The 45,592-nt window shown below is 64.1% G+C and carries 40 protein-coding genes and 4 pseudogenes; 25 read left to right on the top strand and 19 right to left on the bottom strand.

What is annotated here, in order from left to right:
- Positions 1 to 344, top strand: a pseudogene (locus tag LH62_RS31715) (chemotaxis protein); the annotation flags it as partial.
- Between the two features lie 114 nt (positions 345 to 458).
- Here LH62_RS31715 and LH62_RS27680 read toward each other — a convergent pair.
- The gene (locus LH62_RS27680) at positions 459 to 854 is read right to left on the bottom strand and encodes a hypothetical protein (RefSeq protein ID WP_043367456.1); all 396 of its coding nucleotides are present in this window, start codon (positions 852 to 854) and stop codon (positions 459 to 461) included.
- Between the two features lie 56 nt (positions 855 to 910).
- Positions 911 to 1,129 (bottom strand): hypothetical protein, encoded by a 219-nt coding sequence (locus tag LH62_RS27675; RefSeq protein WP_144404775.1) that lies wholly within the window; start codon positions 1,127 to 1,129, stop codon positions 911 to 913.
- A gap of 366 nt (positions 1,130 to 1,495) precedes the next feature.
- Between LH62_RS27675 and LH62_RS27670 the strand changes: the two genes are divergently transcribed.
- Positions 1,496 to 1,885, top strand: coding sequence for a helix-turn-helix domain-containing protein (locus LH62_RS27670; RefSeq protein ID WP_043367452.1), 390 nt, complete (start codon positions 1,496 to 1,498; stop codon positions 1,883 to 1,885).
- Between the two features lie 235 nt (positions 1,886 to 2,120).
- Here LH62_RS27670 and LH62_RS27665 read toward each other — a convergent pair whose 3' ends face one another.
- From LH62_RS27665 to LH62_RS27620, 10 genes and pseudogenes are all read right to left on the bottom strand, one after another.
- The gene (locus LH62_RS27665; RefSeq protein WP_043367448.1) at positions 2,121 to 2,804 is read right to left on the bottom strand and encodes an IS6 family transposase; all 684 of its coding nucleotides are present in this window, start codon (positions 2,802 to 2,804) and stop codon (positions 2,121 to 2,123) included.
- A 196-nt stretch (positions 2,805 to 3,000) separates the two neighbouring features.
- Entirely contained in the window at positions 3,001 to 5,352 is a 2,352-nt protein-coding gene (locus tag LH62_RS28835; RefSeq protein ID WP_052215195.1) for a PAS domain S-box protein, read from the bottom strand.
- Positions 5,353 to 5,723: 371 nt separating this feature from the next.
- Positions 5,724 to 7,265 carry an IS66 family transposase gene (tnpC, locus tag LH62_RS27655; protein ID WP_043367445.1) on the bottom strand — a complete coding sequence of 514 codons (1,542 nt, stop codon included), beginning with the start codon at positions 7,263 to 7,265 and terminating at the stop codon, positions 5,724 to 5,726.
- A 58-nt stretch (positions 7,266 to 7,323) separates the two neighbouring features.
- A complete protein-coding gene (gene tnpB / locus LH62_RS27650; protein WP_043367443.1) occupies positions 7,324 to 7,674 on the bottom strand; it encodes an IS66 family insertion sequence element accessory protein TnpB in 351 nt (116 codons plus the stop codon).
- Positions 7,671 to 8,069: an IS66-like element accessory protein TnpA gene (gene tnpA, locus LH62_RS27645; protein WP_043367441.1), complete on the bottom strand. Its 399-nt coding sequence runs from the start codon at positions 8,067 to 8,069 to the stop codon at positions 7,671 to 7,673. The genes tnpB and tnpA overlap by 4 nt, the downstream gene beginning before the upstream one ends.
- Before the next feature lie 220 nt (positions 8,070 to 8,289).
- A pseudogene (locus LH62_RS30885) lies at positions 8,290 to 9,386 on the bottom strand (IS3 family transposase).
- 105 nt (positions 9,387 to 9,491) lie between these two features.
- Positions 9,492 to 9,940 (bottom strand): annotated as a pseudogene (locus LH62_RS30880) (helix-turn-helix domain-containing protein); the annotation flags it as partial.
- A 224-nt stretch (positions 9,941 to 10,164) separates the two neighbouring features.
- Positions 10,165 to 12,006 (bottom strand): bifunctional diguanylate cyclase/phosphodiesterase, encoded by a 1,842-nt coding sequence (locus LH62_RS27630; protein WP_052215191.1) that lies wholly within the window; start codon positions 12,004 to 12,006, stop codon positions 10,165 to 10,167.
- Positions 12,003 to 12,815: a PstS family phosphate ABC transporter substrate-binding protein gene (locus LH62_RS27625; RefSeq protein WP_043367439.1), complete on the bottom strand. Its 813-nt coding sequence runs from the start codon at positions 12,813 to 12,815 to the stop codon at positions 12,003 to 12,005. The genes LH62_RS27630 and LH62_RS27625 overlap by 4 nt, the downstream gene beginning before the upstream one ends.
- A gap of 412 nt (positions 12,816 to 13,227) precedes the next feature.
- On the bottom strand, positions 13,228 to 13,962 hold the full coding sequence (locus LH62_RS27620) for an IS6 family transposase (protein WP_043367438.1): 735 nt from the start codon (positions 13,960 to 13,962) through the stop codon (positions 13,228 to 13,230).
- A gap of 161 nt (positions 13,963 to 14,123) precedes the next feature.
- Here LH62_RS27620 and LH62_RS30875 point away from each other — a divergent pair, with 161 nt between their 5' ends.
- From LH62_RS30875 to LH62_RS32255, 10 genes are all read left to right on the top strand, one after another.
- Positions 14,124 to 14,447 carry a hypothetical protein gene (locus LH62_RS30875; RefSeq protein ID WP_144404773.1) on the top strand — a complete coding sequence of 108 codons (324 nt, stop codon included), beginning with the start codon at positions 14,124 to 14,126 and terminating at the stop codon, positions 14,445 to 14,447.
- A 281-nt stretch (positions 14,448 to 14,728) separates the two neighbouring features.
- Positions 14,729 to 14,938, top strand: coding sequence for a helix-turn-helix domain-containing protein (locus LH62_RS31390; protein ID WP_160299924.1), 210 nt, complete (start codon positions 14,729 to 14,731; stop codon positions 14,936 to 14,938).
- Positions 14,939 to 15,015: 77 nt separating this feature from the next.
- Complete coding sequence (locus LH62_RS27610) at positions 15,016 to 16,833, top strand: tyrosine-type recombinase/integrase (RefSeq protein ID WP_082013000.1); 1,818 nt, start codon at positions 15,016 to 15,018, stop codon at positions 16,831 to 16,833.
- A 98-nt stretch (positions 16,834 to 16,931) separates the two neighbouring features.
- Positions 16,932 to 18,008, top strand: coding sequence for a tyrosine-type recombinase/integrase (locus LH62_RS27605; protein WP_052215190.1), 1,077 nt, complete (start codon positions 16,932 to 16,934; stop codon positions 18,006 to 18,008).
- 714 nt (positions 18,009 to 18,722) lie between these two features.
- A complete protein-coding gene (locus tag LH62_RS29940) occupies positions 18,723 to 19,928 on the top strand; it encodes an MFS transporter (protein WP_082012999.1) in 1,206 nt (401 codons plus the stop codon).
- Between the two features lie 223 nt (positions 19,929 to 20,151).
- On the top strand, positions 20,152 to 20,940 hold the full coding sequence (locus tag LH62_RS30870; protein ID WP_144404771.1) for a 2-keto-4-pentenoate hydratase: 789 nt from the start codon (positions 20,152 to 20,154) through the stop codon (positions 20,938 to 20,940).
- 183 nt (positions 20,941 to 21,123) lie between these two features.
- The gene (locus tag LH62_RS27600; protein ID WP_043367434.1) at positions 21,124 to 21,402 is read left to right on the top strand and encodes a hypothetical protein; all 279 of its coding nucleotides are present in this window, start codon (positions 21,124 to 21,126) and stop codon (positions 21,400 to 21,402) included.
- 30 nt (positions 21,403 to 21,432) lie between these two features.
- Positions 21,433 to 21,951, top strand: coding sequence for a DUF3368 domain-containing protein (locus tag LH62_RS27595; RefSeq protein ID WP_043367433.1), 519 nt, complete (start codon positions 21,433 to 21,435; stop codon positions 21,949 to 21,951).
- 60 nt (positions 21,952 to 22,011) lie between these two features.
- Positions 22,012 to 22,512, top strand: coding sequence for a site-specific integrase (locus LH62_RS32260; RefSeq protein WP_236552723.1), 501 nt, complete (start codon positions 22,012 to 22,014; stop codon positions 22,510 to 22,512).
- Complete coding sequence (locus LH62_RS32255; RefSeq protein WP_236552722.1) at positions 22,509 to 22,910, top strand: tyrosine-type recombinase/integrase; 402 nt, start codon at positions 22,509 to 22,511, stop codon at positions 22,908 to 22,910. Before LH62_RS32260 ends, LH62_RS32255 begins: the two co-directional genes overlap by 4 nt.
- 72 nt (positions 22,911 to 22,982) lie before the next feature.
- Here LH62_RS32255 and LH62_RS27585 read toward each other — a convergent pair whose 3' ends face one another.
- Positions 22,983 to 24,578: a DUF6880 family protein gene (locus tag LH62_RS27585; RefSeq protein WP_236552721.1), complete on the bottom strand. Its 1,596-nt coding sequence runs from the start codon at positions 24,576 to 24,578 to the stop codon at positions 22,983 to 22,985.
- Positions 24,579 to 24,648: 70 nt separating this feature from the next.
- Here LH62_RS27585 and LH62_RS27580 point away from each other — a divergent pair, with 70 nt between their 5' ends.
- Entirely contained in the window at positions 24,649 to 24,990 is a 342-nt protein-coding gene (locus LH62_RS27580; protein WP_043367432.1) for an SWIB/MDM2 domain-containing protein, read from the top strand.
- A gap of 5 nt (positions 24,991 to 24,995) precedes the next feature.
- Here the strand turns inward: LH62_RS27580 and LH62_RS30865 are convergent, their stop codons facing one another.
- Positions 24,996 to 25,472 (bottom strand): transposase, encoded by a 477-nt coding sequence (locus LH62_RS30865; protein ID WP_255360043.1) that lies wholly within the window; start codon positions 25,470 to 25,472, stop codon positions 24,996 to 24,998.
- A gap of 307 nt (positions 25,473 to 25,779) precedes the next feature.
- Between LH62_RS30865 and LH62_RS27570 the strand changes: the two genes are divergently transcribed.
- Together LH62_RS27570 and LH62_RS31385 are read left to right on the top strand one after the other, a co-directional pair.
- The gene (locus tag LH62_RS27570) at positions 25,780 to 26,685 is read left to right on the top strand and encodes a replication protein RepA (protein ID WP_043367431.1); all 906 of its coding nucleotides are present in this window, start codon (positions 25,780 to 25,782) and stop codon (positions 26,683 to 26,685) included.
- A 123-nt stretch (positions 26,686 to 26,808) separates the two neighbouring features.
- A complete protein-coding gene (locus LH62_RS31385) occupies positions 26,809 to 26,970 on the top strand; it encodes a hypothetical protein (RefSeq protein WP_160299922.1) in 162 nt (53 codons plus the stop codon).
- Positions 26,971 to 27,412: 442 nt separating this feature from the next.
- On the opposite strand, the gene LH62_RS27565 is transcribed toward LH62_RS31385, so the two are convergent.
- On the bottom strand, positions 27,413 to 27,598 hold the full coding sequence (locus tag LH62_RS27565) for a hypothetical protein (RefSeq protein ID WP_043367430.1): 186 nt from the start codon (positions 27,596 to 27,598) through the stop codon (positions 27,413 to 27,415).
- 140 nt (positions 27,599 to 27,738) lie between these two features.
- Between LH62_RS27565 and LH62_RS32830 the strand changes: the two are divergent.
- The 8 genes and pseudogenes from LH62_RS32830 to dinB all read left to right on the top strand — a co-directional run bounded on the left by LH62_RS32830 (position 27,739) and on the right by dinB (position 39,339).
- Positions 27,739 to 28,820 (top strand): annotated as a pseudogene (locus LH62_RS32830) (IS1595 family transposase).
- 554 nt (positions 28,821 to 29,374) lie between these two features.
- Positions 29,375 to 29,989 carry a chromosome partitioning protein ParA gene (locus LH62_RS27550; RefSeq protein ID WP_043367427.1) on the top strand — a complete coding sequence of 205 codons (615 nt, stop codon included), beginning with the start codon at positions 29,375 to 29,377 and terminating at the stop codon, positions 29,987 to 29,989.
- A gap of 1,544 nt (positions 29,990 to 31,533) precedes the next feature.
- Entirely contained in the window at positions 31,534 to 31,860 is a 327-nt protein-coding gene (locus LH62_RS27535; protein WP_043367424.1) for a hypothetical protein, read from the top strand.
- Between the two features lie 95 nt (positions 31,861 to 31,955).
- A complete protein-coding gene (locus tag LH62_RS27530; protein ID WP_144404768.1) occupies positions 31,956 to 32,477 on the top strand; it encodes an ImuA family protein in 522 nt (173 codons plus the stop codon).
- 179 nt (positions 32,478 to 32,656) lie between these two features.
- Positions 32,657 to 34,168, top strand: coding sequence for a DNA polymerase Y family protein (locus LH62_RS32250; protein ID WP_043367423.1), 1,512 nt, complete (start codon positions 32,657 to 32,659; stop codon positions 34,166 to 34,168).
- A complete protein-coding gene (locus LH62_RS27520; RefSeq protein ID WP_043367421.1) occupies positions 34,165 to 37,476 on the top strand; it encodes an error-prone DNA polymerase in 3,312 nt (1,103 codons plus the stop codon). The genes LH62_RS32250 and LH62_RS27520 overlap by 4 nt, the downstream gene beginning before the upstream one ends.
- 38 nt (positions 37,477 to 37,514) lie before the next feature.
- On the top strand, positions 37,515 to 38,180 hold the full coding sequence (locus LH62_RS27515; RefSeq protein ID WP_052215187.1) for an SOS response-associated peptidase: 666 nt from the start codon (positions 37,515 to 37,517) through the stop codon (positions 38,178 to 38,180).
- Between the two features lie 76 nt (positions 38,181 to 38,256).
- A complete protein-coding gene (gene dinB, locus LH62_RS27510) occupies positions 38,257 to 39,339 on the top strand; it encodes a DNA polymerase IV (RefSeq protein ID WP_043367463.1) in 1,083 nt (360 codons plus the stop codon).
- Positions 39,340 to 39,427: 88 nt separating this feature from the next.
- Here dinB and LH62_RS27505 read toward each other — a convergent pair whose 3' ends face one another.
- The 3 genes from LH62_RS27505 to LH62_RS29925 form a co-directional block, all read right to left on the bottom strand.
- Positions 39,428 to 40,357: an alpha/beta fold hydrolase gene (locus LH62_RS27505; RefSeq protein WP_201445685.1), complete on the bottom strand. Its 930-nt coding sequence runs from the start codon at positions 40,355 to 40,357 to the stop codon at positions 39,428 to 39,430.
- A 702-nt stretch (positions 40,358 to 41,059) separates the two neighbouring features.
- On the bottom strand, positions 41,060 to 41,707 hold the full coding sequence (locus LH62_RS29930) for an RloB family protein (RefSeq protein WP_082012997.1): 648 nt from the start codon (positions 41,705 to 41,707) through the stop codon (positions 41,060 to 41,062).
- 2 nt (positions 41,708 to 41,709) lie between these two features.
- Positions 41,710 to 42,987, bottom strand: a complete 1,278-nt coding sequence (locus tag LH62_RS29925) for an ATP/GTP-binding protein (RefSeq protein WP_082013006.1) — start codon at positions 42,985 to 42,987, stop codon at positions 41,710 to 41,712.
- A 624-nt stretch (positions 42,988 to 43,611) separates the two neighbouring features.
- On the opposite strand from LH62_RS29925, the gene LH62_RS29920 reads away from it, so the two are divergent.
- A complete protein-coding gene (locus tag LH62_RS29920; RefSeq protein ID WP_082012996.1) occupies positions 43,612 to 44,190 on the top strand; it encodes a transposase in 579 nt (192 codons plus the stop codon).
- Between the two features lie 334 nt (positions 44,191 to 44,524).
- Here the strand turns inward: LH62_RS29920 and LH62_RS27495 are convergent, their stop codons facing one another.
- Positions 44,525 to 44,830, bottom strand: a complete 306-nt coding sequence (locus LH62_RS27495) for a hypothetical protein (RefSeq protein WP_043367417.1) — start codon at positions 44,828 to 44,830, stop codon at positions 44,525 to 44,527.
- Positions 44,831 to 45,419: 589 nt separating this feature from the next.
- Between LH62_RS27495 and LH62_RS29915 the strand changes: the two genes are divergently transcribed.
- The coding region (locus tag LH62_RS29915; RefSeq protein WP_144404767.1) for a transposase at positions 45,420 to 45,592 on the top strand (173 nt) is incomplete at its 3' end.

The raw sequence follows: 45,592 nt of genomic DNA, 5'->3' as shown, positions 1-45,592 counted from the left end.
AGATCTCGGTCCAGGTCGGCCAGATCCAGACCGCCACCCGCGACGCGGTGGCCGCCATCCAGGGCATCGCCAGCACCATCGGCGAGGTCAACCAGATCGCCGGCGCCATCGCCGCCGCCGTCGAGGAGCAGGGCTCGGCCACCCAGGAGATCGCCCGCAACGTCCAGCAGGCCGCCGCCGGCACCCAGGAGGTCACCCGCAACATCGGCGGCGTCAGCCGCGCCTCGGCCGAGACCGGCGAGGCTGCCGGTCACGTCCTCCAGGCCGCCGGGGAGGTGTCCCGCCAGTCCGAGCGCCTCGGCGCCGAGGTCACCACCTTCCTCCAGGGCGTCAGGGCGGCCTGACCACCACCCAGGGCTGGCCAATGCCGGCTAGCCCTGGGTAGCGAACTGTGCGGTCGCGCCATTGTGGCTTTTGCTGCTTAGCAAACGCCGACATACGCCATGTTAGCGGAGGAACTAGGGGGCTCTCTCCCTAGAGCTGGGAGAAGCCTGGCTGCCCCGCCCACCAGGGCTCGGCACCACCAGCCTTAGTCGTGCGGCAGCAGCCTCAAGCAGCGCCACATCACCTGCCCGCCACTGTTTACCCGTCATCAGCTTGATCGCCTCGGCCACCGGCATCCCGATCGCTGCGGCAATCGCGGCAGGGCTGGTGATGCAGCGGTCATGCAGCGCCTGGCCGACCAGCATCCGCAACCGGATGGTCTGCAGGCGATCGGCATCGCGCTGACGGCGCTCCTCGGGCGTGATCTTCGGCTTTACGGGCGGCATCTGGTCGGGCGGCAGGCTCATGTCGTGGATGTTGGTCACCGCCGCAGTCGATACCAGACGGGACCTGATGAAGCTGCCGGACATGCAAAAGGGCGCCAAAGGCGCCCCATGCAATCTCACCAACCTGACTCGTGGTGTAGTTAACCGCCGTGGCGGGTAAACTGGCCAGCAAGGGTCGGGCTGGCAGCCTGCGCCGGGACATACACCAGCGTCTGCTCGCGGCCACCACCGACCAGCTGGGCCACACTGCCACTCTGCTGCTGCGCTGTGGCCTGGCCCGAATAGGCGATGCTGCGGTTGGTGCTCTCGCCGGTGATGCGGGCATAGCCGCCACCGACCACATTCTGGCTCGGGGTCACGTACTCAACGCGGGGGCCACCATCGGCGCCGCCACCCACCAGGCGGGGGCCGTTGTCTTGCGCCTGGGCAAGCGCCCACGGCACCGAGGGCGATCAGCGAGGCAAATACAGTGGTGCGGAACATGGCTTGGTTCTCCGTCTCGGAGGCCAGCAGTTCAGGGCGTGACGCCCGGCCGGCCTTGCTTGAGGCGGAAGATGATCCCTGCATCGGCCCAGCACCAATACGAAGCCGCCGAACAAGCGCGAGTTCATCCGGGCCGGCTGCTGCCGTCACATCCAAGGAATAAATTTACGTATGCGTAATAATATAGCGAATACTACCACACGGCGCGTTAGATCGGCTTCAATCAACTAGGACGCCAGATCGTGAGCCAGAACAATCAACACGACGAACCACAAAGCCACCGAGCCACGGTGGTGGACGAGCATGTTGGCCGCCGGATCCGCGAAAGACGCGTGATGATGGGGCTGTCACAGCAGCAGCTGGCGCGCACCATCGGCGTGACCTACCAGCAGCAGCATAAGTATGAGCGAGGGATGAACCGCATTTCCGCAGGCCGCCTGTTCGCCGTGGCACAGACGCTGGGCATCGAGCCTGCATGGTTTTTCGAAGGCATGTCCGCGGAAGCTGCGGTTGAAGAGATACCGCCACGCCAGCGCATGCAGCTGGAGCTCATGCGCAACTTCGCCTCAATCTCAGACGAAAAGCAGCAGGAAGCCATCAGCAATATGGCCCGCTCGCTGGCAGGCTCATAGTCGAGCTTGTAGACAACTGGGGCCTGCAGGTTTCGCTATAGCGAGCCGCCCATCTCCGCCAACGCTACCTCGGACAGGAATTGTCAGGTTGTTGGGCTCTGGCCGGAACGAGGCGGCAGGGCCAGGATGGCGGGATGACCCCCGAGGGCATTGTCAACTTGTTGGGCTGCAAGGCGTGCGTCATCGTGTGACGGCATGACCCTGCACCTCATGCCGCCATCTGGACGCATGTCTCCTACCGCCACACGAGGAAGGCCCTGGCGTGAGCGCGCCGATATTGAGTAGCGGTCATCAGGTGCCGCTGTGGACGGAAGTGGCCATAGATCATGGCGTGGGATGACAGGAAGCGTTGGGCCTGCTCCGGTGACTTGAAGCGTTGCATCTGTCGCTCTTGGCGCCGCGTCGGCCGGTGCGAGTTTTCGGCGCGGTTGTTCAGGTAGCGACTGGTTTGGTGGTTCACCTCGGGCAGCAGTTCACGATGCGCAACGCCGTAGCTGCGGAGGCCGTCGGTGACGAGGCGCTTTGGCTTGTACTTCAGCCCGGCGAGCAAGCGCTTGAAGAAGCGCTTGGCGGCCGTGGCGTTCCGTCGATCCTGAACCAGGATGTCGAACACCACCTCATGCCGGTCGACGGCACGCCAGAGATAGTACAGCTCGCCTTTAATCTTCAGAAAGACCTCATCCAAGTGCCAGGTATCGTCGGGCTGAGGTCGGCGCCTGCGGAGCTTGCGGGCAAACTCGCCACCAAAGATGAGGCACCACTGCCGGATACTCTCGTGACTGACGACGATGCCGCGCTCGGCAAGGATCAGCTCAATGTCTCGGAAGCTCAGGCTGAAAAGGTGGTACAGCCAGACAGCGTGGCGAATGATCTCAGCCGGAAAGTGATAGCCGGGGTAGGTGGCGGGCTCGGGGGTCATCCGCCATCCTGGCCCTGCCGCCTCGTTCCGGCCAGAGCCCAACAACCTGACAATTCCCCCGCGAGATCTTTGGCTATCTCTGTCGCCCGTCAAACACTCGACGCTCAGCACGAGCGATGCTTTGACCAATACAGGAGCATCACGGTGCCTTGGAATACCAGCAGCCCGCGGCGTACAGCCTGAATAGGTTTTATCATCATCGCTTTTGCTCGAGCGGCACAGACAGTTCGCAGATTAGCCCGCTGGGCTCCCAAACCATGCGCACTGTGCCGCCAAGCTGCTCCCGGACGGTGGCTCCGATTACCCGGGAGCCGAATCCTCGGCGCTCCGGCTGCCCGGCGACCGGTGGCCCATCAGCCTCGCTCCACCGCAGCCAAAGCACCCCCCTGTCGCTCTCCCCTGCAATACGCCACGATACTGAAATCCGCCCTCCCGGTGCTGAAAGCGCCCCGTGCTTGGTAGCATTCGTGGCGAGTTCGTGCAGGGCCATCGACAGCGCCTGCGCCGAGGCTGGCGGGAGCAGTATATCAGGGCCGTTCAGCTCAGCCCGCTGTCCGCCTTCAGCGCTCGTTCCTGTGGCCGACAGGAAGGCTGCTAGTTCGCTCTCGAGCAGGGCCCGCAGCCGGGCCCCGGTCCAGCGTCCCGCTGCAAGCAGCGTATGGGCTCGGGCAAGCGCCATCACCCGACCCTCGACAGCCCTGGCATAGGCCTCAGTGTCGCCCTTCGGCGTCAGCCGCAGCGCTGCTTGCACGACGGCCAGCACGTTCTTCGCTCGGTGGTCCACCTCGCGTACCAGCAGGGCCTGACGTTCCTCGGCCGTCCGACGCTCCGTCACGTCCTGGACGATCGCCACAGTTCGCACGATCCGCGCTGCCGCGTCGCGCACGGGAGCCGAGGTCAGCTCGGTCCAACGGACCGAACCGTCGGGTCGCAGGTAGCGCTTGGCGACTTGATGCGTGGGCGCTTCGCCTCGACACACGCGTCGGAATCCCTCGAAATCCTCGGACCGGTCGTCGGGATGCACAAGGTCGGAGAAAGGCCGGCCTACGATGTCCTCTACGGGCCGCCCGACGAGCCGTGCATAGGCGGCGTTGGCCCGGAGCAGACAACCCGTGGCGCAGTCTACCTCCGACATCGGCACGGAGGCTTGCTCGAACGCCGCCCGGAATTCGGCCTCGCTTTCGCGCAGTGCTGCCTCGGCGGCCTTCCGGGCGGTGATGTCGATGTGCGCGCCGTAGGTCACGTCCCGCCCGCCGAGCACGACGCCCTGCGCCCGGACGAGGACGTCGCGGATTTCGCCGGACTTAGTCCGATGCTGCGCCTCGACCTCCTGGGTGCCAGGCCGGACGGCATGCGCCCTACCCCGGACGCGAATGGCCTCAGAATCTCCGAGCGCGTCGATGTCGGCCAGCGAGAGGCGAAGGAGTTCCTCGCGCGTGTAGCCGTAGTCGATGCAGACCCGTCCGTTGACGTCGAGGATGCGGTGCGTTGCGGGGTCGATAACGATAACGCCGAAAGGCGCAGTCTCGAAGAGTGTACGTTGGCGGAGCTCGGCTTCGCGCAACGCGAGCTCCATCTCCTTGCGCTCTGTGATGTCGAGAACTACCCCAGAGACGCGCCAATTCGGCATTTGGTCCTGGCCTTTGCTAGCCTCGACCTCGCCGCGCGCCTGCAGCCAACGCCCGGATCTAACCCGGAGCTCGAGGCGGAACTCTCCGCCCGCGGCGGTCAGCCGACGGGCCTCGGCGGCCAGCACAGAGCGATCCTCCGGGTGCATCACGCCAAGCACGTGGCGGAGACTCAGCACAGTACCGGGCGATAGGCCGAGAACTTGGCGCAGTCCGCCGGCTCGGGGGGCCACGTCGGCAATTGTTCCGCCTCGGCCGGTAATCTCGAAGGCGACGACCCCGGCGGCCTCCTGCGCACGGCGCAGTCGCTCCTCGGCGGCCCGCGCCGCCTCGGCACGTACCATCGCCTCTCGGGACAGGCGCGACTGCAGTCGCAACTCCAGCTCGTCAGTTGCCATTGCGGCCAGGTTGCGAAGCCCGCGCCTCTCCGCTTCCGAGAGACCCTCGGGGCGCGGCTTGGTGGACAGCACACTAACGGTCCCGAGCACCTCCCCACCCGGGCCGACAAGCGGCGCACCAGCGTAAAAGCGGAGATGCGGGCTGCCGGCGACCAGTGGGTTGGACGCAAACCGTGGATCGGCCTCTAGGTCGGGCACGACCAGCACCTCGTCCGGCCCGCCCCGGATGGTGTGATCGCAGAACGCCAGTTCGCGCCGCACCTCCCGGAGGTCCGTGCCAATGCGTGCCTTGAACCACTGGCGGGTCTCGTCGATGAGCGAAACCATTGCCATCGGCGTCTCAAGGAGTTCGCAGGCAAGCGCGGCCAACCGGTCGAAGGCCGCCTCCGCCGGTGTATCAAGGATCGCGTAGCGCCGCAGTACCGCCAGCCGCGATGCCTCGACCTTGGCCGCGTCGGTCGGGCAACCGTCATTTTCCGGGGATGGACCGCGGCTGGCGCCGTCTTTTGTGGACGTGTTCATCCTGCCTCCTGGGAGGTGCCTGCACAGGGCGGCAACCACTCATTTATGTGTCCTCCGCTGACTGGGCCAGCCGCTCATGCTAGCGCATCGTAAATGGCACAGCTGTCGCGGCATACGTATCACTGAGGGGCATCAAACGACCTGCGCTAGGCGGCCAGGGCGGCAGGAAATGACACCGCGACCTGGCCTTCGAGAGCGGTACCGTGTCGACGAGCTTGCGCAGCAGGGCATAGGCGCCACCAACGGCCGCGCCGGCGATAAGCACCGATGCATCGTTCACGCAGCCAGTGGCTGTAGTTGCAACCAAATTGGACCGAAGAGCCTGCGACGCTCGGATCGGGGTAAGCGTCCGGTGATGCGGCGCCCGGCCGTCAAATTGCTGCAGGTTCAGTGTTGCTTGGCAGGTTCCACGGCAGGAGTTCAGCGACGCGGCTGACGGGATGGTCGGCGATGCGCTCCAATACGTGGTGGAGATAGGCCTCCGGGTCGAGACCGTTGAGCTTGGCGGTGGCGATCAGCGAGGCGATTGCCGCGGCACGATGGCCACCGGTGTCGGATCCGGCGAACAGCCAGTTCTTCCGGCCAAGGGCCAGTGGCCGGATCGCACGCTCGACTGGGTTGTTATCCACTTCCAGCCTGCCGTCCGCGACGTAGCGCGTCAGCGCCTCCCATCGGCTGCGGGCATAGCGGATGGCCACGGCAAGGTCGCTGCGGCCGGAGATCCGGCCGAGGGTCGCGTCGAGCCAGGTACGCAGGCTCTCGATGATTGGCCGGGCCCTGGCTTGGCGCTGCTTGGCCCGCTCGTCAGGCGGCTGGCCGCGGATGTCTTGTTCGATGGCATAGAGCAGGCCGATGCGCCGCACCGCCTCGGTCGCCAGCGGCGCCCGGCCGGTGGCGTGCAACTCGAAGAAGTAGCGTCGGACATGTGCCCAGCACGCCGCCTCCTGGACTCGGCCACCATCGTACAGGCCGCCGAACCCGCTGTAGCCATCGGCCTGCAGCACCCCGCGGAACCCGGCAAGGTGCGCCTTAGGATGCTCGGCCCGGCGGTCCGGGCTGTAGCGGTAGAGCACGGCGGGCGGGATCGTGCTGCCATGCGGCCGCTCGTCGCGGAGATAGGCCCAGAGCCTGCCGGTGCTGGTCCTGCCGAGACCGGGGGCGAGGACCGGCACCGGCGTGTCGTTGGCATGCAGCACGGCGCCCGCCAGGACGTGCCGGGCCAAGGCGTCCAGCAGCGGCCGCAGCAGCGCCGCCGACTGGCCGACCCAATCGGCGAGCGTCGAGCGCTGCAGGTCGACGCCGGCGCGGGCGTAGATCTCGCTCTGGCGGTAGAGCGGCAGGTGGTCGGCGTATTTGGCCACCAGCACGTGGGCAAGCAGGCTCGCCGTGGCACGGCCGCGGCGGATCGGCAGGCTCGGCGCCGGAGCCTGACTGATGGCCTCGCAGCCGCGGCAGGAGAACTTCGGCCGGACATGGCGGAGCACGCGGAACCGGCCCGGCAGGTAGTCCAAGACCTCGGTCACGTCCTCACCGAGGCGGCGCAGCGTACCGCCGCAGGCCGCACAGGCATGGGCCTCGACACCGTGCTCGACCACCTCACGCGGCAGGTGCTCCGGCAGCGAGCGGCGGGCAGGCTTGCAGCGCTCTGGCTTGGCCACGGTGTCCGCCGGGTCCTCGGCCGGTGGCAGGGTGGGCGCCTCCGCCTCCAGCTCCTCGAGCGCCAGCTCCAGTTGATCGGCCTCGGCCGCCAGCCGCTCCGACGAGCGGCCGAACTGCATGCGGCGCAGCCGGGCGAGCTGGAGCCGGAGCCGCTCGATCAGCCCGCGCTGGTCGGCCAGCGCCGCGGCCTGCGCCAGCACGATGGCGCGCAGCGCGTCGACGTCGTCAGGCAGGGCAGCGGGATCGATGACCACGACGGCATGATCCCCGACGCCGCCGCGTCGCGGCGAATGAATCCCGTACGAGCCGACGCTACCCCGCCATCTCCGGCCGCCAGGTCCGGGTGGGCATGCGCCAGTCGATGCCCTCCAGCAGCATCGAGAGCTGCGCAGGCGTCAGCGACACCACGCCATCCTTAGCCTGCGGCCAGACATAGTGACCGCGCTCCAGCCGCTTGGCGTAGAGCACCAGGCCCTGTCCATCCCACCACAGCGCCTTGACCAGGTCGCCGCGGCGGCCGCGGAACACGAACAGCTGCCCGCTGAACGGATCCTGCCCGAGCGCCTCCTGCACCTGCCGCGCCAGCCCGTCGAAGCCGCGCCGCATGTCGGTCGAGCCCGCGGCCAGCCAGACCCGCACCCCCGGCGGTGGTCCCGGGATCACCCGCGCAGCGCCGCCAGCACCCGCCGCAGGGCGACAAGGCCGACCTCCTCGCCCACCCGCAGCCGGATGCCGTCGGGCAGCTCAATCTCGATCGCTGCAGCCTTGCGGGATGGTGGCGGCGTGGGCTCCGGCTCCGGCAGGGGCTCGTCCCGGCGGTCGACATCGGCGACGCGGACCGGCACGAACTCCGGCGTTGGTTCAGCCACCAGCAGGCCATCCCGGGCCTGTCGTCGCCACTGAAACACCAGACTGCGGTAGACGCCGTGCCGGGCCGCCACCTCTGCCACCTGCACGCCAGGCGCCTCGCATTCGGCCAGGATGCGGAGCTTGTCCGCTACGCTCCAACGCCGACGCCGCTCACGCCCGGTGATGATCTCGACCGTCCCGATGCTCATGACCTTACAGACGACCTTACGCCCGACATTAAGGCCGCCAGCCTCAACGGACGCTACAAGCCAGGGAAGGCGGTGCAGGCCGGACGCTTACGGATCGGGAGGTCTAAGGCCTGTTAGAGCTTGATGACTTTGATCCAATAGGCTGTTGCGGCGAGACAGTGAGGTGGTCCCTACTCGTCGGACAGGATGACGGCCTGGATAAGCTCGGTCCTGGTTCTCGTCAGGCCGCCAATCTCGCCATCTGCTGCGCCCCATACGCCTCATCCGGGGTCCGCCCAGCAAGTGCGCTGTGTGGGCGTCCGGCATTGTAGTAGCCGATCCACTTCAACAGCCCGGCCCGCAGCTCTGAGCCAGTTTCGAAGGCATGCAGGTAGACGCACTCGTACTTCAGGCTGCGCCACAGCCGCTCGATGAAGACATTTTCCATCCAGCGGCCTCGACCATCCATCGAGATGCGCACCTCGGCCTGCTGCAGCAGGCCGGCGAACCGCGGCGAGGTGAACTGGCTGCCTTGGTCGGTATTGAAGATCTCCGGCCGTCCAATCCGCGCCATAGCCTCCTCCAGCACCTCGAGGCAGAACTCGACCTCCATCGTGTTCGACACCCGCCAGGCCAACACCTTGCGCGTCGCCCAGTCCATCACCGCGACCAGGTAGAGAAAGCCGCGCCGCATCGGCAGGTAGGTGATGTCTGCGCACCAGACTTGGTTAGGCCTGTCGATCACCAGATCCCGCAGCAGTTAGGGAAAGATCCGGTGCTCGGGATGCGACACCGTCGTCCGTGGCCGCTGGTAGATCGGCGCCAGCCCCATCTTCGTCATCAGCCGCCGGATGCGCTTGCGGCCGACCACGTAGCCCTCGCGCCGCAGGTGCCGCGCCATCTGCCGAGAGCCATACCAGGGCGTCGCCAGAAACTGCACGTCGATCAGCCGCATCAGCTCCAGGTTCAGCGCCGTCTCGCCCTTGAGCCGGTAATAGAAGCCCGACCGGTTAATCGAGACCAGCTCACACTGCCGCACCACCGGCAGCTGCGGGTGCTCCGGCTCGATCATCTGGCGCCGCCGCTCCAGGCTCATCGACCAGACGCTTTCGCCAAAAAATCCCGTTCCACCACCAACTGCCCAATCTTCGCGTGCAGCTTCTCAACCTCCGCCTCGGCCGCCTTCGCGCTCTCCTGCGCCGCCGCCTTGCCGGAGAACACTGCCGTCAGCCCCTCCATGGCCTGCCGCTTCCAGTCGCCCACCATCGTCTGGTGAATGCCGTGCGTCGCCGCCAGCTGCGCCGTCGTCAGCTCACCCCGCAGCGCCTCCAGCGCCACCTTTGCCTTGAAATCCGCCGAGTACCGCGTCCGCTTGCCCGTCGTCCGGGTCCATCCTTCTCACAGGCGAACCGAGCTTACCCGCCTGTCCGAGATCCGGGACCACCTCACAACCAACCGGCGGAAGCCGAGGCGGCGCAGCACATAACCGACGCTCCGCTCGGCCAGCACGACACCGAACCGCTCGGCAATGGCGCGCGCCAGATCAGCCGGCGCCAGCGCACCACGCCGTCTCTGGTCGGGTCAGGGCCACGGCGCACCCACGCGGCCACCTCCGCCTCTTGCTCGGACGACAGACGCCGTTTCGGCCCGGTCTCGCAGACCACCAAGCCCTCAGCGTTGTAGCGATGCACCCAATCGCGCAGCGTCTGTCGCCTTGATCCGCTCTGCGGCTTAAGCCCCGCCGCACGGGCCGCGGCCGTCCGCGACTGCCCCTCCAACACCAGCGCCAAGGTCAGCATCCGCCGCGATGCCGCCGCGTCCCGTTCGCGCCCTGCCGCCCGATGCAACCCCGCCACGTCCAAATCTGTCCGGCTGATCGCCACCGCCGCCACCTCCGCTAAAGCAGCGAAGCTGCCATCCCAGACGTAGTGTTTATCACCTACGAGTCAGCCATCTTGGCCGGGCGTATTACTGCTCGAGGGCTCATCCCCCGTCATCCTACTCCACCGTACCTGAATGGGCGACCCTTGCAACAAGATGCCGTCGGCTCAATGCTATCTGCCAAACCCAAAATGCCGCTTGACCGCTATAGGTGCATCGGTGCCGGCGGGGCAGCCTACACCATGGCCGGCAGTTCGCCTCGCCTCTCGGGCTGGTCGAGCATCTGGCCGAAGGCTTCCGGCGGCATGGGCTTACCGAAGAGAAAGCCCTGCAACTCGTCGCAGCCTTCGAGGCGTAGCAGTTCCGCCTGCTCAGCACTCTCCACGCCTTCGGCGCTGACGCGGATTCGCATAGCACGGCTCATGCCGACCACGGCGCGCACGATGGCATCCGCATCAATGTCTTGGCCAAGATGTCGCACGAAGGACTGGTCGATCTTGATTTTGTCGAAGCGGAAGCGCCGCAGGTAGCCGAGGCTTGAATAGCCGGTGCCGAAATCGTCCATCGCCAGGCTAACCCCGAGTTCGCGCAGCCGCGCCAGCGTGGCCAGTGTCTCGTCGGTGTCCGTCAGCATGATGCCTTCCGTCACCTCGAGCTGGAGCCGCCCGGGTGCAAGGCCCGAGATCTCCAACGCTGCCTCGACCTTGCGAATGAAATCAGATTGGCGGAACTGCACCGGCGAGACATTGACGGCCACCATGCGCTCGCCCGACCAAGTCGCGGCCTCGCGGCATGCCTCTCTCAAGATCCAGTCGCCAAGGGGCGCGATCAGCCCTGTGGTTTCAGCAATCGGGATGAAGAGGTCAGGCCGGACGGTGCCGCGGACTGGGTGATGCCAGCGGATCAACGCCTCCGCGCCGAGGACAACAGTGGCCCCAGTGACGGAATGAAACTCGACCAAGGGCTGGTAGTGCAGCCGGAATTGGTCAAGCTGCAGCGCCTGCCGCAGGTCATGCTCGAGCTGCTTGCGCTCCATCAGCCGCTCGTTCAGCCCGGTTTCGAAGAAGTTGAAGGTGCCGCGCCCTTCCTCTTTGGCCTTGTAGAGTGCGAGGTCGGCCTCCCGCAGCAGCCGGCCGGGATCGCCACCGGATCTATGCTCGATCGCAATGCCGATGCTCGTGCCGATCACTGCGCTATGGCCGTCGAGATCGAAGGGCTGCGACAGAGTTTCGATCAACCGCCGCGCCAGGGCCTCGGCATCAGAGGGTTGCTCCGCCCCGACCTGAAGGATGGCAAACTCGTCACCGCCGAGCCGCGCGACCGTGTCAGTCTCCCGCACTTCACTGGCGAGGCGCGTGGCCACCTGGGCCAACAGCTTGTCGCCCGCAGCATGCCCCAAAGTGTCGTTTACATCCTTAAAGTGGTCGAGATCGAGGCAGAGGACCGCGACCGAGGAGGGCTGCCGCCGCGCGAGCGCTAACGCCTGCTGCATGCGGGCATGGAAGAGAACCCGGTTTGGTAGGTTCGTCAGCATGTCATGGCTGGCCAAGCGCGCCGCTCGCTCCAGTGCTTTGTTCATGGCCCGTAGCGGCAAGGTGCGCAGTGCGAAGAAGCCAGCCAGGGCAAGCGTCAGCGCGCCACCGCCGGCGAGTGCAGTCTCCACCACCACTTTGCGCAGCGACACAGTTGTGCGGACCGCGCCGGCGATCTCACGCGTGTCATAGACCGGGTCACTCACGGTCAGATGCGGCCAGGCAATCGCAACCGGATCCTCGGCGATAGGCGTCCTGAACGCATCGAGCACGCGATGGAGGGCGGGTGCTTCGGCATCCTGCTGCCGGACGACCAGCGCCAGGACGCGCGCATGCTCGAAGTGCCAATAGTCAGGGTTCCGTGCGACGAGCTCGGACAACTGGGTCGCAATGTAGCGCCCCTTTGCATGCGCCCGTACGGTCTCGCGCTGGTGGCCCGCCCAGAAATAGGCTCCTGGAACGACCACGGCGATGGTGAGCGAGATGAAGGCGGCAAAGATCGTAATGTAGCGCGCGAGCCGCTTGTCCGACGGCGGCGCGGTCATGTGAACGCCCCAGCGGGCAGCGGCTCGTGTCCCGACGCCAGAAGGAGCGTGTGTCCCTCCGCACTCGTTATAAACTCCAGGAAGGCCCTCACGCCGGCGGGCGGATCGCGGCCGATCACGGCGTGAAGCATCGTCGCTATGGGATAGCGCTCTGCCACCATGGCTTCCACCGCCGGAGCGACCCCATCGAGGGAAAGCAGGACCAGCCGCCGCCGCTCCGTACGATGTTGCGCAAGTGTGATCGCGCCGAAGGAGCCGCGGACACTTTCTAGTGCCTCGGCGCTATCCTGGTCGTTGCCCGCGGTCGGGATGCCCGGCCGCTGCTGCAGGAGGTCCATCGCATGGCGCATGGCAGGTGAGACAGCGGCCAGGGTCAGGGTGACGCCATCGTTGTGCGGCCGGCGGATGGGCCGGATGGTGGTGCCATCGGGCCAGGTCGTCACCTCGCCCGAGAAGATCCGAGCCACATCCACCAGAGCGATGTCGCGGAGCCGGACGGAAGGATGCACGGCGAAAGCGAAAGGCGTGCGGGCATAGGCAAGGGAGCGCGCACCGGAAGCCCGCTCGCGCTCGTTCGGTGCGCGCGCGGCTACTGCGATCCCGGCCGCGCCCTGCAGCGCTGCCGCGATGCCGCCGGAGGTGCCGAGGTTGGGCAGGAATTGGACCTCGACCTCCGGGTTGCGCTGCTGGAAAGCGTCAGCGATCAGGTGCATCGTCCCCATCGCGCCGCCATTGCCGGCGATGGTCAGCGTCACGGCGTTGGCGCCCTGCGCCCGGCGGCGGAGCAGCGGCACCGTGCCGAGGGCCAAGGCGGCCCCGAGTAGTTTCCGACGTGGAGAGACGTACAACATGGCGCATTTCCGGGTCGCAGCGTTATGACATCCAGAATACTGCTGCTTCTTTCGCTACGATTACCGCCTGTGCCTCAAAGTACGGGTAGCAGCCCGTTGACGAATTTGGCTTGGGCTGATTCCGTCGTCGGTGGGTAACAGCGGCGGATTTCAGATGGCTCTGGGATGGCAGCGAGATCGTCAATCGGAGATGCTGGTATCATGCATCGTGGCCAGTTTCACCAGCCGGTAAAAGTCTGAACGCGAAATAAGCCGGGCGCTTCGGGGCGGCTTCGATACGTAGGGCAGTGCGTCGGCATCGCCTCACCATGTTGGGCGGTTCTGTTGCAAAGTTTGCAGCAAGTCGCAGCTGGCCGTGATAGGCTTAGGATCAGACGGCGACCTGGAACAGCTCGGCGACAAAGGCGGCTTGGGCCCGCATGTCTCGTCGGCCTACATTGTTTACCTGCTCCTTCCTGATCATCGCCATCGCCTCATAGCCTGCCAGGGTTCGTCGTGCCGTGTGGAAGCTGCCGAAGCCAAGCCCCGGTCTGACCAGGCGTTTCAAGCGCCGGTGGTCTTGTTCCACTATGTTGTTGAGGTACTTACATTGTCGTAGCCGCGAGCGTTGCCACAGCTCGGCGCCCGCCTTCATCTGTTCGACAGCGCAGGGATAGGCCGGGTTCTTGTCTACCGTGATGGTGCGCGGGTTCACCGTATGCGGCTGCCCAAGAGCTTTGCGGAAGAAGCGCTTCGCAGCCTCGGCATCCCGCTTGGCCGAAAGCAGGAAGTCGATTGTCTGGCCGCGGCTGTCGACAGCGCGATACAAGTACATCCATCGGCCTTTCACCCGCACATAGGTCTCATCGACCCTCCACGATCCATTGGACATGCGCAGATGGGGTCGGAGCCGCTGCTCCAGCTCAGGTGCATAGGCCTGGATCCATCGAAAGATGGTGGTGTGTGCGATGTCGACACCGCGCTCCTGCAGCATGAGTTCGAGGTCGCGATAGCTGATTGGGAACATCAGATACCAGCGCACTGCCCAGAGGATCACCTCAGCCGTGAATTGCCGCCCTCTGAAGGTGAGATCCGCCCGGAGTTTCGCAAGTCGCCGCCGTACCATGCCCCAGCTTGGCCTCGATCGCGCCAAGCCGCAAAGGATGCAACGGAACCCTAATCAAGATGGCCAGGCACGAGCTTCGTAGCGGCTCAGCCATAACACCGACCGACCTGGCCCGACATGTTGTGGCGCAATACCCAGGGGAGGACCGGCCAGACGGCAACATGTACCGGCAGCTCAGCCCAGGAGATTGGGCAACCGAAGAGCATTTGGTCAGCCGGCTGAGTATGCTCTATCGCCGCGAGCGGTCGCGCTTTCTGTTCGAGGCGCAAGCGATCGAAGATGCCAGGCGCAGTGGGCAGCAGCGTACGAGCCGCGCGCTTGGCCTGACCCACAACGCTCCTCGGCATCGGGGTAGCCGTCCTAAAAGGGTCGTTTCCTTCAACATCGAGCTCGCAAGTCGTTTGTTGGTGCCTGCGCTTCTGCAAGATTGCGTTGCCGCCTTTGCGCAGGGCCATAAGGACGCTTTGCAAAAGCGGCGTCGCTGACCACAGCCAAGCATCGGATCGCTTTTCCGACATGAACTGATTCGTCAAGGGGCGAAAAGGCCGAGTTTCGCCCTTTGAGTTGAAAGGGTCATTGCTGGCTATTGCCGGACATGACCCGAACCTACCCCCCTCCCCCGCCCAACTCTCCAGCGGCCGGCACTGACGCCAGTGCCCATGCACGCCGCAATGCTGAGTCAGATCGCCCGCCGGTCGGACGCTTGGCTGCTGACGCACTCGACACAAACCCAGCGCTGACCGCATCCACGTCTGACGGCGCGCTGATGGCTCTCAGCGAGGTTGCCGCGCTGCTTCGCCGCTCGGAGCGCACGCTGCGCCGTTGGCGTCAAGATGGGCTTCTGCGTGATGTCCGCCTGGGCGGCAGCGTCTGGATCCGGCGCTCCGATCTCGAGCGTGCGCTGCGTGCGGATAACGCAGAAGATCGAGGCATACCAACGGACGAACTGGCCGTCATGGAACCGCCGCGCCGCTAATCTGAGTAGTGAATGGTGATACGTCCCCATGAGCGCCGCTCCTGGCCGCTCCTGACCGCTCAACCTCCGAGGTACCCATGAACGCGATTTCGCAGACGATGGCAGCCCTGCGCCAACCCGAGATCATCACTCGGCTCGACCTCACCTTCGCTGATCTGATCACCCTGATCGAAGCCTCAGACACGTTGACCAGAGACGAAAGGCGTATCTGGCCATCGGATCTCCGAACAACTGCGACGATGCTGGGATTGTCTCCCGCCGGGGTGCAGTGTGACGTCATCTCGTTGAACCAAAACCTGTTCCGGAAGACCTGCACCGACTTCGGCAAGAGCTACGACCGTTTCCGGAACATCAAGCTGTCGATCCGCAAGGCCCTGGCGCTGGTCGGGCTGCAGCAACCACGGATCTGCGGCGAGGCTGGCCTCTCCCCAGCCTGGATCAAGGTGCTCGATGCCGCCCTCGTTGTGCCGCAGCGTGCCGGCTTGCGACGGATGGCCCGGTTCTGCGCCATCCGGCTCATCGAGCCTGATCAGCTTACCAACCCGGTCTTCGTGGATTTCCTGGAGGAGGAGACGATAACGCGCCTGGATGCCAAGGCAACGCGGCGTGGCTCGACCATCGCCCGCGCCTGGAACCGGATCATCGCCAGCAGTCCTGACCTACAGGGGTGCCAGCGCTTGCAGGCGCCGCGGCAGCGCGAGCCCTATACTTTGCCGATCACCGACTTTCCGGACAGCCTGCAGACGGAGCATGCCGCGTACGTGGAGTGGATGAGCCCAAGCCAGGGCAAGAGTCACTTCAAGGGGCGTAATGGCAAACGCCGAGCCAGACCGGCCACCGTCAAAACACGCAGTTTCTCCATTCTGCAGATGCTGGGTGCCCTTGTTCAGCTCGGACACGACCCGGCCGCCATCACCAGCTTTGACTATGTGGTTGCGCATGGCAGCGACATCCTCGACTTCTTCGAGGCGCGAGCCATCGCCCGACTGCCCCCAAAGCTACGGCCTGATGAAGAGGATCCCGAGATCGTCGGTGGCCAACTCGCGGTGATCGCCCAGACGTTGTTCATCATCGGAGTGCATTTCCTTGGGCTGGCTGGCGAGCAGGCCGACGAACTCCGCAGGATGTGCAAGCTGACGCGTCCCCGCCGCAAGGTTGGTCTGACCGGCAAGGTGCGCGAACGCCTGATGCAGCTGATCCAGCCCTACAACCGGAGCCGCCTATTGCTGCTGCCGGAGGGCATTGAGCAGGAGGCGCGCTCAGCTGACCCGGCCGACGCGAAAATGGCGCATCGGTTCATGATCGCGGTCGCCATTGAGGTGCTGTTGGTTTGCCCGCTGCGCATGAAGAACCTGACCGGGCTGCGCCTGGACCGTCACTTGAAGCGGCTCGCTCCGGGAGGCCGCTCGGTCACCCATATCGTCATCGAGGGCACCGAAACCAAGAATCATGACGCGGTGGAATGGCCGGTGCCACCAGCTACCGCAAAGCTCCTCGAGACCTGGTGCCGCGTATGGCGTCCGGTAATGGAAGGCAGCAGCAAGGCCAATCCTTACCTCTTCCCCGCACTCGACAAGGAAGTTGCCAAGAGTCAGAACGCCCTCGCCGAGGGCATCAAAGGCCTCATCAGGCGCGAGCTGGACCTCGTGGTGCATCCGCACCTGCTGCGGCATTTCGCCGCCTGGCGGCACCTGAACCGCTACCCCGGGCAGTACGAGATCGTCCGGTGCGCCCTGGGCCATCGCTCCATCGAGACCACCATCGGCACCTACTGCGGCCTGGAGGCCGAATCGGCCGCGCGGCATTTCAACGGCGGCCTGGAGTTGGACAGGACCGATGCGCGGCTGCTGGTCCGATCCAGGACAGTTGGCAAGACCCCCAAGAACCGGCGCTGAGGAAGAACCGCATCATGGCACGTATCATTGACCCACGCCGCCGTTGTCTCGGCCTGGTGGATTGGCCCGAGCCTGACCGGCGGCTTTGGGAGGCGGCGATGGCCTCGCGCCGGGGGCGGTTCTCAGCGCGTGGCCTCGCCGCGCGCCTCGCACCCGCCAGCCTTGAGAAGGCACAGGAAGGCTACGGCCGCTGGCTTGGTTTCCTGCACTACCACGGCTGGCTCGACCCTGAGGCCGGGCCACTGGGGCGCCTGAACGAGGATCGCGCGGCCGCCTACTTCGATGAGTTGGTCGTGCTCGGCAACGGCGACTACACCGTCGTCGGCCGGTTCCAGGAGCTGCAGATGGCGCTTCGCATCATGGAGCCGCGGGCCCAGGTCGCCTGGCTGAGCCGGCCAGGCGGCGTCCCGCTACGGCAGCAGCTGGCGATGGAAAAGCGCAGCCTCGAGGTGCATCACAGCGCCACTCTCTACGTCTGGGGCTTCGACCTGCTGGAGCAGGCCCTGACCTTGCCAGGGCCGCGCCGGCGGCAGGTCATGCTGCGGGACGGTCTGCTGATCGCCCTGCTGGCGGCGGCTGGACCGCGGCTGAGCTCGGTGCAAAAGATGCGGCTCGGCCAGCAGGTTCGGTTCGACGGCATAGAGTGGTGGATGACCCTCGACGTCCCCGACATCAAGACCGACAAGCCCCATCGCGTCCCCCTGCCCGCTGGCCTTACGCCGTGGTTCGAACGCTATGTCGAGGTCGAGCGGCGTGAACTGCTGAACGGCCAAGTCCACGATGCGATGTGGGTCAACTGGGGCGGCGAGGCGCTTGGCGAGGCCGGGATCGAGAAGCGCATTCGCTGGTGCTCGGCCAAGCAATTTGGGGCGGAGAATGCCTTCGGGGCGCATCGCTTTCGGCATTGTATCGGCACAACGGCGCCAATCATGAAGCCGGATGCGCCCGGCATTGGTGCCGCAGTGCTCAGCATTAGCGGCCGAGTGCACGAGACGCATTATGATCTCGGGCAGCGCGCCGCGGCTGGCGGAACCTATCTCACCGGCCTCGACGAGGACCGTGCGGAAGCACGGGCGTATCTGCGGCGCTTGGCGGACGAGCATCCTGCACCAGAAGATGCTCCCAAGGATGACCCCGGTGTGAAGCGTAAGCCTAAACCCAAACCCAAACGATGAGAGCAGTGAATGCTGCACAATTCATGTCGGGTTGTGCAGCTTTCGATGTCCGGCGTGAGCGAAGGGGTTACCATTGCTATTTGCAGAAACAGAACTCCTCGCCTCCAACGCCCAAAACCAACATTCAGTACTACACACGATAATTTATATTATAACGAACATTTAACGGTTCAGTAGAAGCTCTTGCTTTGCGGTAATAGGCTATTCTCCGGAGAACATCGTCAAGCGCGACCCGGCCGGCTTCCCATGCATCGTAGGCGGAACGGTAAACGCATGCAGAAGATTGGTGCGGCAGTCTGTCGCCTTCAGTGCAAATTTCCCAACACCACAGACGAGGCGGAACAGGTTGTTGCCGCGTCCTGATAAAGGGCTTGGCGCGAAAACCATCATCGAACGGTATGCCCCGCTGTGACCTGTCCCTCACGGCCATGCCTTACAGTTAGTCGACTGACCATACCCCACCGAGGCTAGCCGTCACGCCTGACTGCAAGCGACTCGCAACTTCCTGATGCCGAGACCTCTACGAATGGCGCATCGACGCATAGACCCTACTGAGAAGCTCACCACAGCACGCCGCGTTTGCAGCATTGTCGCAATGAAATACAACCATTAGACGAAAAACGTTCATGAAGCGGCTTTGGGCGCAGCCGATATCGGCTCGACATTGCCGAAGCTGCAGAGAGCGCTTTGGGTCATCGATAAAGGATCTACGTGATGAGTGATGCTGGCTCGATAGCTGTTCCCAAACAGGCTGCAATGTCTGTCCTCGTTGCACTCAGCGTCACGCATCTGCTGAATGACATGATCCAGTCATTGATTCCAGCAATCTACCCAATCATCAAGGCGACCTATCAACTTGATTATGGTCAGATCGGCTTTATCACCCTCGCTTTCCAAATTTCCGCTTCGCTCCTGCAACCTGCTGTCGGCTTCTATACTGACAAGCATCCAATGCCCTACTCTATGATTGTTGGAATGGGGTGCAGCCTCATTGGCCTTATCGGGCTGGCTTATGCCAGCAGCTATGGGTTGCTTCTGATTGCCGCTGCCTGTGTCGGCCTTGGCTCCTCGATCTTCCATCCCGAGGCGACACGTATGGCGCGCAATGCGTCAGGCGGGCGGCAAGGCTTGGCCCAAGGCATCTTCCAGGTCGGCGGTCAGACCGGGGGTGCACTTGGACCATTGCTTGCTGCCTTTATCATCGTTCCTTTGGGACAAGGAAGCCTTGGTTGGTTTTCGATCGCTGCTCTACTGGCGATGGCGCTGATGATGTGGATCGCGGGGCAGCATGCCAATATTACCCCGCTACGGAAAAAGCTTACCGACACCGCGAGTAAGCCGACTTCGGCGAGCGTGCCACGTCCGACAGTAAACGTGGTTATTCCATTCATTATTCTTATCGTTCTTCTCTTCTCGAAAAATGCTTATTCGCAGAGTTTCACATCATTCTACACTTTCTTCCTTATCGGAAAATTCGATGTTTCTGTTCAAACGTCGCAGTTGATGCTGTTCTTGTTCCTGGTGTCGTCAGCCGTAGGAGCGCTAGGCGGTGGTATTTTGGGCGATCGTATTGGGCGCAACCGTATCCTGTGGTTTTCGATCCTCGGCGCGCTGCCGTTCACACTGCTTCTGCCCTATGCAAACCTGTTTTGGACGGGTGTACTGACAATCATCATCAATCTGATTATGTCCAGTTCCTTCGCGGCCATTCTAATCTATGCCATGGAGCTAATGCCTGGACGAATTGGCTTAGTCGGAGGATTCTTTTACGGCCTCACGTTCGGGTTAGGCGGGATAGCGGCTGCCCTACTTGGCGGACTTGCCGATCAGTATGATATTGAGACCGTGTATCGCATCTGCTCATTCCTACCTGCCATTGGTCTGCTCGCTTGGTTTCTGCCCCGTTTGCGCGAAGCATAGATCCAAATGTCAGACACAAAGCTGGTTGCACGCACGAGCTATCTCAATCCGGAGATCAGCGCCCGACTAGAAGCGAAGCTACTGCTCAGTAGGGCGTGAAATTTTCGGCTTTTCAAAAATCATCCTGTTTCAGTATTGCTCTATTACCTAGTGCTTATCTGTGAACAATGTCTTCAGCATGTGCGACCACCAAGACCAATACGCTGGATAATGGGGGCATGATATGGACAGAGATCTACAAGTGCTTGCGCAACATCTATGGGATGCTAGGTGCAAAGGCCGCACGATCAATCCGTCAGAGTACCGGCTGCCAACCTCCAAAGAGGAAGCATATGCCGTGCAATGCGAAATTGTCGCGCTTAGTGGCTCACAGCATTGCGGATACAAGATCGGCTCCACGAGCAAGGAAGCGCAAGCCATCCTAGGCACCAGTGAACCAGGAGCGGGGAGCCTGTTACGCTCATTCCTGTACGAAAGTCCCACTCAGGTCTGTGTTGTCTCGGATCATTGTCCAGCAGTCGAGGCGGAGTTTGCATTTCGGCTTGGCAAGAACCTACTGCCGCGAGCGGCCCCTTATGCATTAGAGGAAATCTCATTAGCGATTGAATGCGTGGCCGGCTCAATCGAAGTTGTAGGTTCGCGGTTCGCTGGCGGTCTTCGGGGGCAGGGCCGCTTTCTTACAACCGCCGACGGCAGCGCTAACATTGCGTTGGTGGTTGGCCGCTGGCACTCATGGCAAGATCAAGATTTGCGACAGCATGCTGTGACAATGACCATTGATGGAGTTTCGCAAGGGACCGGAACTGGTGAACGCGTATTGGGTAATCCCCTTTATGCTCTTTCCTGGCTAGCCGGATCGCTTTCTGACACTGAACGCGGCTTAAAGGCAGGTGAAATCGTCGCAACAGGTACGTGTACAGGTCTGGACGTGGTGGCACCAGGCGTCACCGCGATTGCCGATTTTGGAAATTTCGGATGCGTTGAGATCGAGTTTACGGCACCCACAATATGAGGTCATGCATTAACAAATCTGGATAGCGGCCGCACCACCCTATTGAGTAGTTGTCGGCCGAACAGTTAGCCAAACCCCTGCCCCGCACTTGACCGAGCATGATATCTGATAATGTCCCTTATCATTCGTAGCTGGCTTGCCCCGGCGCCCGCGTCTCGGCTAGGGTCCGATCTGGAGGCCTCTATGCCCGACGACGCCCGCACCGTGGCCGTGCACATCCCAGCCGAACTTGCCGACCACCTCGCCGCCGCCGGCACCAGCGTCGAGCGCCGGGTCCTCGAAGCCGTGGTCCTGGAGGAATTCCGCGCCGGCCGCATGACGAAGGCCGAGGTCCGCCGGACCCTCGGCTTCGAGGTTCTTGACGAGGTGGACGGCTTCCTCAAGGCGCACGAAGCCTGGGAGCATGTGACCCTGACGGACATGCGGCGCGACCTGGAGGATCTTCGCCGCGCCGGCTTCTGACCGACCGACGCCACCACAGAAGACCAACGCGTGAGCGAGCGCGGTACCGTCGTCATCGCCGATACGGGCCCGCCGCACTACCTCGTTCTCATCGGGGCCGTGGACCTGCTGCCGGTCCTGTTCGGCACGGTGGTCGTCCCCGACGCCGTGCTTGCCGAGCTGGGACGGCCGCGTACCCCAGCACCGGTGCGCACATGGGCCGCAGCCCACGCCTCCTGGCTGCTGCCGAGGCCGACCGCACCGATCGCGTCGCTGCCGCATCCTGACCTCGGCGACGGCGAGCGCGCCGCCATGGCGCTGGCACGCGACGCCCGCGCGGCCGGCACCCCGGTGCTGCTCCTGATCGACGACCGCGCGGCTGTGCAGGCGGCGCGAGCGGAAGGCTTTCAGGTGACCGGCACCATCGGCGTGCTGTTGCGGGCTGCCCGGGAGAACCTCATCGACTTGGCCGCAGCCTTCGCCGCACTGCGGGCGACGAACTTCCACTGCCCGCCTGCCCTGCTGGATGCCCTCCTCACCGAGCACCTGCGCCACGGCAGCGTTCCGTGAACCAGCTCGCCCCGCTCATTGCTTCAGCCTTACCCGTCATCGTCACCGCCGCTGGCGAGCATGCGGGTATGCGCTCTTGAGTTCTTCGCCGCCGTCATCCGCAACCCGCACACCCGCCGGGCCAATAGCCAAGCCGTCGGCGCCTTCCTCGCCTGGGGCGAGGCCGAGGCCGGCATCTGCAGCCTCGCCGCGGTGCAGGGGCTGCACGTCGCCGCCTGGATCGAGCTGCAGACCCGCGAGCATTCCGCCCCGACCGCCAAGCAGCGCCTGACCGCGCTGCGCCATCTGTTCGACTGGCTGGTGACCGGCCAGGTGCTGCCAACCAACCCGGCGGCCTCGGTGCACGAGCCGCGGCACAGCGCCCTCAAAAGCAAGACGCCGGTGCTCGATGCCGCCGAGGTGCGTCAGCTGCTCGACAGCATCGACATCTCGACGCCCGCCGGCCTACGCGACCGGGCGCTGATCGCGTTCATACTCTACACCTTTGCGCGGCGCGGCGCGGCGCGGCGACCGCGATGCGGGTGGAGGACGTCTTCACCTAGAACTGCCGGCTTTGGGTGAGGCTGCGCGAGAAGGGCGGCAAGCGGCAGGAGATGCCGTGCCACCACACGCTCGAGGCGTATCTACACGCCTATCTCGACGGCACCGGCATCGGCGCCGACCCGAAGGGGCCGCTCTTTCGCACCGTCGGCCGCGGCACGGGGCGGCTGACGCGCACGGCGCTGCCCCAGGCCAATGTCTACGCCATGGTTCAACGCCGCGCCGTGGTGACCGGCATCGGCGCCAGGATCGGCAACCACACCTTCCGGGCGACCGGGATCACCGCCTACCTCAGGAACGGCGGCACACTGGAGAACGCCGCCGCCATGGCCAACCACGCCAGCACCCGCACCACCCAGCTCTACGGCCGCCGGCGCGAAGACGTCAGCCTCGACGAGGTTGAGCAGATCAAGGTGTAACTGAATCTACGCCCACTTGGCCCTTTGACTACGAAGGTCGCGAACTGGCCATCGGCGAGAGACCAAGCAAGATTACCGGCCTCGACCTTTGGACGCCTCGCTCACCTGGTTCCAGAAGCCGGTCTTTCGACCGTGCCTGGCTCGTAGGCGGCCGACAAATGCCTCATGCGTCTCGAATGTCCCGAAGTCCTGGATACCCGCCACGAGTGACCGGCATTCAAGGAGGTGCCGGGCGGCGTGCTTGTAGCGGGTGGACTTCGCACCATCGAGCGTGTCCTCGATCATCGCGCGCCGGAGCAGGGTCGCGGCCAGCGGGTGCTTGCCTTCGATCAGCCGCGCCGTCGGATCGAGCAGGTGATACAGGTTCCCGTCGATCTCTGAGGCCCGCGCGAGCACGAGCTGGGCTGCCCGGGCCTGATCCGGCCATCCCGTGAAGAAGTCGAGCGCGGTGGAGAAGCTCCGGAAGCCGAGGGCGTGCCTCATGGCCCGCTCCTCGGCCTCGACGTCCTCGAAATCCGGTAGCCTCTTCAGGTAGGCACGCAGTCGGTCGGCCGAGAGTCGCTCCTCGAACGCCGTCCAACGCAACCGCTGGGCTTCGTCCTGCCTGCCTGTTGCCTCGAGCGCCTCGATGTAGGTCGCTTCCCAAGCGTCGTCCGCGGCAAGCCCGATGAGATGGAAGTCGTCGTCACGCGCGGCCTTGGCGGTGCTCCGCTTCGGCCTTGCCCGCTCCAGCGCCGCAATCGCGTCGGCCGCCCGACCGGCGGTGAGAAGGCGGCGGCCGATCTCTGCGCCTTGGTGGGGCATGCGCCGTTCCTCTGGAGGCACCAGCGCGATGTAAGCGTCGACATCCGACTGGCCATCCGCCAGGGCCTGCAGGGCGGAGCGCACCACGAGCGCGCAGTAGTCCCGTTCGCCCGGCTTCTCGGATCGGTCCGCCAGCACCTTCCTCAACCGCTCCTTCAGGTGTGCCGCACCCGCCTCACCGAGGGCTGGCAGCATGACCGCCACCAAGCCGTCGAAGACGCCGTAGTCACTGGCCTGCACGGCGGCGAGCACCCGATCCGCCAGGTTCACCGGATCGGGCTTCGCCCTAGCCGCTATCGTCCCGAGATCGTCGCATGCCGCCCGGAAGACGCTCCCGACCGAGCCGTTGCTGTCGTCGACGCGGTTGAGCACCGGCTCGGCAAGATCCATGAACCGCCACATCAGGTCGAGGGCCAAATCCGCACGGGTCTGGGCAACCCGATCCACGATCATCGCCCGCTGCAAGTCGAGGTCCCTCACGAAGTCGCGGCGCTTCTGCCAGTCGATGAAGGACCGCGCAGATCTCAGCGCAGTGAGACGCTTGCTGATCTCGGCGGCGATGGTGTCGCCGCCGGTCTGCGCGGCCAGCTCCAGCCGCAGCCGCCGTTTGACCTTGGCATCACCGTCCGCGAGCTCGACCAGGATCGCGGCTAGGCGCTCCGGGCCGAGTGCCATCAAGTTTTCCAGGTTAACGGTCTTCTTCGAAGCCATGTCCTCAGCGTCCCACCGTCCTTCGAAGCGCTGCCCGGTTGTGCGGGTGCAATGCACGGTATATCGGGGGTCCCGGTGGCCATGGTAGTCTTGGATGAGCTGAAGGTCGTGGCATTCATCGGCGAGCGCGAAGTCGCTGGAACCGGTCGACATAGCGGCCATTTCGCACCGAACCTGTGGCCTTCTTTGAGATACCAAGAACAAACTGATCAGGAGCGCGGCAATGTCTAGCAAGACGACTTCGAACAAGCCGAAAACTCAGGCATCCAAGGATGCCGAGCCGGTGAAAGCAGCCAAGATTGCTAAGCCCGCCAAGGGCAATAAGCCCAATGCCCTGCAGCAGCCGCTCAAGCCATCGGAGGAACTGGCAGCTGTGGTCGGCGAAGGAGAACTCGCCCGTGGCGAAGCGGTCAGCAAAGTCTGGGCCTACATCAAGGCAAACAAGCTGCAGAATCCGAAGGATGGGCGCGAGATCCTCGCCGACGACAAGCTGCGCAAGGTGTTCGGCAAGGACAAGGTGACCATGTTCGAGATGAACAAGCACCTTGCCCAGCATCTGAAGTAGAGATTTTAGTTCCCGGCTATCCATGTGCGTGGTTGAGCACGCGCCGGACCTGCCATGGCCTCCACCGCTCGCCGCGAGGCGTGCGCACGCCATGGGCTATAATCGGTCGCCACATGCGCCTTGTAGCCGTGCACGGGCTTGCGGCGGCGATGCCCGGCCCAGCGGTTCGACGCATGCGTCGAACCGTCGTCCTTCTGGATGCTGGCCGAAGGGATCAGCGTCGCGTCCACCAGCGTGCCGGTGCGCACCATGACGCTTTTGGCTTCGAGCTGGCGGGTCACCGCCTCGAACAGCCAGTAGCCGAGGCCGCGCCGCACCAACTCCCGGCGGAACCGGACGAAGGTGGTGCGCTCGGGTGTCGGCTCGTGGGCGGCGAAGCCGCAGAACCGGCGGAAGCTGGTCCGGTCGTCCAACGCCTCGACCAGCTTCACGTCCGACAGGTCATACCAGGTCGCCAGCAACAAGCCACGGAAGAGAGCCAGTGGTGGTGAGTCCTGCAGGCCTGGGTGGGTGTCGCCATGACGAAGCCTGACACGGCAGCGAATCCGGGAGCGAGGGCAAACTGCCGCCCCCGTCCGATTCGCGGGCTGACCGGGAGCGGCTATCCACAGGTCGGCCGTTATCCCTTGGACTCTGGTGGCGGAGTTACTGGACTCTGGTGGCGCAAACCCCTGTTATCCCTTGGACTCTGGTGGCACATACTAATAGCTAAGTTCTAATAGTTCTCGATTAGCTCGCGCCACCAGAGTCCAACTTGCTTCAGCGCCGCCGGCCCGGCACGTTGTGGCCATGGCTGAAATCCACCAGCTGATCCTGACACACGGTATCGACGAAGCCCGACGGCAGGCGGCGAGCGCGCATGAGCGCGCGGTGGTCGAGGCCGCCTACCAAGTGCTCGCGGAAGAGACCGAGAGCATCGGCTTCACCTATTCCGGCTTCGCCCTGACCTCCCTGCCCCATAAGGAGCAGCAGGAGATGGTCTGGCGGCGCGAAGGGCACAACCTGACCCTCGTGCTACAGTCCGGCACCGATCGGCTCGGCAAGACGATCGGCCTGCCCTACGGGTCTTATGCCCGCTTCATACTGCTGTTCCTGCAAAGCGAAGCCGTGAAAACGGGTAGCCGGGAGATCGAACTCGGTCGCTCCATGCAGGTCTGGCTGGGCCGGATGGGCTTGTCCATCGGCGGCAACAGCTACCGAATCGTGAAGGAACAAGCCAAGCGGATCTCGGTATGCCGCCTGACCTTCTTCGGCATGAACGGCGATCAGGAAGTGCTCAGGAACGGGGGCTTCGTCGAGGGGGCAATCACCATGACGGGGATCAGCACCTCGCCGGACCAGCCTTCGCTCTGGCAGGACAAGGTCCGGCTTGATGAGGCTTTCTACAAGGCGCTTCGCGAGCACCCAGTCCCGGTCAGCGAAGGCGCGCTGAAGGCGATCGGCCCGCGATCGATGTCGATCGACGTCTATATCTGGCTTGCCTACCGGCTCCACGCCCTGAAGCGCGACACGGATGTCAGCTGGTCCGCCCTCTACAGCCAGTTCGGAGCCGGCTTCAAACGGCTGCGGGCCTTCCGGGCCCAGTTCCTGGAGAGCCTGCAACTGTCGCTGGCCGCCTATCCGGAGGCACGAGTCACGGTGAGCGAGACTGGCGTGACGCTCCACCCCTCCCGTCCTGCCATAGCCAAGCTGTAGGGCGCCACCAGAGTCCAACTAAACACCGTCGTGGCGTTCCTTTCTGGAGGCGGCCGTTTCTTTTTTGAGGCGCAAGGCAGGGTTGCGCGCTCCCGGAATTGGACTTTGGTGGCGCCCCCGAAAATGCGCATCACCTCGCTCGGCAATGCAATGATGCAACTCGGCCGGCGCGATGATGCACTCGGATGGACCATTGACGGCCTCAAACTGGCCCTTACGAAAAACCGGGTAAGCGACGCCGAGGTTCTGAACGCCCTGCAGGCGAGAGTGCGGGGGACGCACTGAACCAACTCGGATAAGTGAGTAGAAGGCCGTACAAGCCGCCGAGGCCGGAGGTGTCGAAGCGGGGGTGTCCAGTGAGGTTGGAGCGAACCCTGGGGCCGAAGGGCAACAACCGCACCGGCTGATGTCACGCTCGGCTCTCGGCTCGCGTCCCCGTTAGAGCGTTTTCCGTTCGCACTGGCTCACGGAACCCGCTCTAGACCATTGTTTTGGCCAGCAATTGCTCCGATCAGATGATTTCATCTGATCGGAGTTTGCTCTAGCGGCACCACCACTGACGGCACCGGCGTCCCTGCCTCGTCGAATGCGAACAGGCAGGAGCGTCGGTACATGCGACGCGCGTCTCTCAATCCATCGTCCACGGCCAATTCGTTTCCGGCCTCGATTTCAACGAACCTCCTTCCCTTGTCCGTCCCGCGCCTTCATGCCTGTGCTTTGACGCCGGCTACGTGCTTCTCCCACTTTTAGTTGTCGTGATGAGCTGGTCGAGCGCCTGCGCAGTCATCTCGGCGAGCGCCAAGCGGTGGTGATCAGCCGCGCCGGCCTCGGAGCGGACGAGGGCCAGTGCCTCGGTGAAGGTGGCCACTGCGGGGCGCTCGGTGAGTATGCGGAGGCTGCGGACCCAGGACATAGGAAGGTGTGTTTTCATACGTACAAAATCTAAACGGCCGAACGGACAGCCATATGCTCGGCTACACCCAAAATGTTTGGCGCAGTTCGACTTGGGTGTGGGACGCGCAAATCTGAGGACAGCTGACTACATCATGTTCTATGTCCAGCCTCGACTCTCGTCGTCTTAGCCATCTTGAAGTCGCGATCCGGGCAGCGTCCGGCGAGCAGATCGTCACCATTGAACGCCTCGTCGCTGAGGTCGCATCCATGCGGGTCGCAGAGGTGGCCCTCGCCCGACGCACAGAGGTCACCCTTGCAGAGCGGCGTTGCCCGCATTGCGGGACCGCGGGTGCCCATCTGCACGGCAAGGACAAGAACGACCAACAGCGGTTCCGCCGCTGCACGACTGAGTGTCGCCGCAGCTTCAATATCCTCACCGGCACGCCATTGGCCCGCGCCCGCAAACCTGAGAAGTGGGGCCAGTATCTGTCCCACATGACCGACCACCGCTCGGTCACAAAGATCGTGGAGGCCGGGATCGGGGTGAACCGCGCTACCGTCTGGCGTTGGCGCCATCGCTTCCTCAAGGCTGCCGCACAGGACAACGCGCGACCCTCTCCGGGGTGATCGAGGCCGACGAGACATTCTTCGTCCGCTCCTGCAAGGGGCACCGAGGATGGGTGAAGGGCAGGCCGCCCGAGCCACGCGCCGCGCGCCCACGTGCGTGGGGCGCCACCAAGCGGGGCCTGTCGGACGAGCAGGTGCCGGTGCTGACCGCTCTGGACAATGCGGGCGGGGTCTACGAAGCCATTCTGCCATCGCTGGCAGCGATCGAGACGGCGCTGGACGGCCGGATCGCCGCCGGGTCGGTGGTCTGCTCTGATGGCACGACGGACTATGTGAAAGCGGCGGTAAAGGCGGGCGCCGAGCATCGCCGGGTCGTGGTGCCGACCATCACGCCTGGGGCGGCGAAGGCCGCTTCGGTGCCAACCAAGCGGCGGCAAAAGGGTCGCCTTGGGCTTGGGCGGGTGAACGCGCACCATGGCCAGAGCAAAGAGCTGATAAACGGGCGGTGCCGCGGCGTGACGACCCGGTATCTCGGCAACTACCTCGGTTGGCACCGAGCGATGCTGCGCACGGGCTTCAGCGGAAAGGCACTACTGGATCGGCGCTGGCGTAGTCCGATCTGCCATCCGCCGTGGCCACCCCACACCCAAGTCGAACTGTACCAAATGTTTTAGATGTTGCCATCCACCTTGAGCATGGCATTTCGCGCACCAGTATTTCCAGCCATTTAGCTGGCCAAGCAGGCGTTCTTTCATACGTGTGTAAATCTGATGTGGTGGTAGGTAGCCTGTCTGTCTAGGAGCATCTGGACTAGCGTAGGTGTGGCAGTATGGACGCTCGTCCACCTGAACTTTCATACGGGCGGACGCTCATGCTTATGTTAGGGGAAGCGTGGTCAGCCTTACACTTCTGAATGTCCGTATTTCTAAATGCACATAATGACATAGGCTTAGGCTTATGCGCTTCCATACGTACAGACGCTTGTACCGACGGACGTTCGGTTGCCTGTCTTTACACACCACTGCACGTTCGCACCTTCAGGAGGCCACACATGTAGCCGGCTGGACACATAACCGGATGAAAGCGCGCCCGTTCGTCCCGCCACGCGTTCGTATGGCTGCCCAGGCAGCTTGTCCGCCCGTTCGCGCTTTCGTAAGCTCGTCCTTGTGAGTGACCGGATTTTTGTACGTATAAAACTACATCGGGGCGTCCGCATGGAAGGACAGATATGATAGTCACGGTGCTTTCGGCCAAAGGGGGGGTGGGCAAAAGTACCACCGCGATTCATCTGGCCACCTACTTCCAGACACTGGCTCCGACCCTGCTGGTTGACGGCGACGGCATCCGCAGCGCCACAAAGTGGAGCCAACGCGGGAACGGGAAGGGACTGCCGTTCAAGGTCATTGGCTACGCCGAACTGGCCCGGAGCGCCTCGAAGTACACCCACATCATCATCGACACCGAGGGCAACCCATCCGACGAGGACTTCCGGGACGCGACCAAGGGCAGCGACGCGCTGGTCATTCCGGCGGTACCCGAAAGTGTTGCGACGGACGGCCTGACCCATACACTCACCAAGCTGCAGGAAATGGAGAACGGCCAGTATCGGGTGCTCCTGACCATGGTGCCACCCAAGCCGCGGATAGAAGGGGCGCAGTTGCGCCAAATGCTGGTCGAGCAGGAGATACCCATCTTCAAGGCAGAGATTCCCCGGCTCGCGGCCTTCGAGAAGGCAGCGGCGGAAGGGGTCCCAGTCTACGCCGTCCAAAATGACAAGAATGCTCAGCGAGGATGGAAGGCCTATGAGGCGGTAGCGAAGGAGCTGGTAAATGGCCGAGCGTAAGTTCGCGGCGCTAGCCGAGCTGCGCCGTCGGCCTGAACCGCCGCCGACCGACGAGCCGCCCGCACCGGACCAGGCAGAGAGCGCACCGCCACCTCAAGGCGCGCCAAGACCGGAGCCGGAGCCACCAGCCGCACCCATCCCGGTACCGGTCGTAGCCGCGCCGCCACCAGCTCCAGCCCCTGCACCGCCGCCGATCGCCGCAGCCGTTCCGGCGGCGATCGTACCCGAGGTCCAGAAGGGCAGAGGGCGTCCACCCGGCAAGCGCAGTGATCCGGATTGGGCACCACGCACCATACTGATGCGATCCAAGACCCACCGCCGCGTCTCCATCATGCTGCTCGAGCGGGACGGCAGCCCGGACCTTTCAGAGCTTGTTGACGAGCTGCTGGCCGAATGGATTTCGAGGCAGCTGTAAACTCGCACGTTCGGCTTTTCATACGTGTACATTGACGCTGGAATGAAAATGGCATGGTGTTGAGCGACCGAGGATGGCGATCCTCCGCCTTGTCACCAACATTTCCATGAGTGGGGTAGGGGCCTATATCGCCTTCGACCCGAGCCAGCGGGAAAGCCAGCGCTGGATTGGCGCCCTCGTTCTGACGCTCGCCGTCCTCGCTCTGGTCTGGGACCAGCGGCGTATCTTCGGCCTTTTCCAATGCAGTGCGCCATGCATCCCACAGACCCAGGAAAACACCGAGACGCCATGCGGCTTCGGGCCACGCGACGGCAGAGTAGGGCAGAGGGGTTACTTCCTAATGCTCCAGCCCGGTTGCCGGAGTAGCCCCGCGCAGCACTCTGCCGCAGGGTCATCACCCTCATTGAGCCGGCTCAGCAGCTCCACGAACTACAGCGTGGAGTGCGGCCTGCAACGGCAGGACAACCGGTGCGCCTTGTATCGGTAGGTTTTCCAGGCGCCGGTAAGGTTGCAGTGCTAGAGGCTGTTATGAACCGCGGATAAGTTATTGACTCAAGGCTTTTCTGACCCAGCCTCCTGAGCAAAAGCTGAACGAAATCAGTGGGTTGGGTTGAGGTCCATAACACCCTCTAGGGCGCGTCGACCCGATACCATGCTCGGCGCCGCCGCTGGTGCTCAGCGCGTGAGTAATTCTGGCTGACCGGCCGGCGAAGTAATCGCACGGCCCAGTGTAGGCAGAAGGCTAGCGCGCTGATGTCACTAATAGCATTAATGTTCGCTTCGACCTGAGGCGACCCGATCAACCTCAGAGCCGCCACCTCCATAACGCGCCTTATCCAACGACTGCTGAAGCATCTCATACGCTGTGTGGGCCAATCTGATTTGGGCAAATTTTTGCAATTCACCTGTCCGGCAAGGACCGTTATTCCAGGCTGGCACAGAGGCTGGATGATCGGGGAAGCCAGCCGAAAGCCTTGAGGTGCCTTGGCCCAAGCGCTGCAGTGGGCCGGAGGTGACAGTGCCGAGTTTGGGACCTCGCGCCTTTCTTCCGAGGCATTCGACCGACCCTGAGGGTCACGAGCAGTCCAAAATGTCAGGTGCATGGACACAGCCCTGATCCGCAGGAGCGATGCGCCTCGACAAATTTGTTCTTGATTCGTTCGTGTTGTCCGGCCAACGTCGGCGCATGGATTCGCAGAACACGCCCCCGCCCGATCCATCCGACACCCCTGCCGCGCGCGCGGGGTCGCCCGCCGGGCCCCTGTTGCCGGTAGACCAAGCCGAGCTCGCCTCCGCGCTGGCCTACGGGCTGCGCTTCGACGAGCGCGGAAGCCCCCGCCGCGGCGCCGCCTGGGAGATGGCGGCCAGCCTGCTGGCCGAGCAGCTCGTGGCCCAGCTCGAGCGAGCAAACTTCGTTGTCCTCAAGCGTCCCCCTCACCCACCACACACCACCTGAGCGCAGACCGGCGGCTGCCGGGAGACGGACCACGACCATGCGGATGCCGGCTCATGCCTTCAGCTTCCTCGGATATTCCGCTGGACCAAGCCGCCATGCTGGCAGCCCTGCGCGCCCGCGTGGCGCGGCTCGAGGGCAGCATCCGTGACCGGCACAGCCACGACGCCATCCCGATCTGCGACGGGCTGCCCGGTGGCGACCTGGCGCGGGCCGCGGTGCACGATGTCCTCGTCAGCTCGCCCGGTTGTGGCGCCGCCTTGTGCGCCCTGCTGCTGGCCCGCACCGGTGGCACCGTCCTTTGGATCGCGCTCGAGCAGGATGGGCTGCTGGCTTGGCCGCCGGGGTTGGCGCGCTTCGGCCTGACGCCAGCCAAGCTGGTGCTGGCCCGGACCAGTCGCTGGTCTGACGCGCTCTGGGCGATGGAGGAGGCGCTGCGGTGTCCGGCTGTAAGCGGAGCCGTGTTGGCCCTGCCGCCAGAGCAGACGGCAGGTCATCATCCGCTGGATTTGACGGCCACACGCCGGCTGCAGCTGGCCGCAGAGGCGGGTGGCGCCCTCGGCTTGCTGCTAAGGCCGGATGTCGGCAGCGTTGCCCCCAGCGCCACCACCACCCGCTAGCGGATCAGAGCCCACCCAGCCGAGCCAGATGCAACGCTGGATGCAGGGTGCTGGCAGCTAGAGTTGCTGCGCACCAAGGTCGGCCGTCCCGGCGGGCCTTGGGCCGTGACCTGGAACGCCGCAACGGGGCAATCGGCCCTGGCCGCGACGATAGCGCGCCCAGTTCGGCAAGCTGCGCGATGACCGAGCGCTTCCTGGCGCTGTACCTGCCTAGCTTCGCTACCGACCGGCTCCGCCGGGCCGCGCCAGCCCTACCGTCCACCCGGCCACTCGCCACCTGGGCCGGGTTCGGCACCCGACGGCTCCTGGTCGCCGCCGATGCGGCCGCCGCGTCCGCCGGCCTGAGGCCCGCGCAGGCGCTGGCCGATGCACAGGCGATCGCGCCCGATCTCACCCTGCAGCCGGCCGATCCCGCGGGTGATGCGCAGGCGCTGCAAGCCCTGGCGCTCTGGGCCCGGCGCTATACGCCCCTGACGGCCATGGACCCGCCCGATGGCCTGCTGCTCGACATCACCGGCTGCGCCCATCTGCTGGGCGATGAGGACGCGCTGCTGCGGGATGCGCAGGCGCGCCTCGACCGGGCTGGCATCGCGGCGCGCGGCGCGATCGCCGGTGCGCTGGCCACCAGCGCCGCCCTGGCGCGGGCGCGCGGCGACAACCCCATCGTCATCAGCGGCATTGAGGCCGCCGTCGCGGGGCCTTTGCCGTTGGGCCCGGCGTTGCGCCTGTCGCTGCCCCTGCTGGACAAGCTGCAGCACCTTGGGCTGCGGCGGGTGCACCACCTGCTTGAGCTGCCACGGGCGCCGTTGGCACGACGCTTCGGGCAGGATCTGCTGGATCGGCTCGACGCCGTCACCGGACGACGGCGGGTTGTGCTGCAGCCCGTAACCCCGCCCCCGGAGCTGACCGTGGTGCAGAACCTGCTGGAGCCGATCACTACCCGAGCCAGCATCGAGGCCGTGCTCGACCGGCTGCTCGACGGCTTCTGCCGCGGCCTGCGGCAGTCCGAGCTTGGCGCTCGCACCGTCGCGCTGGTGGTCTGGCGGGTGGATGGGGCGGTGCAGGAGGTGGCGATCGGCACCGGGATGCCGGTGCGCGAGCCGGGGTACCTGCGCCGACTGTTCGCCGAGGGGCTGCGGCAGCTGGAGCCGGATCTGGGCTTCGAGCGGATGGCGCTGGAGGCTCGGGCCACGGATCCCATGGCGGCGGGTACCCAGACCGGCCTTGGCTTGGACCGCCATCAGGACGATGCCACGGCAGCCCAAGACCTGGCCCAGCTGCTTGACCGGCTGGGGCAGCGACTGCGAGTGCGGCGGATCGATCCCGTCGCCAGCCACTGGCCGGAGCATGCAGTTGCGGCGCGCGATCTTCACGGCACGGCGCCCGCCATCCCACCAGGCTGGGCGACACAGCCCTGGCCGGTCCTGCTGCTCCGGGAACCGCGGCCGGTCGAGGTCGTCTCCCCAGGGCGAACCGGGGCACCGGCTCTGCTGCACTGGCGTAGCGGCCGCCACGTCATCCAGCGGATCGAAGGACCGCAGCGGCTGGAGCCCGAATGGTGGCGCCTCCGGCCGGGCCTGTACCGGCGAGACTATTACCAGATCGAGCTGGTCTCTGGGGTTCGGCTCTGGATCTGCCGCAGCGGGCCGCCGCAGGCATCGGGCTGGCTGCTGCATGGATATCTGCCGTGACCGGCTACGCCGAGCTGGCCGCCCAATCCAACTTCAGCTTCCTCGATGGCGCCTCCCATCCGCAGGAACTGGTAGAGACTGCCGAGGCGCTAGGCCTCGCGGGCCTTGCCATCTGCGACACCAACAGCCTCGCCGGCGTGGTCCGTGGCCATGTCGCTGCCAAGGCCCAGGGTCTGCCGTTCCGGGTCGGCTGCCGCCTGCGCCTGGACGATGCGTCCGAGTGGCTGGCTTGGCCCTGCGACCGCGCGGGCTACGGCCGGTTGACGGCGCTACTGTCCCGAAGTCGCATGCAGGCGGCCAAGGGTGAATGCCGCATCAGCCGCGCGGGCCTGCTGGCCGCCGCCGAGGGCTGGGTGTTGGCGGCTGTTCCGCCATTCGAGCCCGATGCCGCCTTCGCCGCCACGCTGCAACGTGATGCCGCAGTGCTGCGGGGCAGACTCGCCCTGCCGTTGCACCTTGCTGCCTACCATGTCATGCGCGGAGATGACCGGCGGCGCATCGGCACCTTGGCCGGGATCGCTGCTCAAGCCGGGGCCCGGTTACTCGCCATCGGCCATGTCCGCTACCACCACCGCACGCGGCGCCGTCTGGCCGATGTGCTGACCGCCATCCAGCTGCGGACCACAGTCGACGCCCTGGGCTACGCCGCCGAGCCCAATGCCGAGCGGCACCTGAAGTCTCCGGCGGCGATGGCGAGGCTGTTCGCCGACTGGCCGGAAGCCCTGGCGAACAGCCTGGCGGTGTTGGAAGCCTGTAGCGGCTTCTCGCTCGACCAGCTGCGCTACGAGTATCCCGACGAGGTCCTGGAGCCCGACCGGACCGCCCAGGAGACCTTGGCGTGTCGGGTGGATGAGGCCCTGGCGGCGCGCTGGCCGGGCGGCGCCCCGACCGACATCGCTGATCGCATCGCCCACGAACTGCGGCTGATCGGCGAGCTCGACTACGCTCCCTACTTCCTGACCGTGCACGAGATCGTCCGCTTTGCCCGCGACCGCGGCATCCTCTGCCAGGGCCGCGGCTCGGCCGCCAACTCGGCGGTCTGCTATGTCCTCGGCATCACCGCAGTCGATCCGGCCAAGCACGACCTGCTGTTCGAGCGCTTCGTCTCCGCCAGCCGCGGCGAGCCGCCCGATATCGACATCGACTTCGAGCATGAGCGGCGCGAGGAGGTGATCCAGCACCTCTACGAGCGCTACGGCCGCGAGCGGGCCGCCATCTGCGCCACCGTCATCCGCTATCGCACCCGCAGCGCCATCCGTGAGGTCGGCCGTGCCATGGGCCTCAGCGAAGACATCACCGCCCGCCTGGCCAAGGGCAGCTGGGGGCCGGGGCACGAGATGGGCCTCCTGGTCCTGGCCGAGGCGGAGGGGCTCGACACCACCGACCCGCGTCTGACCATGGCGCTCGAGCTGACCGAGGAGATCCTCGACTTCCCGCGCCATACCGCCACCCATGTCGGCGGCTTCGTCATCACCCGCGGCCCGCTGATCGAGCTGGCGGTCGTCACTCATGCCGCCATGGAGGGCCGGACCGTCCTTGAGTGGGACAAGGACGACATCGACGCCCTCGGCATCCTCAAGGTCGATGTGCTGGGCCTCGGCATGTTGTCCTGCCTGCGGCGCGGCTTCGTGCTGCTGCGCCAGCACCATCGCCTCAGCCATGACCTGGCCAGCCTGCCACGGGACTGCCCGGCGACCTATGCCATGTTGCGCCGGGCCGACAGCCTCGGCGTCTTCCAGGTCGAGAGCCGGGCGCAGATGAACATGCTGCCGCGGCTGCGTCCGGAAAAATTCTACGACCTCGTGGTCGAGGTGGCGATCGTCAGACCTGGCCCCATCCAGGGCGACATGGTTCACCCCTACCTGCGGCGCAAGCAGGGACTGGAGCCGGTGAGCTACCCTTCGCCCTCGCCCAAGCACGGCGAGCCGGATGAGCTGGAGCGGGTGCTGGGCAAGACGCTTGGCGTGCCGCTGTTCCAGGAGCAGGCGATGCGGCTGGCCATCGTCGCCGCCGGCTTCACCGCCGAGGAGGCGGACCAGTTGCGTCGCGCCATGGCGACCTTCAAGCTCACCGGCGGGGTAGCCCGCTACCGCGAGCGGCTCGTCGCCGGCATGGTCCGCCGCGGCTATGAGCGGGACTTCGCCGAGCGGGTGTTCCAGCAGATTGAGGGCTTCGGCAGCTACGGCTTCCCGGAGAGCCATGCCGCGAGCTTCGCCCATCTCGTCTATGCCTCGGCCTGGGTGAAGTGCCACCACCCCGCGGTCTTCGCCTGCGCCCTGCTGAACAGCCAACCGATGGGCTTCTATGCCCCGGCGCAGATCGTCCGCGACGCCCGGGAGCACGGCGTCGCCATCCTCGCCGTCGATGTGAATGCCAGCGATTGGGACAGCAGCCTGGAAGCCCACCAGGCCAGCGCCGAGGGCCTGGCCCTGCGGCTGGGGCTGCGGCTGGTGGCAGGGCTGCAGGAAGAGGCCGCACGGGCCATCCTGGCGGCACGGCAAGCAAGAAACGGCGCACCCTTTGCCTCGGTCGAGGAAGCGGCTTGGCGGGCCGGGGTCGGCTTGCAGGCGCTCGGCGCCCTGGCGGAAGCGGATGCCTTTGCCGGCGCCGGCCTCGGCCGCCGCAAGGCGGCGTGGGACGCCCGCGGGGTCGCCAGCGGGCCGGAGACGCTGCCGCTCTTTGCCGCGGCACCTGCAACCGCTGCCGCGGCCATGGCAGCGCAAACGCCACTTATGCCCGAGCCGGTGACGATGCTGCCGCACCAGGGCGAAGGCGAGCAGGTGGCCACCGACTACCGGGCCACCGGCCTGACGCTGGGGCGGCACCCGTTAGCGCTGTTGCGCCCAGTGCTCGACCGGCTGGGCTATGCCGACACCCGCCGGCTCGATCGCCTGCGCTCGGGTGCCTCGATCCGGCTGCCGGGGCTGGTGCTGATGCGCCAGCGTCCCAGCTCAGCCAAGGGGGTGGTGTTCATGACTGTCGAGGACGAGCATGGCGTCGGTAACCTGGTGATTTGCACCGACGTCGCCGCCCGCGACCGGGCGGCGCTGGTGGCGGGGCGGCTGCTGATCGCCGAGGGCCGGGTCGAGCGGCAGGTGGAGCATGCCGAGGTGCCGATCATCCACCTCGTCGTCCGCCGCCTGACCGACCGTTCGGACCTGCTGGGCTGCCTGACCGAGCCGGGCGTTGCGCTTGGTGACACCGACTGGGTGGACCGGGTGCTTGGCCGTGCCGACGAGGTCCGGCGACCGGAGCCCGGCAGTCAACGCCAGGGACCAAAGCTCCCGGGTAGCCGGGATTTCCGCTAGGCCGCATACCATGGGCTCCAACCCGGGGAGGACCGGCGATGTGCAACCTCTACAGCATCACCAAGGGCCAGCAGGCGATCCGCGAGCTGACCCGCGCGATGGCCGACCGGACCGGCAATCTGCCGCCGCTCCCAGGCGTGTTCCCCGACTATGCGGCGCCCATCGTCCGCAACCAGCCTGCGGGTCGTGAGCTCGCCATGGCCCGCTGGGGCATGCCATCGCCGGTCTTTGCCCTGAAGGGTAAGAAAACTGACCCAGGCGTGACGAATGTGCGCAACGTCCAGTCTCCGCACTGGCGCCGCTGGCTTGGGCCTGACAACCGCTGCGTCGTGCCCTTCACCAGCTTCTCCGAGCACCAAGTGATGCCGGACGGCAGCCGCCCGCCGGTGTGGTTTGCCTTTGGTGAGGATCGCCCGCTCGCGGTCTTTGCCGGCATCTGGACGCGCTGGACCTCGGTCCGCAAGCTCAAGGAAGGCGAGGTCACCGCCGACCTGTTCGCCTTCCTGACTACCGAGCCGAACGCCGAAGTCGGCGCCATTCACCCCAAGGCCATGCCGGTCATCCTCACCACCCCGGACGAGATCGAGCTGTGGCTGACAGCGCCGGCGGAAGATGCCCTCAAGCTGCAGCGGCCATTGCCTGATGGTTCCTTGTCAGTCGTCGCTCGTGGCGAGAAGCAGGACGGCGCTCCAGACGCAACCTGATGGTGTGGCCTTGCCCGACGCGGATGCCAACACGAGCCACGAGACCACAGACCAAGCGGCAGGGCTCACCGGCCCCATGGCTGAGGGTCTGCGGCCGCGCAAAATCATTCACATCGACATGGATGCCTTCTACGCCTCAGTGGAGCAGCGGGACCATCCGGACCTGCGAGGTTTGCCGGTTGCCGTCGGAGGATCGCGGGAGCGTGGCGTCGTGGCCGCCGCGAGCTACGAGGCACGCAAATTCGGCGTGCATTCAGCCATGCCGTCGGTGACTGCCCGGCGGCGGTGCCCTGAGCTGGTATTCGTGCCACCACGCTTTGATGTCTACAAGGCGGTGTCGCTGCAGGTCCGCGGCATCTTTGCCGAGTACACGCCTCTGATCGAACCGCTCTCGCTGGACGAGGCCTACCTCGACGTCACCGAGGACCTGCAGGGGATCGGCGTTGCCACGGAGATCGCGCAGCGCATCCGCGCCAGGATCAGGGTCGAGACGGGGCTGACCGCCTCGGCCGGCGTGTCCTACAATAAATTCCTCGCCAAGCTGGCCTCCGAGTATCGCAAACCCGACGGCTTGTTCGTCATCACGCCGCGGATGGGCCCTGCCTTTGTCGAAACCTTGCCGGTTGGTCAGTTCCACGGGGTGGGTCCGGCAACCTCGGGCAGGATGAACCAGCTTGAGATCCACACCGGGCTCGACCTTCGGGCGCAGTCCCTACCGTTCCTGCAGCAGCATTTCGGCAAAGCCGGCGCCTACTACTATTGGATTGCCCGCGGCATCGATGAGCGCCCGGTTCGGCCGGACCGGATCCGCAAATCGGTCGGTGCCGAGAATACCTTCGCCGCCGACCTCGCCACCTTGGATGAGGCGTGGACCGCACTGCAGCCGATCATCGAGAAGGTCTGGCGGTACTGCGACGGTACCGGAACCCGTGGCCGCACCGTGACCCTGAAGGTCAAGTATGCCGACTTCAACCAGGCAACGCGAAGCCGGACGGCTGCGGCACCGATCTCGAGCCGGCCGGAGTTCGAGCGGGCCAGCTTTGCCCTGCTGGAGCCGCTCTTTCCAGTGCCGAAGGGCATCCGCCTGCTGGGTGTCACACTATCGATGCTCAACGACGCGCCGAAGGCGGCTGAAGCACAGCTGCGGCTGTCGGTGTAGCGTACTGACGCATAGCTGTGCCTGCGACTGCTCGGCCAGCTGTCTGCGATAGTCGCTTGCCCAAGGGCCGCACGGCTGTCGACCAGCGTCAGCCGTCTGCCGTGCCATCGAGGAATGCCCGCAGCACCCGCGCCGAGGCCTCCGGCGCTTCCTCCATTGGCACATGGCCGACCCCTGGCAGTATCACCGTGCGCGCATTGGGCAACGCGTGCTCGTAGTCGGAGGCGTGAGAGGCGGGCACCGCGCCGTCCCGCTCACCCCATAGCAGCAGCACCGGCATGTGGATCGTCGCCAGGATCGGCTCGGGCGGCACAAGGCGCGTCTGCAACACGCGGTCGAGGATGGCACGCCGCACCCCGGGGGCGAGCAGCATGGCGTGGTAACGGTCCACCACGGCATCTGTCAGCACGCCGGGGGCGGCGTAGGCGTTCTGCATTGTCCTGCGCAGAAGCGGCTTCGGCGCGGTGTAGGGCAGTAGCCGCATCAGCCAGGGCAACCGCTCCGGCGCGCGGCCATACTCGCGGCCCAGGCTCGCAAATCCATCCGGCGCCATCAGCACAAGCTTCGAGACGCGCGCAGGCTCGGCCGCGGCAAAGCGCCAGGCGATCCGCCCGCCCATGGAGGAGCCAACCAACGCCGCCTCCCCGATCCCGAGCCGATCCATCAGTGCCGCAAGTACGGCGATGCTCCGCTCGTCAGAGTAATCACTGGTAGGGTCGGGCCCGGTCAGGCCGAAACCAGGTAGGTCGAGTGAGACAACGCGGAAACGGTCCTCCAGCAGCGGCGCCCACGTTTCCCAGGTGTGCAGGGAGGATGCGAAGCCGTGGACGAGCAGCACCGTCGGACCATCGCGTGGTCCGATGTCGCGAATGTGGAGCCGCATCCCTGCGGCCTCCACGAACTGCGAAGGTGGTGGTGCCCAACGGCGCTCCAACGCGGCGCGAGGCCGGTCGGGGTTGTAGAGCCAGATCGCACCGCCCACCAGCAAGACGCCCAGCATCACGGCGATGACTGTCACAGCTCGTCCCATTCCGATCCTCTCCGCCGCCGTGTATCGACAGCCCTCCGCGCTGGATATGCGGGAGGCGGCGCACTTGTCACCGGGCGCACTGATGCGTGGCTTCAGATCAGGGAGGAAGTGCCACCGCACACAAACTTTGGGCCTTCCTCACTTACTGTGGTCGTCATAGCTCGCGGAGGCAGCATTCGCTCCCGCAGCAGCTCGGTGCCCGCTCTACCGTTTCCCGGCCTTACCAACAGGCACCTGATATGACGGTTTTTCCATAGCGAGCCTTATGCGGCAACCGAGGTTGCCCACCGGGGGGAAAACCTGGCCACGAACTGAATCTGAAACGGGGGCAACCCAACGTAAGTGGCGTGTGCGCCAAAAGTATAACAGATTGGAATAGGACAACCGCGTCGTGAAAGATCGCATTCAGTGCATGCGCGGGCTCGAAAGCTTTAGTTCTGGTAAACTGCTTTGTTAAAGCTGTGACAAGCTCTTCAACTTACTCCACTCCCAGAGACGCCATAACCAGCATGTCACCGTCGACCGCCATCATTTGCTTCAATTCCGTCGTGCCACCACTGCGCTTGTCGCTCTGCAATTGGCGTAACCAAAACCAGCCATCATCGCGTTATCATGTTTGACGCGAGTACTGACAAAACCAAGTGCGCTGACAACCAAACCATCATGCTTTCGATGAGCAGACGTCTATGGCTAAGGTTTGCGCTTACCATTTTTCACGATAAGGTCGGTTAGAACGTGGACGTCCGTATAAGGGCAGCCGTAATGAACTCCTTCCACCTCCCGTTGGCGCCTTAAGGTTTCCGCTCGTCGACATGCATCCTCATACCTGTCTTTAAGTGCATGGTAATCAAGGAGCTTTGTGCCGCTTGGGTCATACTTCGGCATGTGTTTTCGTAGAAGATGTTGAGCCTCAGCAGAATTCAGTGCGGCACCATAACCAACAAAATGAAGCAAAGCCCAAAATTCGAAGCATGGATTTGAAAACGCAACCCTCACTCCGCCGTCCTTAGCAGCTTTTATGCATGCTTGAATATTTGGCCGGTCATCGTAATCAAATGCAGCCCAGACTTGATCTCGTTTTTCATACGACGCTTGGCGTTGTCGTGACGCGTCGCGTTTGGCGATGAGCGCCTTAGCCACGATTACCGGCGGAGCTCCAGCTGGACCGATAGTTTTAACGACAACCAACTTGTTTCCATGCTCGTCGGCAAATTTTTTGAAATAATCTGGCTCTGTGTTTTTGCCTTCACAGAATATAGTCACCCTTAAGCGAGGCTCTTCTACCGGGCGAGTTGGTCTTTTCAGAATTGGCGGCAGCGGCGGCTTCCGACGGCTCATGCCTACTGCTCCAGACCGAGCAAGGCCTCGACTGACCCCAGATAGGGAATCGCTCCATAACGCCCCTGCAAATATCCTTTTTCCAAGTTGTCTGTGTTACGCGTGCGGATTTTGGTGAGTGGGTAAAAGTGAGTTGCGCCAACATTGCTTTTCTCGCAAAACCAAATTTGATCGCGCCGAATCGATTGCGAACACAGGACGTTTGTGTCGTGAGTGGTTGCGATGAGCTGCGCCTGCCCCTTATTTGTTGAAGTTTTAGAGAACATTTCCACTAGCTCAAGTGCTAATAACGTATGAAGACTCACATCCAGTTCGTCGATGATCAGAACGCCGCCATTGTCAATGACCGCTAGCGCTCCCCTTAATAGGTCTAGAAGGCGAACTGTGCCTCTACTTTCTGTTTCGAAATCCAAATAAACTGGGTCGCCTGTAATTCCGGCATGACCGAACGATATCTTAACTTCCTCTTGTGGTGGTTCGCTGCTTACATTTTCTCCGAGCTGACTGTTAATAACAGTAACAATTTTTTTATATAACTCAAGCTGAGAAGCTGAAGGAGAAGTTTTCTGTACGTCAGCCGCTATAATGCCGGTATCAGCCCTCGTGAGAAATTGCAGAATTCTCGAATCAATTCCCTGTCCGAGTTTCTTCTTGATACTAGTAAGATTAATGGCCGCAGAAACTGTCTGAATCTTTTCTGAGAAATACGAGAAAACTTGGGTTAGTTGAGGATGCGCATTTTGCGCCGCCGCAGATAAAAAAAGACTATTCTTTCTGGTGAATTCTTCGATTGCTCGGTTTCTCCCTTTAAGAGATTTTCCGAAATCTATATGTGGATTTTGAACATCGCGGTAATAGAGACTTCTACGATTGCCGCCCGGAAAGTAATACATCCATTCTCGAGTATACTCTTGGTCGGTTGCTTCGAATCCAAAATGATATCGAATTCCATCCAAAAGAAAATCACAATCGAATCGGGTAGGTTGCTTAGCAGCTGCTGGATCCAAGGCGAATGGACGTCGAAACACTGGATCGGCCGGTCCAGTTCGAGTAAACGAGTCTAGTACGTGTCGCCTCATTGTCGATAAAGAGGTGTATACTGTTGTTTTGCCCGAAGCATTAGCGCCATATATCAGAACCACCGGCAAAACACGCTCCTTTAGCCCCTCTGGCTCAAAAAGCATGGGCCCCGAATCTTTTATCGCTTCAGAAGCGATTAAAGAAAGTTCGGCGTACTCATTTATAGATCCATGATTGGCTGCACCAAACCTAAGCAGCATAGGGGTACCTCCTGTCTCAACTTTTTAGACAAAAATTTGCGGAATTTTGGCAAACTCCAGTTCAAGTCAGACATGGCCCATTCTTACAGCTCCTTCAAGCTATGGCCAAGCCCAACGTTGCGATACCGAACACCACTACACATTTGGTTCTGCCGGCATTGACCTTGTTGCATCCTTTTGGTGAGTACTGCCGTCCAAGCTTATGCCTACGCTCCAAAACCAATTAGCTTTGACGGCGGTGCGATTGGTTGTGATCCAAGCTGCTGGGTGACGGAGCTTGGGTCATGGCGGGGGATTTCTGGCTGTCGAATCTGCAGTTGGCGGCGATCGAGCCGCTGCTGCCGACCAATCAGCCCGGTGCGCGTCGCTGGACGACCGGCGGGTGATCAGCGGCATCGTGCACATGCTGCAGCATGGCGGCGCTGACAGGACCGCCTGGCCTGCTATGGCCCCTCAACCACGGTCTACAACGGCTACCATCGGCTGTCGGGCCGCGGCATCTGGACAGGGATGCTGGCCGCACTGGCCGAGACGACGCCGGGCGGGCTGCAACTGATCGACAACACCACCGCCAAGGCGCATTGCTCGGCCGTGGGTAGAAAAGGGTAGGGCGACCTCTAAGCCATAGGCATCTCGCGTGGTGGGCGGGGCACTAAGATCCACCCAGTCGTGGGCGGCGCCGTTCGCATCCTCGCCTTCACCGTCACGCCCGTGCGGATGGGCGATCGCCGCGCGACCCATGGCTTGTTGGCCAACCTGCCGCCACCCGCCTTCTGCGCCGCCGATGCCGCCTACGACAGCGATGGCCTGCGCCACTTCCTGCTTGGGTGCGGCACCACGCCCGTCATCCCGAACAACCCGCCCCGAAAGCACCCGCAGCCCTTCGATGTGCGCTTCTACAGGATCCGCAACACCGTGGAGCGCACCATCGGACGGCTCAAGGACGGGCGTCGCATCCACACCCAATACGACAAGCTCGCCGCCAACTCTACCTCAGCCATAGCCGGCTTCGACATCACTGCCGCCAGCCCGGCTATAGCCGCCGTCGTGTGCTCCGCACCACTAAAGTCCAAAGTCCGGCAGTCATCCGCGATTGCGGCAAGCCCTGCATCACTTGCGGTAAGCGGGGTTTACCGCAAGCGAGCCAGCGCTGCCGCAATCAAACTGCGGGCAAGGAAAAGGCCGCCTTGCTGGGGGGCATGAGGCGGCCTTGAGTTGTGCAGGTATGAGTTTGAGTGTGGAGCCAACGCCCGGCCGAGCCCATGAGTTCACGCCCATTCCCTACCGGGATTGGTTCGGCGCTGCGGGCAAGAAAAAGCCCGCTCTCCTCCCCCGAGAAGAGCGGGCCTAAGTGACTTCCACGGAGACTGAGGTTGTAGGAACCTTTTTATATACAACTCAAAAAATCTCATTACGTTTCATGTGCTCGTTTAAGTTGCATTAAAGCGCAATGTTTCTCGACCGCAAGTGAGCCGGTGCTGCCGCAACAGCCCTGCAGGCGGGGAAGAGGCCGCTTGCCTGGAGCGAGCGGCGCCGTTTAGCTCAGCGAGGCGCTGCTGGCTGGTTCCTGCACCTGCACCCCTAGCCGAGCCGCCGCTGCTTCAAGCTGCTCGACGTCGCCCTCGCGCCACTGATGCCGGGTCAGCAGCTTGGTTGCCTCGGCCGGCGGCAGCCCCAGCGCGACGCCGATCTCGGCGGGCCTGATGATGCCACGCTCATCCAGCTCGCGGCCGATCGCCATCTTCAGCCGGATCATGGTCAGCCGGTCGGCAGTTCGGCGCCGGCGCTCCTCGGGCGAGATCTTTGGCTTTACGGGCGGCATCTGGTCAGGGAGCAGGCTCATGTTGTGGATGTCGGATGCCGCAGCAGCTGGTGCTAGCCCACTACCAGCAATGCAGCACGACGCTGATTAGAGCACACCAACTCCAAACCAATAACATCCCGCATCACACCTACCCATATCGGAACCGGAAATACCGCTATGATTGCAAGCTTCCCCCAAGACATCTGCCTGTCCTTGCTGTCATGATCCGTACAGAATTTGTACATCATCGTTCCAACTCGGGTGAAGCGGCTGAGTTCGTGTCGGACTAGCTGCTTGGATCTCCATTTCGACGGATCTAGGAGGAGGGAGAGCATGATGGATTTCTGCGCAGCTTTGATCTCCCTGGCTCTTGTCAGCTTAGGCCTTTGGCTGGGTTGGCTTGCCAACCGGCCCAAGCGGCCTCGCATTCACCGGCTGAGAGGCGTTCTTATTCGGGCACGCGTCACTCGCCACGCGCCCCATGCCTCACACAGGCATGCGCCACGGTAACGTGGAAGGGCCGCGTCATGCCGCCCCCCTCCCATTGCTTTAGGCACCAGTCGCACCGTCGTTGAGCCCGCCTAGAGGGTGTTATGGACCATTGCTGTAGTATTCGTCAGCATGAGGGATGCAGTCTGCCCGCAAGCCATACCCGTCTGATGTCTCCGATGAAGAATGGGCGCTGATCGCGCCCTGTTTGGTTCTTTTGCGTGAGGATGCAGGCCAGCGACGGTACTCGCTCCGTGAGCTGTTCAACGGCCTGCGCTACGTCATCCGGAACGGCATTCCTTGGCGCGCCAT

The sequence above is a fragment of the Belnapia sp. F-4-1 genome, assembly GCF_000802185.1.
Classification (GTDB): Bacteria; Pseudomonadota; Alphaproteobacteria; order Acetobacterales; family Acetobacteraceae; genus Belnapia.
This window is presented reverse-complemented; position numbering and strand designations above follow the sequence as displayed.

Excerpts from the sequence above, each read along its gene's own strand:
- LH62_RS27680 (WP_043367456.1), bottom strand. The coding sequence starts at position 854 with ATGTCCGGCAGCTTCATCAGGTCCCGTCTGGTATCGACTGCGGCGGTG.
- LH62_RS27665 (WP_043367448.1), bottom strand. The coding sequence starts at position 2,804 with ATGACCCCCGAGCCCGCCACCTACCCCGGCTATCACTTTCCGGCTGAG.
- LH62_RS28835 (WP_052215195.1), bottom strand. The coding sequence starts at position 5,352 with ATGAACACGTCCACAAAAGACGGCGCCAGCCGCGGTCCATCCCCGGAA.
- tnpA (WP_043367441.1), bottom strand. The coding sequence starts at position 8,069 with ATGAGCATCGGGACGGTCGAGATCATCACCGGGCGTGAGCGGCGTCGG.
- LH62_RS27630 (WP_052215191.1), bottom strand. The coding sequence starts at position 12,006 with ATGACCGCGCCGCCGTCGGACAAGCGGCTCGCGCGCTACATTACGATC.
- LH62_RS27620 (WP_043367438.1), bottom strand. The coding sequence starts at position 13,962 with ATGGTACGGCGGCGACTTGCGAAACTCCGGGCGGATCTCACCTTCAGA.
- LH62_RS30875 (WP_144404773.1), top strand. The coding sequence starts at position 14,124 with ATGTACCGGCAGCTCAGCCCAGGAGATTGGGCAACCGAAGAGCATTTG.
- LH62_RS31390 (WP_160299924.1), top strand. The coding sequence starts at position 14,729 with ATGGCTCTCAGCGAGGTTGCCGCGCTGCTTCGCCGCTCGGAGCGCACG.
- LH62_RS27610 (WP_082013000.1), top strand. The coding sequence starts at position 15,016 with ATGAACGCGATTTCGCAGACGATGGCAGCCCTGCGCCAACCCGAGATC.
- LH62_RS27605 (WP_052215190.1), top strand. The coding sequence starts at position 16,932 with ATGGCCTCGCGCCGGGGGCGGTTCTCAGCGCGTGGCCTCGCCGCGCGC.
- LH62_RS29940 (WP_082012999.1), top strand. The coding sequence starts at position 18,723 with ATGAGTGATGCTGGCTCGATAGCTGTTCCCAAACAGGCTGCAATGTCT.
- LH62_RS30870 (WP_144404771.1), top strand. The coding sequence starts at position 20,152 with ATGGACAGAGATCTACAAGTGCTTGCGCAACATCTATGGGATGCTAGG.
- LH62_RS27600 (WP_043367434.1), top strand. The coding sequence starts at position 21,124 with ATGCCCGACGACGCCCGCACCGTGGCCGTGCACATCCCAGCCGAACTT.
- LH62_RS32260 (WP_236552723.1), top strand. The coding sequence starts at position 22,012 with ATGCGGGTATGCGCTCTTGAGTTCTTCGCCGCCGTCATCCGCAACCCG.
- LH62_RS27585 (WP_236552721.1), bottom strand. The coding sequence starts at position 24,578 with ATGTCGACCGGTTCCAGCGACTTCGCGCTCGCCGATGAATGCCACGAC.
- LH62_RS27580 (WP_043367432.1), top strand. The coding sequence starts at position 24,649 with ATGTCTAGCAAGACGACTTCGAACAAGCCGAAAACTCAGGCATCCAAG.
- LH62_RS27570 (WP_043367431.1), top strand. The coding sequence starts at position 25,780 with ATGGCTGAAATCCACCAGCTGATCCTGACACACGGTATCGACGAAGCC.
- LH62_RS31385 (WP_160299922.1), top strand. The coding sequence starts at position 26,809 with ATGCGCATCACCTCGCTCGGCAATGCAATGATGCAACTCGGCCGGCGC.
- LH62_RS27565 (WP_043367430.1), bottom strand. The coding sequence starts at position 27,598 with ATGTCCTGGGTCCGCAGCCTCCGCATACTCACCGAGCGCCCCGCAGTG.
- LH62_RS27550 (WP_043367427.1), top strand. The coding sequence starts at position 29,375 with ATGATAGTCACGGTGCTTTCGGCCAAAGGGGGGGTGGGCAAAAGTACC.
- LH62_RS27535 (WP_043367424.1), top strand. The coding sequence starts at position 31,534 with ATGCGCCTCGACAAATTTGTTCTTGATTCGTTCGTGTTGTCCGGCCAA.
- LH62_RS27530 (WP_144404768.1), top strand. The coding sequence starts at position 31,956 with ATGCTGGCAGCCCTGCGCGCCCGCGTGGCGCGGCTCGAGGGCAGCATC.
- LH62_RS32250 (WP_043367423.1), top strand. The coding sequence starts at position 32,657 with ATGACCGAGCGCTTCCTGGCGCTGTACCTGCCTAGCTTCGCTACCGAC.
- LH62_RS27515 (WP_052215187.1), top strand. The coding sequence starts at position 37,515 with ATGTGCAACCTCTACAGCATCACCAAGGGCCAGCAGGCGATCCGCGAG.
- dinB (WP_043367463.1), top strand. The coding sequence starts at position 38,257 with ATGGCTGAGGGTCTGCGGCCGCGCAAAATCATTCACATCGACATGGAT.
- LH62_RS29930 (WP_082012997.1), bottom strand. The coding sequence starts at position 41,707 with ATGAGCCGTCGGAAGCCGCCGCTGCCGCCAATTCTGAAAAGACCAACT.
- LH62_RS29925 (WP_082013006.1), bottom strand. The coding sequence starts at position 42,987 with ATGCTGCTTAGGTTTGGTGCAGCCAATCATGGATCTATAAATGAGTAC.
- LH62_RS27495 (WP_043367417.1), bottom strand. The coding sequence starts at position 44,830 with ATGAGCCTGCTCCCTGACCAGATGCCGCCCGTAAAGCCAAAGATCTCG.